Source organism: Microbacterium sp. PM5 (assembly GCF_003293595.1).
GTDB lineage: Bacteria > Actinomycetota > Actinomycetes > Actinomycetales > Microbacteriaceae > Microbacterium.
Map to the genome: position 1 here is coordinate 2,550,773 of NZ_CP022162.1, position 56,968 is coordinate 2,607,740.

Here is a 56,968-nt window from a genome sequence, read left to right on the forward strand (position 1 = left end):
TCGCACCCCGTGCTGGTCGAAGCGCCGGCCGGCATCACGCTGACCGTCGAGGGCAACAACAAGCTCACCGTCAGCGGCATCTCGAAGCAGGCCGTCGGTGAGGCCGCCGCGAACATCCGCAAGATCCGCAAGCCCGAGCCCTACAAGGGCAAGGGTGTGCGTTACGCGGGCGAGGTCGTTCGCCGCAAGGCCGGAAAGGCTGGTAAGTAATCATGGCTGTCAAGTCGAAGAGCGACGCGCGTTCGCGTCGTCACCTGCGCCTTCGCAAGAAGGTCGTGGGCACCGAGGCCCGTCCGCGCCTTGTCGTCACCCGTTCGGCCCGCCACGTCTTCGTCCAGCTCGTGGACGACAGCAAGGGCGTGACCGTCGCGTCGGCCTCGACTCTCGAGTCGGACCTGCGCACGTTCGACGGTGACAAGACCGCCAAGGCCCGCAAGGTCGGCGAGCTCGTCGCCGAGCGCGCCAAGGCGGCCGGCTTCTCGGACGTCGTGTTCGACCGCGGTGGCAACCGCTACGCGGGCCGTGTCGCAGCGATCGCCGAGGGCGCCCGCGAGGGAGGTCTGAACCTGTGAGCGATGCAACTACTCAGAATGTGGAGAACGAAGTGACCGAGCAGGCTGCGGCCACCGCTCCCGTCGAGCGCGAGGCCCGCGAGCCCCGTCGTGGCGGTCGCGAGCGCAACCCCAACCGCGACCGTGGTTCGCGCGACGCCGAGAAGAGCCAGTTCCTCGAGCGCGTCGTGACGATCAACCGCGTGTCGAAGGTCGTCAAGGGCGGTCGCCGCTTCAGCTTCACGGCGCTCGTCGTCGTGGGCGATGGCAACGGTCTCGTCGGCGTCGGCTACGGCAAGGCGCGTGAGGTTCCCCTCGCCATCTCCAAGGGTGTCGAAGAGGCCAAGCGCAACTTCTTCCGTGTGCCGCGCACCGGCTCGTCCATCCCGCACCCGGTGCAGGGTGAGGCCGCTGCCGGTGTCGTGCTCCTGCGTCCGGCTGCCGCCGGTACCGGTGTTATCGCCGGTGGTCCGGTGCGCGCCGTGCTCGAGTGCGCCGGCATCCACGACGTGCTCTCCAAGTCGCTCGGCTCGTCGAACACGATCAACATCGTGCACGCGACCGTCGAGGCGCTGAAGCAGCTCGAGGAGCCCCGCGCGGTCGCCGCTCGTCGCGGTCTCGACTTCGACCAGGTGGCTCCCGCCCGTCTGATCCGTGCCGAGGCTGACGCCGCGGCCGCTGCGAAGGTAGGTGCCTGATGGCCGCGCGTCTCAAGGTGACCCAGGTCAAGTCCAAGGTGAGCGAGAAGCAGAACCAGCGCGACACGCTGCGTTCGCTCGGTCTGAAGCGGATCGGCGACTCGGTCGTCCGTCCCGACGACGCGCAGACGCGCGGCTACGTCAAGACTGTCGCCCACCTCGTCAAGGTTGAGGAGATCGACTGATGGCCGAGAAGGCTGAGAAGGCGACCGAAGAGGTCGCTGTGAAGAACACCGAGAAGAAGGCCGCCGCCAAGCCGGCTGCCAAGAAGACCGCCGAGAAGCCGGCCGCGAAGAAGGCTCCCGCCAAGAAGGCGGATGCCGAGGTGTCGCGCCCCGGTGTGCTCAAGGTCCACCACCTGCGTCCGGTTCCCGGCTCCAACACCGCGAAGACCCGTGTCGGTCGCGGTGAGGGCTCGAAGGGTAAGACCGCCGGTCGTGGCACCAAGGGCACGAAGGCCCGCTACCAGGTGAAGGTCGGCTTCGAGGGCGGTCAGATGCCGCTGCACATGCGTACGCCGAAGCTGCGCGGGTTCAAGAACCCGTTCCGCGTCGAGTACCAGGTGGTCAACCTCGACAAGCTGGCCGAGCTGTACCCGGCCGGTGGCGACGTCACCGTCAGCGACCTCGTCGCCAAGGGTGCGGTGCGCAAGAACGAGAAGGTCAAGGTGCTCGGCACCGGCGACATCTCGGTCAAGCTCACCGTCGCCGTCGACAAGGTCTCGGGTTCGGCCGAGCAGAAGATCGTCGCCGCGGGCGGTTCGGTCAAGTAATTCCACGGCAGGGGCCGGAGGCGAGCCTCCGGCCCCTGTTGCCGTACTCTGGAAGCGGTGTCCTCGGACCCGCATCGAGACACCGGTCAGCTCTCTGGAGGAAATCCCCTTGTTCAGCGCCGTCAGCGCCATCGCGCGGGTCTTCCGCACCCCGGATCTCCGGCGGAAGATCTTCTTCACCCTCGCGATCATCGCCATCTATCGCCTTGGTGCGCACGTTCCGGCGCCCTTCGTGAGCTTCCCGAACGTGCAGTCCTGCCTCCAGCAGACCGGTTCTGCGAGTGAGGGTCTGCTCTCGCTCGTCAACCTGTTCTCCGGCGGCGCGCTCCTGCAGCTGTCGATCTTCGCGCTCGGCGTCATGCCCTACATCACCGCGACGATCATCGTGCAGCTGCTGCGCGTCGTGATTCCGCACTTCGAGGCGCTGTACAAGGAGGGGCAGGCCGGTCAGGCCAAGCTCACGCAGTACACCCGCTACCTGACGATCGCGCTGGCGCTCCTGCAGTCCACCACCCTGGTGACGGTGGCACGCTCGGGTCAGCTCTTCGGCACGACCGGCATCGCCGAGTGCAACGCGCTGCTCACCAACGACGTGTGGTGGGCCCAGCTGCTGATGATCATCACGCTGACCGCCGGCACCGGCCTCATCATGTGGTTCGCCGAGCTCGTCACCGAGCGTGGCGTGGGCAATGGCATGTCCATCCTCATCTTCACCTCGATCGCGGCACAGTTCCCGGCGGCCATGTGGGCCATCGCCACGTCGCGCGGTTTCGAGGTCTTCCTCCTCGTGCTGGCCGTCGGCATCGTCGTCGTCGCCCTCGTCGTCTTCGTCGAGCAGTCGCAGCGGCGCATCCCCGTGCAGTACGCCAAGCGCATGGTCGGGCGTCGCACCCTCGGCGGCACGAATACGTACATCCCGATCAAGGTGAACATGGCGGGCGTCGTGCCGGTCATCTTCGCCTCGTCGCTGCTGTACATCCCGGCACTGATCGCCCAGTTCAATCAGACGCCGGACGCCAACGGCAACATCCCCGGCTGGGTGACGTGGATCCAGCAGTATCTGACGAAGGGCGATCACCCGCTCTACATGCTGCTGTACTTCCTGCTCATCGTCGGGTTCACCTACTTCTACGTCGCGATCACGTTCAACCCCGTCGAGGTCGCCGACAACATGAAGAAGTACGGCGGATTCATCCCCGGCATCCGTGCCGGTCGGCCCACGGCGGAGTACCTCGACTACGTGCTGACCCGCATCACGCTGCCGGGCTCGATCTACCTCGGGCTCATCGCGCTGCTGCCGCTGGTGGCGCTCGCGACGGTCAGCGCCAACCAGAACTTCCCGTTCGGCGGCGCCTCGATCCTCATCATCGTCGGTGTCGGTCTGGAGACGGTCAAGCAGATCGACGCGCAGCTGCAGCAGCGTCACTACGAAGGGCTGCTGCGATGACCGCCGCGCGACTTCTCATCATCGGACCGCAGGGTTCCGGCAAGGGCACGCAGGGCGTGCGCATCGCCGACGCCCTCGGTATCCCCGCCGTGTCGACGGGGGACGTGTTCCGTGCCAACGTGAAAGAGGGCACGGAACTCGGTCTGAAGGTCAAGGCGATCATCGACGCGGGCGACCTCGTCCCCGACGCGCTCACCGGGGAGATCGTGCGCGATCGCCTGGCCCAGCCGGATGCCGCCGGTGGTTTTCTCCTGGACGGCTACCCGCGCAACCTCGGACAGGTGGGCGACCTCGACGGTTTCCTGGACGAGAGGGGCGAGCCCCTCACCGCGGTCATCGAGTTGGTGGTACCGCGCGACGAGTCCATCCAGCGGCTGTCGCTGCGGGCGGCCGAGCAGGGTCGCGCCGACGACAACGCCGAGTCGATCGCGAAGCGTCTGGCCATCTACGAGTCCGAGACGGCGCCCATTCTGGACGTCTACCGCGAGCGCGGCATCGTCGACCAGATCGACGGTGTCGGCTCCCTGGACGAGGTGTACGCGCGCATCCAGGACGCCCTGGCAGCTCGCGGCATCGCCGCTTCCTGATGGGACTTCGGCGCTCCCTGTACAAGACCCCGGCGCAGCTGCGTGCGATGGTCGAGCCGGGTCTGATCACGGCGGCCGCGCTGGACGCGGTGCGCGCACTGATCGCCCCGGGCGTGACCACGGCTGAGCTGGATGCCGCGGCATCCGAGGTCATCCTCGCCCGCGGGGCCGAGTCGAACTTCCAGCTCGTGCGCGGCTACCGCCACACGACCTGCATCTCGGTCAACGACCAGGTCGTCCACGGCATCCCCGGGGAGCGCGTGCTTGAGCCGGGCGACATCGTGTCGATCGATGCCGGTGCGCAGTTCAAGGGCTGGAACGGCGACTCGGCCATCACGGTGGTCGTCCCCGGCGGGGATCCGGTTGTGCAGGCGTCGCGCGAGCGGCTGTCGCAGGTGACGGAGGGCTCGCTCTGGGCGGGCGTGGCCGCGCTCGCGTCGGCGTCGCGCGTCGGAGAGATCGGTGACGCGGTGCAGGGCTACATCGAGCGCTCGGGGGAGAGCTACGGCATCCTTCGCGACTACGTCGGCCACGGCATCGGCCGCCGGATGCACGAGGGCCCGACGATCTTCAACTACCGGGTGTCCGACCTGGGCCCCGCGGTGCGTCCCGGCCTGTGTGTCGCGATCGAACCGATGATCACCGCCGGCTCCGAGGAGACCTTCGTCGAGGACGACGACTGGACGGTCACGACCGTCGACGGCAGCGACGGAAGCCACTGGGAGCACAGCGTCGCCGTTCACGAGAACGGCGTGTGGGTGCTGACCGCCGCCGACGGCGGCGCCGCCGGTCTCGCCCCCTTCGGCGTCACCCCCACGCCCATCGCCTGACCCCGCGCTGCGCGCACTCTGCTCCCCGCGAGCCGCCATCCTCGGCGCGAGCCGACATCATCGGCCGCGCCGCAGGATGTCGGCTCGGCGCCGCAGGAGCGGCTCGCGTGGTGCGCGAAGGTTCCTCCCCAGGGCACCCCGCGGGCGGCTGTTGTCCACCGTGGGCGAAGAGGGAGATCCGGATGCCGCTGCGGCGGTGATCGTGGACGGCATGCTGGTTTCCGAAGCGCGCACCCTCCTCGCTTCCCGTGAGGAGCTCGAACGCAGAGGGCGTTCGGCGCGAGACGTCGCTGCGGCGGTGCGGCACGGATCCCTCATCCGTGTGGATCGCGGGTGTTACGCCGAGGCGGAACGGTGGCGCGGCGCCCACAGCGAAGGGCGTCACCTGATGCGCGTCGTCGCTGCTGAACGTCGTCGCACGGGGAACTCCGAGCTCGTCTACTCCCATGCCTCGGCGGCCGTCCTCTGGGAATTGCCGCTGTTTCGCGTCGAACCCCGCCGCGTGCACCTCAGCGGACGCGCAGCGAGCGGGCACGTACGCGCATCCGAGCCGTTGGTCGCACGTCACCAGGTTGCCGTCGCCTCGAGCGACAAGACGATGCGCCAGGGCGTGGTCTGCACCGGACTGGCCCGCACGGTCGCGGACGTGCTGCGCTCGGCATCCTTCGAGACAGGACTCTCCCTCGCCGACGCCGCGCTTCGCCGTGCCGCCTGGTCGTGGAACGGGTACGACGTGGAGGCGGCGGAGAGTCTGCGCCGGCAGGTTGCGCAGCGGCTGCCTTCGGGAGGCCGCGGAGTTCGCGCGGCCCGGCGGATGCTGGAACTCGCCGATGGTCGTGCCGCTTCGCCGGGGGAGAGCGTGAGCCGGCTCTACATCGGCGACCTCGGCTTCGCCACGCCGCGTCTGCAGGTCCCGGTCGCCGGTCCGGGCTCGCGCCTGTTCCATGTCGACTTCGCGCTGGATGACGTCGGAGTCTGGGGCGAGTACGACGGCGAGGGAAAGTACCTCGATCCTGCGATGCGGGGCGAGGGCGTCGGGGTGGAGCGGGTGGTCATGGAAGAGAAGCAGCGCGAGGACTGGATCCGCGGGACCACGGGACGGCGACTCGTGCGCTGGGGCACGGCTGACATCGCCACGGCAGCCCACCTGGGTGCACGCCTGCGCGCGTTCGGCATCCATCCGCAACGCTGACCCGTCACGCCGAGCCGCCACGAAGGTGCCGAACCGACGCGAAAGGGCGCGCGAGAACATGGCGGGTCGGGGGAGACGTAGCGGCTCGGCGGGATGGGGGCGGGTGAAGTCACGGCTTTCACGGGCAACGCATAAGAGTGCGTGAGCCACAATGGTAGGACGGCGGCGACAGCCGCACATCGGAGAGGCATCGAGGTTATGGCGCAGGCAGCAGCGGGTAAGAGGAACTGGTTCGCGATCTGGGTGAGCGTGGCGGTCGTCGTCGTGGTCGCGCTGGTCATCGCGCTCGTGGTGTGGATGAACCGGGCAGCCACGGACCCCGGTACGGCACCGGCGGGTGCGGGCATCAACCAGGAGACGGGCGCGATCGCCGTCGGCTCGGGAGAGCAGACCCTCGACACCTACATCGACTTCATGTGCCCCATTTGCAACCAGTTCGAGACCACGTATGGCCCCGAGATCCTCGATCTGGCGAACAAGGGCACGATCACGCTCAACATCCACCCGATCGCGATCCTGGACCGCTACTCGCAGGGAACCAACTACTCGACGCGGTCCGCCAACGCCATGTACTGCGTCGCGCAGGCCGACCCCGACAAGGTCGTCGCGTTCATGCAGGCGATGTACAAGAACCAGCCCCAGGAGAACTCGACGGGCCTGACCGATCAGCAGATCATCGACATCGCGAAGGGCGTCGGCGTCACGGGTATCGACTCGTGCGTGACGGACGGCACCTATTCGAAGTTCGTCACCTCGATGACGCAGAAGACGCCGGTCCAGCCGGGCTCGAGCGGCATCGGCACGCCCACTCTCGCGATCAACGGAACGGTCATCTCGAACCAGACCATTCCGGCGAAGGGCCAGTTCGCCTCCCTCTTCAAGTGACGCGCGTCTGAGACGAGCGAGAGGGCCGTACGGCAGTTTGCCGTGCGGCCCTCTATCACGTACACTGAATCTTTGGTGCCTTGCGCCTTCATTGGCGTGTCGCCGCACCACATCCCACTCACCGCAGACCGACCGGTCTGCACAAGCGTCAGCGAGGCTATGGCTAAGAAAGACGGTGTCATCGAAATCGAGGGCGTCGTGTCTGAAGCGCTGCCCAACGCGATGTTCCGCGTTGAGCTCACCAACGGACACAAGGTACTCGCCACGATCTCCGGCAAGATGCGGCAGAACTACATCCGCATCATCCCCGAAGACCGCGTCGTCGTGGAGCTCTCGCCCTACGACCTCACGCGCGGTCGCATCGTCTACCGCTACCGCTAGACCGGTCGAGAAGTAACGAGCGGGCGGATGCCGCGGCATCCCGTCCGACTCGAAGACAGCGAACAGGAAAATCATGAAGGTCAACCCCTCCGTCAAGCCCATCTGCGACCACTGCAAGGTCATCCGTCGCCACGGTCGCGTCATGGTGATCTGCAAGTCGAACCCGCGTCACAAGCAGCGCCAGGGTTGAGTCGGAGCGCATCACCGCGGCGAAGCCGCGCTGATCCGCTCACGACTCAAGGTTGAGCAAGGCCGCGCAGCGGCCGAGCCGAAACCTCAGCACGAAGACACAACTCCATACCGCGAACGGCGCGTTTCGACTCGCTGCGCTCGCTCAACGACCAGTGGTCCGAGAACGGCGCAACGTTCGCACCGACTGGAAACAGTCAGCACACAGGCAGGATCAGATCCTCTTCGGAGGGGACACCTCGGGGCGGAGGCCCGGGCACCGATCCTGCTCCACACCTCCACTACTCCTAGGAGAACCGCATGGCACGTCTTGCCGGCGTTGACATCCCGCGCGACAAGCGCGTGGTGATCGCCCTCACGTACATCTACGGCATCGGCCGTACCCGTTCGGTCGAGATCCTCAAGGCCACCGAGATCGACGAGTCGATCCGCGTCAAGGACCTCACCGACGACCAGCTGGTCGCGCTGCGCGACCACATCGAAGGCAACTACAAGGTGGAGGGTGACCTGCGCCGTGAGGTCGCCGCCGACATCCGCCGCAAGGTCGAGATCGGCTCGTACGAGGGTCTGCGTCACCGCCGCGGCCTTCCGGTGCGCGGTCAGCGCACCAAGACCAACGCGCGTACCCGCAAGGGCCCGAAGCGCACCGTCGCCGGCAAGAAGAAGGCCGGCCGCAAGTAAGCGCGGCCCCCGGTACAGGTTTAGGAGAACAGACACATGGCACAGGCCAAGACCGCTGCGCGCAAGCCGCGCCGCAAGGAGAAGAAGAACATCGCGCTGGGCCAGGCCCACATCAAGTCGACGTTCAACAACACGATCGTTTCGATCACCGACCCCTCGGGCGCTGTCATCAGCTGGGCGTCCTCGGGTGGAGTGGGCTTCAAGGGCTCGCGTAAGTCGACCCCGTACGCCGCCGGCATGGCCGCCGAGTCGGCCGCCCGCCAGGCCGCCGAGCACGGCGTCAAGAAGGTCGACGTCTTCGTGAAGGGCCCGGGTTCGGGTCGCGAGACCGCGATCCGTTCGCTGCAGGCCGCCGGCCTCGAGGTGGGGTCGATCTCCGACGTCACCCCGCAGGCGCACAACGGCTGCCGCCCGCCGAAGCGTCGCCGCGTCTGACTTCCGGGCCGGGTGCCCCCGCATCGCGGGCGGCACCCGGCATCCGTCGTCTTTGAAAACTCAACACCTCTTGCAATCGCACGTGTCATATAGCGGGCACGTGACGGAAAGGAACACATAGTGCTCATTGCACAGCGTCCCACTCTGACCGAGGAGAAGATCGGCGAGTTCCGCAGCCGCTTCGTCATCGAGCCGCTGGAGCCCGGCTTCGGCTACACGATCGGCAACGCGCTGCGCCGCAGCCTGCTGTCCTCGATCCCCGGCGCGGCTGTCACCAGCATCCGCATCGACGGCGTGCTGCACGAGTTCAGCACCATCCCGGGCGTGAAGGAGGATGTCACCGAGATCATCCTCAACATCAAGCAGCTGGTCGTCTCCTCGGAGCGCGACGAGCCGATCACCGCCTACCTGCGCAAGACCGGCGCCGGCGAGGTCACCGCCGCCGACATCTCCGCTCCGGCGGGTGTCGAGGTGCACAACCCCGAGCTGGTCATCGCGACGCTCAACGACTCGGCGAAGTTCGAGCTCGAGCTCACGATCGAGCGCGGCCGTGGCTACGTGTCGGCCACCCAGAACCGCAACGAGTACGCCGAGGCGGGCCAGATCCCGATCGACTCGATCTACTCGCCCGTTCTGAAGGTCTCGTACCGCGTCGACGCCACGCGTGCCGGTGAGCGCACCGACTTCGACAAGCTCGTCCTGGACGTCGAGGCCAAGCCGTCGATCTCCCCGCGCGACGCCGTCGCGTCGGCCGGGCGCACGCTCACCGAGCTGTTCGGTCTCGCTCGCGAGTTGAACGTCGAAGCCGAGGGCATCGAGATCGGTCCCGCGCCGGTCGCCGAGGTTCTCACCAACGAGCTGTCGATGCCGATCGAGGACCTCGATCTGTCGGTGCGTTCGTACAACTGCCTCAAGCGCGAGGGCATCAACACGGTGTCGGAGCTGGTCGCCCTCTCCGAGACGCAGCTGATGAACATCCGCAACTTCGGTCAGAAGTCGGTCGACGAGGTGCGCGACAAGCTCGTCTCCCTCGGCCTGTCGCTGAAGGACTCGGTCCCCGGGTTCGACGGTGCGCACTTCTACGGCGGCTACGACGACGAGGCCCTCTGAGCCTCCGCGCTCGCAACGGCAAGACCTTCTGCGCGCACCGGCCCCGACCGGTTCGCTGACCTTTTCCCTCTGGAGTAACTGACATGCCCAAGCCCACCAAGGGTCCCCGCCTCGGAGGCGGCCCCGCCCACGAGCGTCTGCTGCTGGCCAACCTGGCCTCGGCGCTGTTCACCCACAAGTCGATCACGACGACCGAGACCAAGGCCAAGCGCCTGCGCCCGCTCGCCGAGCGCATGGTCACGTTCGCCAAGCGTGGCGACCTGCACGCGCGCCGTCGTGTGCTGTCCGTCCTCGGCAACAAGGACGCCGTCCACGAGCTGTTCGCCGAGATCGCGCCGCTGGTCGCCGAGCGTGAGGGCGGCTACACCCGCATCACGAAGATCGGCAACCGCAAGGGCGACAACGCGCCGATGGCTGTGATCGAGCTCGTCCTCGAGCCGGTCAACCCGAAGCCGAAGTCGACCAAGAAGGCGGCCGCTGCCGCTCCGGCCGCCACCCCGGCCAAGGATGAGGATGCCGCCGAGGAGACCGCCACCGACGCGGTCGCCGAGGCCGACGAGGCTCAGGATGCCGCGGACGAGGTCGTCGCCGACGCCGCCGCCGCCGCAGGTGCCGAGTCGCCCGAGGAGGGCGCCGCGGCCGAGGCTGCTGCCGAGGACGCCGCGAAGTAAGCACGGCTGTCGTTCGAGAAGGCCCGCACCCATCAGGGGTGCGGGCCTTCTCGTTTCGCGCCTCGGCCGGCTCCGCGCGTGCGCGCCACGCGCGTCCCAACTACAGTGGCCCGAGTGAGTGAGCCATCGCTGAGTGCACGCATCGACCAGTCCCGCCGCCGGTCCGGATCCGAGCTCGGACCGGTGCTGCCACGGCATCCGGAGGTCGCGTCGTGGCGCACCGCGACGGCCGACGACATCGACGCCATCCACGCCGTGATGGTGGCGGCGGAGCGTGTCGACCACCCGACCTGGACCACTCCGCGCGAGGACGTCGCCGACACCTTCGATCTTGCGCACATCGACCACTCCCGCGACACCGTGCTGGCGCTGGATGCCGAGGGTACCGTGATCGCGTTCGGAAGCTCCTTCCTCCACCCTTCGCGCGAGGGCGCCCTGAACGTGCACCTGTCGGGTGCGGTGCTGCCGACGCTGTGGCGCCGCGGGATCGGCAGCGCGGTGTTCGGCTGGCAGTACGCGCGCGGCCTCGAGCAGCTGGCGGAGGCCGCGGGTGCGCTGCCCGACGTGCCGGGGGAAGACTGGAGCGCTCAGCTGCGGGTGTACGCCGAGGAGTCGAACCGCGGGAATCAGAGGCTCGCCGAGTCGGCGGGTCTGGCCGCCGAACGCTGGTTCGCCACGATGCTGCGGGATCTGACCGACGGTGCGCCGGAGGTGTCGCTGCCGGCCGCGGCGCGGGAGGGCGGGCTGCGCATCGTGGCGTACACGCACGATCGTGATGACGACGCCCGTCTGGCGCGCAACGATGCGTTCCGCGATCACTGGGGAAGCCTGCCGAGCCAGCCCGAGTCGTGGGCCAAGTTCGTCGGCGGCGAGTTCTTCCGCGCCGATCTGTCCCGGCTGGTCGTCGAGGCCGACGGCACCATCGCCGCTTTCTGTCTCGCGTCGGTGAACGAGGAGGACTGGGCGAGTCTGGGCGCCTCGAACTCGTACATCGACCTCATCGGTGTCGTGCGGGCGCGCCGTCGGCAGGGACTGGCTCCCGCGGTCGTCGCGGCGACGTTGCGCGCGATCGCCGATGCCGGTCTGCAGAAGGCGGTGCTCGACGTCGACACCGCCAGCCCGACGGGCGCCGATGCCCTCTACGAGGGGCTGGGCTTCGTGGCGGACGAACGGTCGGTCGCCCTGGTCGCGCACATCTGAGGCGCCCGCTGCGCACGCCCGCGGCGCCGCGGGCGGCTCAGGACGACGGTGCGGGGGCGAACGTCCGACTCGTCGCCCAGCGGATCAGCTGCACCTGGTAGCGCGTCTGCGCGCGCTGATTCGCCACGGCATCGACGGCGTGGGTGACGGTGTCGGCGTAGATGCGCCCGCCGGTCTCGCCCGGATGGATGCCGTCGCCGGCGAGCACATCGGCGTGCGGCGCGATCGCGCCGGACCAGTCGGCGATGACGACGCCGGGATGGCTCGCCGCGAACGCGCTCAGCTCGGCATTGACGCCCGGGATCCAATCGCGGGGAGCGAACGCCGTGACCAGAACGAGCGTGCGGTCGCGACCGACGCGGTCGTAGATGTCCTGGAGGGCGTCCGAATCGACGGGGCCGTTGGTGCCGAGGCCCACGACGACGTAGTCACGCAGGGCACCCTGGTCGGAGAGCCGGTCGATGATCTTGCTGCCCGCCCACATCGAGCGCGAGACCTCGGCGTCGATCTGCACGCCGGGCAGCTCATCGAGCAGGCCGCCGGCCGAGGCCAGCATCACCGAGTCACCGACGGCCGTCACCCGGTCGCCGCTCACGGTGACCGGTGCCGGGGGCAGCGGCTCGCCGTCGGGGCCCTGCGTCGCCGTGGCGGTGGGTGTCGCCGTGGGTGCCGCGGCGCTGCCGCCCGACGGAGTGGGGGCGGCGGATGCCGCGTCGAGCGCGCGCTGGCCCGCCTCGACCACCGCCTGGCTGGAGCTGACTGGCGGGGCGGCGGCGACTGCGGCCGTCGTGCCGCCGAGCACGAGCGCCCCGACACCGACGGTCGCGATCGCGCCGAACCGCCGTGACGGCGTGGAGTGCAGGCGCGCCCACAGTGCTCGCCCCGCGCCCCGGAAGCCGAGCCGGCGCACGGGCTGTTCGAGCAGGCGGTACGAGGCCGCGGAGACGCCGAGGGTGAGGGCGGCGGCGCCGAGCCCGACGCTGACCGGCACGGATTCCTCGAGGAAGCCGCCCGTGGTCGCGAGGGCGAGCAGGACGACGATGGGCCAGTGCCACAGGTAGATGCCGTAGGAGCGCTCGCCGATCCAGCGCAGCGGCGCGACGTCGAGGGCGTGCCCGAACCAGGAGCCGGCGTGTGTCGCCGTCGCGATCGCGACCGCGGTCAGTGCACTCGCGATCGCCGGCACGAGCGGATAGCGCTCCGCCCCGCCCGGCAGCGCACCGACGATGATGATGCCGATCACACTCGCCGTGCCGATGACCGCGGTCCAGGCGGGCACGACGCCGCCGATGGACGGGCGCGCGGACGCGCTCCACGCGGTGCGCCCGGCGAGCGCGAAGGCCAGTGCGACGCCGAGCAGCAGGCCGAAGGCGTGCGTATCGGTGCCGTAATACGCGCGCGTCAGGTCGACCGAGCCCGCGCCGACGCCCACGAGCTGCGCTGCCCAGGCCAGGGATGCCGCGGCCAGGACCATCGCGACGGCGGCGCGCATGCCGCGGCGTGGCAGCAGGAGGAACACGGGCAGAAGCAGCGGCCAGAGCACGTAGAACTGCTCCTCCACCGCGAGCGACCACAGGTTTCGCAGCAGCTCGGGCTGCGTCCCGGCGAAGTAGGACGCGCCGGCCGAGATCGACGCCCAGTTGGAGGAGAACGTGATCGCGCCGAGCACCTGTCGACCGAGCCCCAGCAGAACGTCCCCACCGATGAGCCAGGCGACGCTGGCGCTCACGGTGACCACCACGGCGAGGGCCGGCAGCAGCCGGCGGGCGCGGCGCGCCCAGAACGCGCCGAGGGCGATGCGGCTGGTGCGGTCGTGTTCGCGCAGCAGCAGCGACGTGATGAGGAAGCCCGAGATGACGAAGAAGACGTCGACGCCGACGAAGCCGCTCTGCAGGAGCCAGCCGGGGAACAGGTGGTACACGACCACGAGCAGCACGGCGAGCGCGCGCAGGCCGTCGAGGCCGGCGAAACGAGGGGAGGGGGAGGTCATGGCGGGCACTGGGGTTCCGAGGGGGTTCCGGGGCGGTTCCGTGGTGATTCGGAGCGAGTTCCGTGGGCCGTCTCGCCGGCCACGTCGGGTCGGTGCGAGCGGATCTTCCAGTGTACGTACCCTCCCTGAACGTCGGGCGTCGTCTACACCGACTGCTGATGACGCGCGCGCCGCGTGCGGTGCGCCAGACTGGTCGTATGGATACGGATGTGCTGGTCATCGGTGAGGCGCTCATCGACATCGTCGAGAGCGCCGAGGGCGACCGCGAGCTCGTCGGTGGCAGCCCTGCCAACGTCGCCGTGGGCCTTGCCCGGCAGGGACACGCGGTGCGTCTGCTGACCCGACTGGGGCGCGACGAGCGCGGCGCGCGGATCGCCGCCCAGATCGCCGAATCCGGCGCCGTCGTCGACGAGGAGTCATGGACGGATGCCGCGACCTCCACCGCCCGCGCACGACTGCGTCCGGACGGTTCCGCCGAGTACGAGTTCGCGATCGACTGGGCGGTTCCCGCGGCATCCCTGGACGGAACCCGTGTCGTCCACACCGGTTCGATCGCGCTCTTCCTGGAGCCGGGCGGCAGCGCCGTGCTGGAGGTTCTGCGTCGCGCCGCCGACACGGGTGCGGCGCTGGTGACGCTCGACCCGAACATCCGCCCGGCGCTCGTCGGCGCGCACGAGGTCGCGCTCGCACGCTTCGCCCAGGCCGCGGCATCGGCCGATCTGGTCAAGCTGAGCGACGAGGACGCCGCGTGGCTGTACCCGGGGTTGGACGCCGACGCCGTGCTGCACCAGGTCGCCGCCTACGGGCCACGCGTGATCGTCATGACCCGAGGCGGCGAGGGCGCCGTCGGGCTGGGACCCGGTGGTGTGAGCGCCGTCGATGCGCTGGCTGTCACGGTCGTCGACACGATCGGTGCCGGCGACGCGTACATGGCGAGCCTCATCTCCAGCGCGCTGGACGATCCTGCGATCTTCGAGGACGCCGCCTCGTTCGCCGCGGCGCTGCGCCGTGCCGCCGTCACCGCCGGCATCACCGTCTCGCGGGCCGGTGCGAACCCGCCGACCCGTGCCGACGTGGACGAGCGTCTCGGCTGAGCCGGGTGCGCGCGTCCCACCCACAAGAAAGGTCTCCTGTCATGACTGTTGTCGTCACCGCCGTCTTTCAGCCCGTCGAGGGCCAGCGCCCGGCACTCATCGAGGCGCTCAGTGCCGCCATGCCCGCCGTCCACGCCGAGGAGGGGTGTCTGCTCTATGCCATCCACGCCGCCTCCGACGGGACGGTCGTGATGATCGAGAAATGGGCGGAGCCCACCGCCCTCGCCGCGCACGCGCAGGGCGACGCCGTGAAGGCCCTGCAAGCCGCCGTCACCGGCCTGGTGACCGGGCCCGCCGAGGTCGTGACGATGACTCCTGTGCCGGCCGGGACGCCGTCCCAAGGCGCTCTGTGACGACAGGCGAGGTCGTTTCCGACTCCGCGGGAGGCGTGCGGCTGCGCCTCGATCTCGCCTACGACGGCACGGACTTCCGCGGGTGGGCCCGTCAACCGGGTCTGCGCACCGTTCAGGGCACGCTCGAGACAGCACTGGCCCGCGTGCTCGGCGGCGATCCGCAGCTGGTCGTGGCGGGTCGAACCGACGCCGGGGTGCACGCGGCCGGGCAGGTCGCCCACCTCGATCTCACCGATCGGCAGCAGCAGCGGCTGTCGTCCAGCCGCGCCGGCACCGCCGAGGCGCTGGCTGCCCGCATCAACGGCGTGCTCGGTGCCTATCCCGACGTCGTGGTGCACCGCACCGCCGTCGCACCGGACGGTTTCGATGCGCGGTTCTCGGCCGTCTGGCGACGCTACGAGTATCGCATCGCCGATCGCATCGCCGGCTACGACCCCCTCGAGCGCGTGCGCACGACCAGCGTGAAGGCCGCGCTGGACGTGGACGCGATGGATGCCGCGGCACGGTCGCTCATCGGTCTGCACGATTTCGCGGCGTATTGCAAATGGCGGGAGGGGGCGACCACGATCCGCACCCTGCTGGAGTTCGGCTGGGGTCGAGACGATCACGGCATCCTGATCGCGCGCGTGAAAGCCGACGCGTTCTGCCACAGCATGGTGCGCGCCCTCGTCGGTGCCTGCGCGGCGGTCGGCGAAGGGCGGCTGAAGATCGCCGACGTCGCCGCGATCCGCGACGGCGGGGTGCGCACGAGCGACGTGAAGGTGCTCGCGGCCCGCGGTCTCACCCTCACCGAGGTCGGCTACCCCGCCGATGACCTGCTGGGTTCCCGCGCCGCGCAGACGCGCGCACGCCGCAGCCTCGACGCTGACTGAGCCGGCCGGGTCCCGTTGTCAAGACGGAGCAGATTCCTAGGACCGCCGCTTAGGCTGAGAGCGACGGAAGGCGGGGGATGAAGGTCATCTCGTACAACCTCAACAAGCACAAGGCGATCGGCGAGCTCGGCGAGCTGGTCGAGAGCACGGGGGCCGACGTCCTCTGCCTGCAGGAGGCGGTCTCCAGCGACCTGCCGTCGCAGATCGGCGATCTGCACCTGGCCGAGGCGACGGCACGCAACCGGCTGGGACTTGCGCTGTACTACCGGCGAAGCATCTTCGATGCGCGCGAGGTGCGCGCGCTCGCGCTGAAGAAGTCGCTGCACGACCGTGTGCTCAAGCCCGCGGAGGAGCGCATGCTGGCGGTGCGCCTGCACGACATCGACCTCGGCCGCGAGGTGATCGTCGCGAGCTTCCACGCCGCCCCGCTGACCGCGCTCAACTCGCTGCGGCGCAAGCAGATCCAGGCCGCGCTGGAAGAGCTCTCCAGCCTCGGCCCCGACCTGCCGATCCTCATGGTCGGCGACTACAACTATCCGGTGTTCAAAGAGAACCTCGGCCAGCACGTGCGTGAGTCCGGATATGAGCTCACCCTGAGCGATGCCCGCACGTATACGCGCTACAAGTTCTTCCGCGGCCACTACGACTTCGCGACGAGCGTGGGGTTCGACATCGCGACGATCACGACGCTGCCGCAGGGGCGCAGCGACCACCTGCCCATTCTGATCACTGCCGAGCCGCGCGCCCTGGCCCCGCGCACCCCCTGACCCTCTTTGTCACGGCCCACGATTCTGTGGCCGTGCGGTGCCGCGGCGTAGCGTGGAGGCACCGATCCCAACGGAGGGATGAATCATGGTCGAGAAGATCGTCGTGGCTGTGACGGGGGCACCCGTCTCCGAACGTGCGGTGCGATGGGCGCTGCAGCGGGCGCAGGCCGCTCCGCCCGGCACGCAGGGCATCGAGCTGATGTCGGTGATCGGGGGAGCGCTCGGCGCCGTCGGCGAGGCGGAGCTGATCGCGCAGGCCGTCGCCGACACCGAGACCGTGCTGGAGCGCCTGGCGGCGCCGGTGCGGGATGCCGGCATCACGGTGATGACCCGGGTGGAGACCGGCAACCCCGTGTCCCGCCTCATCGACGCCAGCGTCAACGCCTCACTCCTCGTGCTGGGCAGCGATTACCGCGGACCGGGCGATGGACCGGCGCGCGGCGCCCACGGCATCCGTATCGTCGCCGGGGCCGCCTGCCCGGTCGTGGTGGTGCCCGACACGGCGCTCGTCGGTCGGCGCGGGGTCGTCGTCGGCGTCGACGGGTCGCCGGTGTCCGAGCATGCGCTGCGTTTCGCGGCGCGCGAGGCCGACCGCCTGGGCGAGCCGCTCACCGCGGTCAGTGTCTGGACTCCCATCGAGGCGCCCCGCAACGGACTGGCCGTCTACCCCGAGATGTACCTGTCGAACATGCAGGCCGCCACGGAGGAGATGCAGTCGGTGGCCCTCGCCGGGCTCGCCGTCGACTTCCCGGATCTGGTCGTCGAGCGCGTCGTCGAGCGCGGCTACCCCTCGCGAGCGATCGCCTCGCGGGGTCTGACCGCTCGCCTCGTCGTCGTGGGTACGCACGGTCGCGGGGCCCTCGCCCGCTTCCTGCTCGGCTCGATCAGCCAGGAGGTGCTGTCGCATCTTCCCGCGGTGACCGCGGTGGTGCGCTGACGCCGCGCAGCCTGCGCACAACGAGAGAGCCTTCCCGGCCGTGACCGGGAAGGCTCTCTCGTTGTCGTTCTGGCGTGCGTCAGGCGTTGGTCTCCTGGCGGTTGCGACGCACCGTGGCGGCCACGGCGACGGTCGCACCGGCGAGGACGAGAGCGCCACCGCCGACCCAGATGCCGAGCAGCGACTCGCTGTCGCCACCCGTCGAGGGCAGGGTGCCGCTGCCGCCGCCGGCCTCGGACGAGGCGCGAGCGCCGGTCGCGGAGAGCGTCCACGAGGAGCCCGCCGGCGGGGTGCCGACGATCGTCGCCGTGGCGACGCCCGACGAGTCGGCGGTCTTGGTGACCGTCGTGGAGCTGACCGCGAACTTGACCGTGGCGAGGTTGGCGCCGGTGACGCCTTCGCCCACGAGCGTGAAGGTCACGCTCGCGCCCGGCTGGAAGCCGGTCACGGGGACGGGACCGGGCGCCGTGACCGTCACGGTGACGGTGTCGGGGCCGGTCGGGGTGTAAGCCTGTGCCATTGCCGGGGCGGCGAAAACCAACCCTGCGGCGATCGCGACGGAGGCCGCGACCTTGGTGAAACGGTGCTTCATGAGTGCCTGCTTTCGAATCCGGTCTGGGGGTACCTGATGATCCGCTCGTTCCGTATATCCGGTCTTGATGCAGATGGGGGGATGGAGAGTGAAGCGGTATGGTGGTGCTGATGCTCTCCCGAGTATTCCCTAGGGGTCTGCCGGATTGCAAACTCTTGCGGTTTCCGATATGTAAATGTTTCGCGACGTGAAGGAGACCTGCCGGATGGAACGCCCCGGGAGCCGCCGCCGTGCTCTCAGCGCCGCGCTCGCCGCGCTGGTCGTCGTGATCCCGCTGGTCGGTTGCGGGCCCGCGCCATGGGCCGCGCAGGTGACGACACCCGCGCCCGCTCCCACGACCGCCGTCCCGGTTCCGACGCCGGTCTCCAACGATCTGTCGGGCGGATCGACCCAGCGCACGCTCACGGCGGGCGCGGTCTCGGCAGCAGTGAACTACTGGTCGACGTTGCGGATGGACCGCTGGACGCCGGCGGCGATCAAGCCGATCAGTCTGTCGATGGTGACGACGATCACGCCCAATGACGGGCAGAAGGTCTATCTCCAGCGCGCCACGATGACCGCGATCCCCGCGAACGCGTCGCAGACGTTCGCACCGCTGGATGCCCAGGTGGATCAGGCCACGGTCTCTCCCGGATACCTGGTGCTGTCGCCCTACAGCTACTCCAACACCTTCAATGTCGGAGCCGTCCCTGCCGAGGCCACCTACGTCACGGTGCAGTTCGAGTATGACTTCCTGGTGCAGACGACGCCCACCTCGACCGAATTCGCCAAGCAGACCGCGAGTGACACGCTGACGATCGCGATCGCCGCCCAGAACGGCGGCTGAACGCGCCTTCCTCAAGATCGGGTAAAGACCGTGTCGAGGTTTCCCTGATTCGCACGTCCCGCCGGTGGTCCATAGATAGCGTGTGGATCATGCTTCCCGCCCCCTCGCGTCCTCCCCGCCTCCGCGCCCTCGGCGCCGCCGCCGCGGGCCTCGTGGTGCTGACGTCCCTGACCGGCTGCACCCAGATCGCCAGCGCCTTCAACGGTCTGCAGCAGAACGCGGTGTCCACGCCTGCCCCGCGCCCGGCGGTCACCCAGGCCGTCAGCATGCCCTACGACTCGAAGTTCACCTACGACGGCTCGGTGTCGCTGTCCACCGACGTCGCCGACGGGCTCGAGGTGCGCCTGGACGTCTGGGCCGCCGATCCGAAGCGCACTCAGGAGTGGGCACCCGACAACGACAAGACCTTCGGTTTCGCGGTCAACGTGGTCGATCACCGCGTCGATGAGAAGGCGGTGCTCACGCAGAAGCGACGTGTGTACCTGTCGATGGTCAGCATCACCTCGCAGGTGTCGCAGTCCACGATCGGTCAGCAGCAGATGATGTCGCCGTTCCAGTTCTCGGCTGACCCGCGCACCCTGGTGCCGTCCGACACGATGCGCTCCGACCGCGGCCTCCTGCTGAACACCTTCCAGGGCGGGCTGCTCGTGCCGACGACGACGATCCACCAGCTGCCGGGCGACACCTACGGGATCACCCTCCAGTTCGCCCTGCAGGTGTGGGTGGAGGGCACGGCCAACACGGATACGAGCTTCCAGCAGCAGACCGTTTATCAGGTTCTTCCGATCGCCATCTTCTCCCCGACCGCCCCCACTCAATAGTCTGTTGTCCACACCGACACGAGGTATACCGTGAGCACGCCCTTCGACACCGGCCGGCAGGCCGCCGAACCGCAGTTCCGTGCGGCCCCCTTCGGGGCGCCGCCGGCACCGCCGGCGCAGCCGTACGGGTTCCCCGTGCCGCAGGAGTCCTTCCACCCCGCGGAGCTCGCCATCCCCGAGCTCGACGACTTCTCCTCGGTGCTCGAGCACACGACCGTGCACCGCTCGACCATCGGGTGTGTCGTGCCTGCGTACAACGAGGAGGAGTCGATCGCCGACGTGCTGCGCTCGCTGCTCGGGCAGAGCCGGGTGCCCGACGTGATCCACGTCGTCGTCAACAACACGTCCGACGCGACGGTCAAGATCGCGTCGGAGTTCAGCGGTCCGCACGAGATCACCACCGAGCTGGGCGAGCAGTTCACCGAGGTGTTCGTCCACGACATCGGCAAGAACCCCGACAAGAAGGTCGGAGCGCTCAACTACGGCTACGCACTGGTCGAGGGGTACGACTACCTGCTCGGTGTGGACGGTGACACGATCGCCGACCGCCGGGCCGTCGAGTTCCTCGAGGGCGAAGCCGTCGGCGACTCCCGCATCGGCGGGATCTCTGCGATCTACTCGATCGATGACCGCCCGATCAAGGGCGTCATCGCGAAGTTCCTCATCGCCGGCCAGCGCACCCAGTTCGCGGCCTTCAACCTGCAGAACCTCTTGCGCGGGCGCAACATGGCGGTGCTGGGCGGGCAGTTCTCGATCTTCTCGACGACGGCGCTGCGCGATGTCATGAAGGCGAACCACCAGAACTCGCCCTGGGTCAAGGACAGCGAGGTCGAGGACTCGCTGCTGTCGCTGCAGATCAAGAGCGCCGGCTACCTCACCAAGATCAGCCCCTTCGCCCGCGCCGACGTGGGCGGAATGACCACGCTCAAGGGTTACGACGCCCAGCAGGTGAAGTGGACCTACGGCGCGATCGAGCTCATGTGGCCGGGTCAGCGCGGCGACACCAAGGGGCAGCCGTTCCACCCGAACCTGCGCCTGCGGTGGTTCGAGAACTTCTCGATGCTCACCAACCTCTTCGTGCGCGTCGCCTTCCTCACCCTGCTGATCGCCTCGCTCTCGATCAACGCGTTCGTCTTCTCACCGTGGTGGCTCATCCCGCCGGTGGTCGCGATGATGCTGAACCTGCGGGTCGCACGCGCGATGGAGACCTGCAACAGTCGCGATCTCCTCTTCGCCGGCCTGATGTTCCCCGCGGAGATCTTCATGTGGGTGCGCATCAGCCACTTCCTGCGGTCGTGGACGCGGTTCCTGTCGCGCAAGAAGGTCGACAACTGGGCGATGCAGGCCAAGGCCGAACGCGGCGGCGGCAGCATCGGCCACTGGGTGCCGTTCATCATGCTCGCCATCGTCGCGATCGCGGTCGCGGTGATCTGGAACATGCTCGACCCGGTGGCGCAGTCGGCGATCCTCTGGGTGGGCTGGCCCATCGTCGGGGTGGTCACGGTCATCCAGACCGTGCTCATGTCGTTCCGGCTGTTCCGTCGCCACCAGGGCTTCAAGGTCTGACGCCCCGCGGCGAAGACCCGCGGTGCCCGTCGGCGACGCTCAGGCGGCGTGCTCTGCCGTCAGCCGGTAGCCCACGCCGCGCACGGTCTCGATGTACCGCGGGTTGGCGGGGTTGTCGCCGAGCTTTCGGCGGAGGTTGGTCATGTGTGCCTCGATCGCGCGCTTGTCGGCCTCGCCCACGAAGTAGCTCGTCACGTACGACTCCCCGCGCAACACGAGGGTCAGATCGGCCTTGCTGCGCACCCGCCGTTTGGACTCCATGAGGGTCGCCAGCAGATCGAACTCGGTGCGAGTGAGCACCAGCTCCTGACCGGCGATCGCGGCAACGCGCTGCTCCGGGTTCACGGTGAGATCGCGGTGCGCGACCCAGCCGGGCCCGGTGTAGGCGACCACCTCACCGGCGGCCCCCGCCGTGGCGAGGGCGCTGCCGGGCGACTGGGGTCCGACGCTCGAGGGCACGACGATCGGCTGCGCCGGTGCGGCGGGTGCCGCCGCGGACGGAACGGGTGCGGCGGATGCCGGGGCTGTCTGCTCCTGCGGCTGCGCAGGCGCTGCGGAGGGCTGCACGCCGTCGAAGCTGTAGGGCGGGTCGGCCGGCGCGGCGGGAGGCCAGCCGGCGGGCTGGGCCTCGACCGGTGTCGGCCAGCCGGGGGCCTGCGTCGGATACCCGTACCCGGCGGCGGGAGCCTGCGGCATCCCGTAGTCGGGCACGCGCGGCGCGCCCGGACGCGCTCCGGGGAAGGACGGGCCGCCGACCTCCTGGCGCGGCGCGGCCACCTGCGGCGCGCCGCCGGCCGTGGCGCGCGGGCGGCGCAGGAGCGAGTCGATGCGAGCGCGCAGCTCGCGCGGGCGGAACGGCTTCACGATGTAGTCGTCGGCGCCGGAGCCGAGCCCGACGACGACGTCGGCCTCTTCCTCGAGGCCGGTGATCATGATGATGAACGTGTCGCTCTGCGCGCGGATGCGCCGCGCTGCCTCGAATCCGTCGATGCCGGGCATGTTCACGTCGAGAGTGGTGACGAGAGGCTGGTAGGAGAGCACCGCCCGCACGCCGTCGATGCCGTTGCCGACCGACACCGTCGAGAAGCCCGCGGCTTCGAGCACCTCGACGATGAGGTGACGGATGTCGGGATCATCCTCGATGATCACGGCGGTTTTCATCGGTAACGAAGGATCGGTCATGGTCCCGGGACTCTCCAGTAGGGGGGTGTGGAGCACGGTGCTGAGCCACAGTCTAGCCACGCCCCGTCGCGGCGGGATCGAGGCGGCGTCAGCGCACGCCGCTGGTGAGTTCCGCGGCCGCGGCGGGCCACCACAACCCGGCCGCCGGACCGCCGTTGCAGACGCCGTCGCTCTCGCCCGGAGGCTTGATCCAGAGGTTGGTGTCCACGACGTCGTCGCCGAAGGTCCCGGTGGCATCGCCGACGCGCTGCCCGGCGGGGTTGCACCAGGTCGCCCCGGCGGTCGCGACGCCGTTGCGGGAGGTGTCGATGATGGCGTGGGTGCCCCCCAGCCGGTCCGAGAGGGCGTGCGCGTAGGCGAACTCGTCGTACGTCGACTGGTAGTTGGAGACGTTGGTGGCCACCCCGCGCACCCGGTCGATGATGCCCATCTGGCGAATGAGCTGGGCCATCTCGTCGGGGCTGTGCCAGGCGCTGTGTCCACCGTCGATGTAGATCCACGTCGCCGTCGACGAGAGGGCGTCGACCGCGCCCGAGAGGAAGCCGGCACGCGTCGCGACATCCCCGCACTCGCTGGTCAGGGCGATGCTGTCGGGTTCGAGGATGATGATCTTCTGCTCGTCGGGCGCCGTCTTCAGCGCCTTCCCGATCTCCGCGACCCAGCGGGGGTAGTCGGCGGGCGACAGGCCGCCGGCGGAGTGATTGCCGCAATCGCGGTCGGGCAGGCCGTAGACGACCATCGCCGTGGCGCGATTCTGATCGCGGGCCTGGGCGATGAGGTCCAGAACCGTTCCGCCGACGGTTCCGATGGGATCCTGCTCAGGGGTCAGCCAGTAGGCGGTGGGCTGCCCGGCGAGGTAGGTCGTGCCGGCGGTGGCATCGTCATCCATCGGCAGGTTCTCGAGCGCGATCCGTGCCTTCGACTGCTGCGGCGCGATGACGGTCGTTCCGACGGCGGGCGGCTGGGCGAGCATGGCATGCACCCCCTGGGTGACGGCGATCCCCACCGCGGCGATCGCGCCCACCACGATCACGGCGGCGAGGACGATGACGGCGATGACGATTCCGCGTCTCGGCACGCGTCGAGGGGACAGGATGCGCCTGCGGGGGGAGGAGGACACGTCTGAACTGTACCGGTGCGGGGAGCGCGGGCGGCCGTTCAGAGGTCGTTGCGGTCGCGACGACGGCGAACGGCGAGGGCGACGAGCACGACCGCGCCGGCGAGGACGAGCGCTCCGCCGCCTACCCAGACGCCGACGAGCTGACCGCTGTCGCCGCCGGTGCGCGGAAGGCCGTCGGCGCCGGTGATCGACGCGCTGGCGGTACCGCCGGCCGAGCTGCGCGAGATCGCAGCGATGTTGTAGACGCCGCTCGCGGTCGCGGGCAGGACGATGCGGACATCACCGAGGGCGCCGTTCGCGTCGGAGGTGCGTGTGGTGCTGCCCGTGCTGATGCCGAGGTGCACCATGGCGAACGACGTGTTCGCGCCGTCTTGCCCGGTGACGGTGATGGTGACCGGCTCATCGGCGCCGAACGTGCGCTCTGCGCAGGAGAACGACAGGGTGCCGCCGGCGGTGATGCTGGCCGGAGAGGTCGTGCACGAGTCGACCGGCGGGTAGATCGTGGAGGCGTGGGCCGCGTTCGGGGCGAGCGCGAGAACGACTCCCACCAGGGCCGCCCCCGCGGCGCGCGCCAGACGGTCGGCGGTACGGCGGCGCGAGCGGGTCATGGAGCTTCTCCCTGCGGTGTGCACCAGACCGGGGACGAACCGGCCGAGCGTGCGATGCAGGGAGTCTACCCTGCGCCGCAGGTGGCCACGACGACGGGAGCGCGCGCGGCATCCGCCGTCGGCGTGACGACGGCCTGGGCATCGCCGGCGGCGGTGTTCGCCCGGACGGTGACCGTCACGCCCGTGGATGCTCCCGGGGTGAGGTCGATGCCGAAGGTGAGCACCCGGCGTCCCTCGTGCACGCCGCCCGCGAAGCCGGCGCCGTTCGTGGCCGTCGCCCAGACGAGCTCGAAGCCTTGCGGCAGGTAGATGTTGCCGACGACCTCGGCGGCGCCCGGCGCCGTGCCGTAGACGCCGCCGCCGGTGATGTACTCCGGCAGCGCCGTTGCGGCGTCGGCGGGCGCGCGGCTGGTCAGGGTGAGCTGCAGGGTGAGCTGGCGGGGCGCGCTCTGCCCGCCTGGCCGGCACGACGCCCAGGCGAGAGAGACGTCGGGGTCGATGTAGTAGCTCATCTTCGACCCGGTGCCGTCGTTCAGAAAGACGCCGAACCGTGCCGTGTGCGCGTCGGTGACCGGAAGCTGACCGGCCACGACGGTGCCGTCGATGATCGCCTGCTCGTCGGCGTGCGCGCTCCACGCGAGCAGGCGATGCTCTTCGCCGGCCCGGGTGAGGGCGGAGATGAGGCCGGATGCCGAGCCCCGCCCGTCGGCGAGGGCCTGGAAGACCGCGCCGGCCGCACCGGCGAAGAACGCGTCCTGATCGGCGGGCTTGGCGTACCGCAGGTACACCTCGTTGAGCAGCAGCGGGATCGCGTTGTCGGCGCTGAGGGCGTCGCCGCTCGGGAGCGCGACCGGGCCGGTGCTCTGCAGCAGGTACGACAGCACGACGGGGTCGATGGCGAGCACGCCGTCGACGTCGGTGCCTGTCGCGAACCGGTACATGTCTCGCGCGAGGGGGCCGTCGACCGTGAAGTCCGGAATCTGCGTGAGGTTGTGGAAGTACCGCGCCGGCTTGGTGTCGTAGATCTTCACGAGTTCATCGGGAAGCGCGACCACCGGAGTACGGATGTTTCGCGACAGTGCCGTCGCCGATTCAGTCCCGAGCAGCGTGAGTCTTCCGCCATCGGTCTTCAACAGCACCGCCGTTCCGGCGATGCCGCCCAGCGAACGCCACTCGGCGTTGTTCTGGACGAGCACGAGGTAGGTCCGCGGTCCGTTCCTACCGAGCATGTCGGGCAGCAGCCGCGACGTGCGCGACAGGGTGTCCACGGCGGTCGACACGGTCGAGAAGAGATCGTCGGCACGGTCGACGGCCGTGCCGACGACGCCGATCAGCGGGGTGCGGTCGATGTCCTGCACGGCGACGGCGGCGTCGGCTGCGCGCGTCGCGGCCTCCTGGGCGGGTGTCACGAGACCCGCGAGGACACTCGTGTCGAGGCGTCCGCCGACGGGGCGCAGGCCGTCGATCGACACGTTCTGAGCGGCTGTGGCGAGGGGCAGCAGACTCTCCCGAAGGAGTTCGTCGGATGCCGTGGCGACCGTCCCGAACGCCGCCAGCTGCGGGCCGATCCACGGTGTGTGGCTGGCGAGCGCCCAGACGGGGTCGGAGGTGAGCTGGTGCGCCTCGGACGCGTCGGCGGCCAGCCGGGCCAGCGTCGGCGCGGCGGATGACGGGTCGGCGGCCAGCGCCGCGGTGCTCTGCGCTGCTCCGGTCTGTATCCGCTGCAGATGCTGGTAGGCGAGGGCCCCGCGCACGCCCACCCACACGGCGATCACGACCGCCAGCAGCAGCAGACCAGCGACGGTCCACGCGAAGATGCGGCCCGCGGTGCGCGCCGGGCGGGGGAGTGCGCTCACGCCACGATCCTACGGGGAGGCGCTAGGCGATCACGCTCGCGCGCTCCCAGCGGTCGCCGCCGGCCAGCTGCGCCTCGTCGGCGGCGGCGGCGGCGGCCGTGATGAGGTCGTCGAGGTCGTAGCCGATGCGCGACACGCTCGCCCAGCCGATGCTGGCCGACAGGCGGACGGCGATCGATTGGTCGGTCGAGACGGTCGCCACACGCTCCAGCAATGCACGCAGGAGGGGACGGACGGCGGCCTCATGGCGCGGCAGCAGAACGAGCATGCGCGAGGGTTCGAGCCGATCGAGATCGGCCTCGGCGGGGAAGACGGCGGCGACGTCCGACGCGAAGCGCTCGAGGACACGGCTGTATGCCAGCGCGCTGGAGGCTTCGCGCAGCGCGATCGGGTCGTCGAGGCGAACGTCCAGCAGCGACCACCACGCGTCGTCGAATCGCTCCGCGCGGGCGAGTCGGTCACGTGCGATGACTCGGAAGCCGGCGACCGTCGCCGTCACCGAGGTCGGGTTCTCGGCCCGGGCGAGCAGCAGCAGCGTGGTCAAGGCGGTCACGAGCGTGATGGCCATGACCACCGGGGTGAAGTCCTCCGTCGGAGGGAGGTTGTCGACCAGGCGCAGGCGGTCGCCCACGAGGTCGGTGCAGAGCCACACCAGGGAGAACACCGCCACCAGGCCCGACGACAGGGCGAGCGGGACGATCACGCCGCGTGCTGCCGTGCGCACACCGACGAGTTCGATCGCCGTGGCTGCGGAGATCGCCGCGAACACGACGAGCTCGACGTTGCCGACCGCGTCTTCGGCGGCGGTGCCCGAGGTGAGCGCGACGGTCACGATGACCACGAGCGTCACACCGATCACCGCCGACAGCAGGATCGGTCGGCGCCCGCGGCGCGCGCGCAGGCCTACCCACACGAGGCCCAGAGCGAGGAGCATGAGTCCGTCGCTGAGGGCGTCGAGCCAGGCGTTGTCGAGCAGATTGGCGCTGGTCTGCAGGTAGCTCGCGGCCATGGCGGCGATGAATCCGCTGGACCAGATCGCGGCCTCCCGCGACGGCCGCTGCAAGAACCCCAGCCCGATCATGATCGCGGTGCACAGCGTCGTCAAGGCGACCATGACGGTCGAGATGCTCATGCGCTGACCTCCGTCGTGCTCGGACGGTGAGAGCCCCGCAACGGCAGGCGGACGGTCGCGGTCGTGCCGGTGCCGAGCGTGCTCTCCAGAGTGATCGTTCCCGCATTCTCCTCGATGATCTGGCGGGCGATCGACATTCCCAGTCCGGTGCCCGCGATGCCGCTCGCGGTGGCGCTGCGCGCGCGGAAATAGGGGACGAAGACCCGCTCCAGATCGTCGGCCGCGATCCCGATGCCGGTGTCGGACACCCGCAGCACCGCGTCGTCGCCCTCTGCGGTGGTCATGACCTCGACGCTACCGCCGCGCGGGGTGTACTTGATCGCGTTGCTGATGAGGTTGTCGACGACCTGCCGCAGTCGGAAGCCGTCCCCGGTGATCGGCAGGGGGCGGTCGATGTTCGTCTGCAGGTCGATGTCGGAGGCGGCCGCGGCCGGGGCGAATGCGTCGGCCGTGGCCTCGGCGATCACCGACAGGTCGAACTGGTCGCTCATCTCCGGGGCGCGGTGGGAGTCGAGCAGCGATTTCGTGAGGGCCAGCATCCGTTCGGCGGCCCCCTCGATGACCGTCGCGTGCTCGCGCTGGGCCGGCGTGAGGTCTTCGGCGTCGAGCATGAGGTCGGCGTGACCGAGGATGACCGTGAGAGGGTTTCGCAGCTCGTGGGAGACGGCGCTGGTTGTCGCACGCTGCTCTCGGCGCTCGCGCTCGGTGTCGGTGACGTCGTCGAGCTGGATGATGGAGACCTCCGTGTCGTCGTCGGTCTCGGTGCGCACCGTACGTCCGCGGATCGACATCGACAATGCGCGCCACTCTCCGCTGGCGTCGTACAGCCAGATCAGCTCGTTCTCGACCCGCTCGCCGCGGGCGGCGCGGGCGATGGAGGTCGCGTCGCGGGGAAGGGCGGTGCCGCGGTAGGCGTCGTACTCGACGGCGCGCGGCGGATGCCGGTAGTCGTCGTTGTCGTAGGCGTAGAGATGCCGGTAGGCGGCGTTGGCCAGGTCGATGTTCCCACGGTCGTCCACGCGGGCCAGCGCGGTGCTCACGGTGTCGAACAGTCCGTTGGCGCGGTCTTCGTGCACGCTCATCCGCGCGACGGCACGGTCGAGCTGGCGGGATTGGCGCTGGATGAGCAGGCGGAACGCTCGGGTGCGACGGGCGCCCTGGTTCATGGCGATGCCGAGGAAGCCGAGTCCCAGCAGGACGATCATGATCTCCAGGGGCGACGTGAGCGGTGCCCCGGGAATCCACCAGCGCACGATCTGCAGCGCGAAGATGAGCCCGAGCGCGGCGACCACGGCAGCCATCGAGTAGTAGGTGGCCACCCACGCCATCGGGACGACCCACAGATATCCGAGCGTGTGGTCCGAGATGGCGAGCAGTCCGATCGCGACGGCGTCGGCGAAGGGCAGCGCGAGGACGAGCTCGCGATGGCGGGCCCACGGCATCACCATCGCCCACGATGTGATCGCGCAGATCAGGGCGAGCCCCGTCAGCAGCGAGATGTCGCCGAAGAGCCGCGGATTGAGCAGCGTCACGCCCAGTGCGACCGCGACGGTGCTGAAGCCGACGATGAGCTGCCACTGCCACACGGACCTCACGACGGTGCCGATCAGCTGGCTGTCGGCCCATCGACTCTCGACGCGGGGGGTGGTCATCGGTTCCTCATTCGGCAGTCTATTGATCCGCGTCGGCGACAGCTCTGCCGCTGCGGGGAAGCAGCAGGGTCGCCTTCGTGCCGTGTCCGGGCAGCGACACGATCATGACCTCCCCGCCGTTGCGTCGTGCGAGCATCCGGGCGATGGGCAGGCCCAGACCCGTCCCCGGGGTCGCACGGACCTCGGCCTGCTCGCCGCGGTAGAACGGGTCGAAGACCTGGGCGAGGGCGTCGGGCCCGATGCCCGGACCGGTGTCGCTGACGGTGAACATCACGTCGGCGGCGACACCCGAGATCTCGACACGGACGGCGCCGCCGGCCGGTGTGAACTTGACGGCGTTGGACAGCAGGTTGCCCAGTGCGCGCGCGGCGTCGTCACGGTCGGCAAAGACCGCCATCTCCTCGGCGGTGTCGATGTCGACCTCGATGGAGCGCGCAGTGGCGCTGCTGGTGTGGTGCGCGACGACCTCGTGCACCAGGTCGGATGCCGCGATCTCGAGCGGTCGCGGTCGTTCGGCCTGGGTGCGGCTGAAGGCGAGGAGGTCGTCGAGCATGCCGGCCAACCGTCCGGTGTTGCGATGGATCGCGTCAACCCACGCACCGGCCTCGGCAGGCAGTTCGGCGTCGGAGAGCAGTTCGCTGTAACCGGCGATGATCGTGATGGGCGTGCGCAGCTCATGGCTGGTCGTGGAGAGGAAGTCCTGCCGCTGCCGTTCGAGGTCGTAGCGCACCTGGACGGTGGCGGCGGTGGCACGCGCGGCTTCGGCGCTCTGCTCCGCGGAGTCGACCGCCGTGCGGGCGTTGCGCAGCGACTCGTTGCGTTCGGTGGTCGTCAGAACCGTGAAGATCGCGAGCGCGGCGACGAAGGCGGCGACCGTGATGGCGCGCTCGGTGGGGTCGATGCGGGCCGGGTCGAACACGCCCATGCTCAGCCGGCTGAACAGCATCGTCGTCAGCGCGACGACGAGGGCCTGGATCTGGGCGAACAGCGGCGGGAAACGCAGGGAGGCCCACGCCAACGGCACGAAGACGAGGAATGCGAGCGGCAGAGGGCTGAGCGGCCCGATGCCCGCCGCGATGACGACGAGCATCACGAGGATCTGCGCCGCCGACTCGCCCGGACGAGAAGGCGGTTGCGGCTGCCCCTCGAAGAGCGCGAGAGGAACGATCAGCAGCACGGCCGACAGGTGGGACGCGCAGGTGATGATCGCCGAAGCGAGGGGTTCACCCTCGACGAGGGTGATGTTGATGAGCGCGATGAGCAGGGCGAAGACCATGGCGGAGACCGCGGACAGGGCGACGAACTGCACCGCGTCGGTGGTTGTGCGCAGGCGTGCATCTCGCCCCCCGCGCAGCAGCAGCCAGCCCAGCATCGCCGCTTCGATCGCGTTCGCCAGTCCGTACAGACCGCTGAGCTCGGCGGGTCGCCCCGCCACGAAGTTGCCGGCGGTCGTCGCGACGAGCACGACGCACACCGACACCGCGCGGCGATGCGGCGGCGCGCGCAGGACGAGCACGGCCGAGACGCCGGCCGCGGGCCACCACAGGGCTACCGGCACGCCGGGAACGGCGAAGCCGACCGCCACGATCGACAGCACGAAGATGAGCACTGCTCCGCCCAGCCAGAAGCCCAGGGTGCGCCACGCAGCTGTGGGGCGATCGACGGGGCGATCCACCCCGGAGGCTGTCATACGAGTACGCTAATGGCATTCGGGGGAAATCTAGCCAGGCTAGTTATCGAGGGGCTGAGTCGGTGGAGGACGCACCCATGGCGAACGTGCTCGTTGTCGATGACGACGCCGACGTCGCCGAACTGGTGCGCACGGTCTTGAGCATCGCCGGTCATGAGGTCACCGTCGCCACCGACGGCGAGCACGGAATCGCCGCGGCATCGGCAGCGCACCCCGATCTCATCGTTCTCGATTGGATGATGCCGGGGATGACGGGCATCGAGGTCTGTCGCACGCTGCGGCAGGATTCGTCGTTCGATGCCACCCGCATCATCATGCTCACGGCCAAATCGGCGCCGTCCGACATCGATGCGGCGCGCGGAGCCGGTGCCGACGACTACGTCGTGAAGCCCTTCGCGCCGCGCGAGCTGCGTCGCCGCGTCGCCGAGCTGCTCGCCTCGTGACTGCGGCCGGCTCAGCCGGCGATGTCGATGAGGCGTGAGCCCGCCCAGAGGGTGAGCACGGTGCCCGATGCGCTGCTGCTCGCGTCCAGTGCGAGTGGCCCGGCGGCATCGGCGGCGTCGAGCGTCGTGCATCCGAGATCGCTCGCTCCGGTCGCGTCGCTCGAGTGGGCGGTGATGCGGATGCCGCTGCACGCGGCATCCGTCTGCGCGATGTAGACGGTGTCTGCGCTGACGGCGACGGCACGTGCGGTCTGAGCGAGACGCGTCCAGTTCTGCCCGTCCAGGCGGTAGGCGGCGTCGTCGCAGACGATCGCGGTGGTGCTGCCGGCCGAGCGCAGGCCCCAGGGTGTCGCGCAGGGGGCGGCGATGCGTGTGCCGTCGACGATGACGGCGCGCTCGCCGGGAAGTACGTAGGTGTCGACGGCGAAGATGTCGGGATAGGGCTCCCAGAACCGGCCGTCGGTGTAGGTGCGCAGCGTATTCAGGGTGCAGTTCGCGCCGAGCGCGGCGACGGCGGTGGCGTTGCGCCCACCGAACGAGGTGAGGCTGAGCACCTGGACGGCGCCCTTCGCCGTGGGGGTGACGCTCTGCCACGTGGCGCCGTTATCGCCGGAGCGTTCGACGACGGGGGCCGCGCCGCCGCACGCTCCCGCGGTGGCGCGCCACATCGCGTCGGCGCCGACGGACAGGAACCGCTCGGCCGCACCGGGCGCGCCGGCAGGGGTGGGGGAAGCGGATGCCGTGGGTGTCGCCGTCGCTGTCGGGGTGCGGACGGCGTAGGTGAAGGTGGGCGCCGGTCCGACGGTGGCGTCGACGTCGCCGGGGCCGCGGCCCTGCCGGAGCGCGGCGACGCTGAGCCCGACGGCCGCGACGGTGAGCGCGATCAGTCCGATCGCGATGAGCGTCGCGCCGCCGCGGCTCTTGGCGAAGCTGCGCGGGCGGGGCACGACTCAGCTCTCCCTGTCGGCCTCACGCGCGTCGCGGCGGGAGTCGAACCCGAGCTCGTCGAGCGTGGGGGCGGCGGGCACGCTGGCCAGCGGCGTGGTGCGTCCGCGGCGCTTGGCCCCCTTGCGCTCGGCCTTGGAGGTCTTGGCCGGGGTCTCGCGGTAGCCGTACCCGTATCCGTATCCGTACCCGTAGGCGGAGTAGTAGGAGTCGGGCCCGCGGGTGGGAACCATCGACATCACGAAGCCGGCGAGCTTGGCGCCGACGGTGTTGAGGGCTTCGGTGGCCCCCTGGAGCTGGTGCTTGGTCGTGCGGCCGGCCGAGATGATCAGCAGCGCGCCGCTGGTGACGCGCGCGAGGATGGCGGCGTCGGTGACGGGCAGCAGGGGCGGTGCGTCGCAGAGCACGACGTCGAAGTCCTTCTCGAGCATCTCGAGCAGCGTGTTCATCTGGCGGGAGCCGAGCAGCTCGCTGGGGTTCGGTGGGATCTTGCCGGCGGGCAGCACGTAGAGGCTGCGCCCGCCCCAGGGGAGCATGACCTCCCCGACCTTCGCGCGACCGATGAGCACGTCGGTGAGACCCGCGCCGCCCTCCATGCCGAGGTATTCGGCGACCTTGGGCTTGCGAAGGTCGGTGTCGAGCAGGGCGACGCGCTTGCCGGCGTCGGCGAGGGCGATGGCGAGGTTGATCGTGGTGGTCGACTTGCCCTCGCTGGGGATCGAGCTGGTGATGACGAAGCTGGAGCGGCCGCCCATGTCGAGGAACTGCAGGTTGGTGCGCAGCGCCCGGAACGACTCGGCCCGGGGGCTCAGCGGATCGGCGTGGACGATGAGCGGGCGCTCCTTGGCCTTCGTGTCGTAGGCGATCGCGCCGATGCCGGGCGAGCCGGTGATCTGCTCGGCCTCGCGGGGCGTGCGCACCCGGTTGTCGAGGGTGGTGCGCAGCACCGCGACGCCGATACCGAGGGCCAGGCCGACGAGAACACCGAGGGCGAGGTTCAGCGGCACGTTGGGGCTCGACGGCTTCAGCGCGGGCTGCGCGTCGCTGACGCGGCTGAGGCGGATGGCGCTGGCCCCGCTGTTGCTCTCGGGCTCGAGCTGCGGCACCGCGGAGGCGAGGCTCGCCGCGATCGCGTTGGCGATCTTGGCCGCCTGCACGGCGTCGGGGTCGGAGACCGTGATGGTGATGAGCGTGGAGTTGAGAGCGGCCGACGCCTTGACGTCTTTCGCGAGATCTTCGGCGGTGCGGGCGAGGCCGAGGTCGGCGATCACCGGGTTCAGCACGACGGGCGTCGTGGTGAGTCCCACATAGGTGTTGATGCGGGCCTGGGCGAACGACGATCCCTGCTGCAGCTCCTGGGCCGTGTTGCCCGACTGCGTGGAGACGAAGACCGTGCTCGCGGACTCGTAGATCGGGGTCCTCGTGAGGGAGTAGCCCGCCGCCGCGCCGAGTCCCAGCAGGGTCAGCACGACGATCACGAGCCAGTTCTTGCGGAGGATGCGGATGTAGTCGCTGAGCTCCATGGTGCCTCTCGAAGACGCGCTGCCAGCCAGGAGGGGGGTTGCAAGGCCGGGACGATCGGACTCAGTCTGCCATAGCGGATGTTTCGGGCCGGTGTCCGGGCGGCAACACGTGCGTGTGCAGCCTGCACAGGTCGCCGTCGCCGTCGGTGCCGCCGTGTGGATCGGTCATCATCACCCCACATCGCTCAGCGGCTCAGCAGTTCAGCGGCTCAGCACTTCAGCGCGTAGCGGGCACTCCCACCGATGCGGGGCGTGCGATCGGCGTCGATCCACGGCGGCGGGATGAACCACACCCGCGCGGCCACTCCGACGCCGTCGACGCGGATCTCCCACCCGTCGCTGTGGATGCGATGGTGGCAGCCGGTGCACAGCAGCACGCCGTTGTCGAGGTCGGTGGGCCCGGCATCCCGGTTCCACCAGGCGATGTGGTGCCCGTGAGTCCACGCCGGCGGAGCCCCGCAGAACGCGCAGCCGCCGTCGCGTTCGGCGAGGGCGAGCTTCTGTGCGGGTGAGAACAGGCGACGCGTGCGGCCCCAGTCGAGAATCTCGCTGTCGCCGCCGAGAACGCACGGAATGACCTGCAGGTCGGCGGCGAGCCGGCGCACTTCCGCGGCGGGCAGCGATGCGTCGAACCCGTCGATGCGCGCGACGCCGCACCCCGACTCGAGCTGGTCGAGCGTCATCCGCACGACGACGGTGGTCGTCGCGACCGTGGGGACCTGCTCGCAGCCGAGGGCGTGCGCGCACAGTTCGTGCAGGGCGTCGGCTCTCATCTGCGGCACCGTGCGCTCGTCGCGAAGAGCGCCTGCCTCGGGGTCGTCGCCGCCCCCGTGTTCGTGCCGCGGGGCATGCTCGTTGTTCTGCAGCACGCGGGTGACCATCGCGTCGAGCACCGTCTTGATCGGCGCGGCGGTGGCCACGTCGAATACCCCGGTGAGGTGGAGCATGCCGTCTCGCTCCTGCATCCGCAGCGCGCGGGCCGACCGATGCTCCTCGTGCGCGGCGGCGAGCCCGTCGGGGTCGAGTTCGGCCTCCGCGTGCGCCAGCAGCCTGGTCAGCTCGTCGGCCCGCAGTCCGGGTGCCCGCTGGCAGAGGTCGCGCTCGACGGCATCCCTGCGCGCGGAATCGACGCGGAGCGACAGCTTGTCGAGCAGAGTGATGATCGCCGACGCCGCTGTCATCGACAGAGCGCCCGCCGCCACAGCCGCCGCCACGTGCGGGTGCGCGGCGGGTCGCGACTCGCCGCTGATACTGGTGCGCGGCGCCGTGCTCTCGCCCACCTGCACGAGTCTGATCGCTTCGCCCACGCTCGCGCCGGTGGTGGCTTGGATCAGCGCGACGGGGGAGCGGAAGCCCTGCTTCTTGGCGAGGGAGTCGCCCCCGAGCTGCGGCCGCGACTGACGGGAGATCTCGGCTGCGACGGGCGCGAACGCGGCGTCGACCTGGCGCATGAGCACGCCGAAAGCGCGATTCACCTCGACGAGCGCGCTCGGTGACAGCGCGGCCGGCGCCTGTGCACCGCCCGCCGCCGCGAGCGCGTCGAGCGCTGCGGCGATGCCATCGAGCCTGTTCTCCATGACTTCGACATTAGAACATACCTACGACACTCGTCGGAGTTGTCCACAGGGGTCGCGGCGTTTCGACTCGCTGCGCTCGCTCAACGACCGGCAGCACCCTCCCACCACTCCCGGTCGTTGAGTGAGCGCGAAGCGCGAGTCGAAACGCCGCCCGCGCCGCGGTCAGCCGAAGGCGATCCGCACGACGCGTTCGACGGCGACGAGCCCCGGCTCGAGCTCGACCGCGGAGCGTTCGTACGTGGCCGCCGAGCGGCCGTAGGGGTCGATGACGTCGTCGTCCTCGGGGGATGTCGGGGGCAGCGTGATCCCGCGGCGCCCGGCGATCGCGCCCAGCGCGGCGGCGAAGCGCTCCCGCGGAGGTGCGCCCTCCCCGGCGGTCGCTGCGGCCGTCCGCAGGTCGTCGTCGCTCAGATCGGCGGCGAGGCGGGCGAACTCGCGCGCCGTGAAGGCCTGTCGCATTCGCGAGGGGTCGAGCTCGACGACTTCGCGGCGGTGGTCGCGCGCCATGGCGAGCACGAGATCGGCGGTGCGCACGTGCACCGGGGTGAGGTAGCGGGCGCCGTGGGCCGCCACGAGCGCCGGGTCGACGCCGCGGGCGACGGCGAGGTCAGCGGCTTCGGGAGTCATCGGCATCCCGTCGCGCGCGCGAGCGCCGGCGCTGGAGACGCGCACCGGAAGATCGGCGAGGCGGGTGGCCAGCAGCTGCGCGGCCAGGGGGGAGCGGCAGATGTTGCCGGTGCACACGGTGAGGATCTCGAGCACGGTGACTTCCGGTGTCGATAGAGCGGGGGAGGGAGTGTGTGGCTCGCCGCGTGACCGGTAGTTTGGCCACGTGCCCGATCAGCTTAGCGACCCCGGTTCGTCCGCCCTCGAGGCGTCGACGCCTGCACGCCGGTTGCCGAGCGAGCGCGGCGCGTCGGAGGCCTCTGGCGAGCCCGCGACGCCCGGTCGCCGTCGTCGCAAGCGCACCGACTGGCGTCTGGGCGGCACGGCGGTGCGCCGGTGGGACCTTGCCGTCCTGTCGGCGGCGCTCATCGGGGTGGGGCTCGGCGTCGTCGGCGGCGGCGCCGTGAGCCGTATCGCGGCGCCGTGGGCCGCCACCGCCTCGACCGTGGTGCTGTGGCTCGGGCTCGGTGGCGCCGTCGCATTCGCGTTCGCGCGGTCACGGCCGGCCGGGCTGCTGCGGTTTCGGCCGATCGATGTGCTGTGGGGCGTCGGGCTGGGGCTCGGCCTGCGTCTGCTGCAGGGCTGGGTGAGCGGTGCGGATGCCGCGGCCTTCCCCTCCGCGATGGCGCTCGACGGCGGCCTGCCCTCGGGGTGGTGGCTGACGGAGGCGATTCCGGCGGGGCTGGTCGCGCCGCTCGTCGAGGAGTTCTTCTTCCGCACGGTCGTTCTCGTCGCGGTGTATCAGTTGCTGCGGCGGAGCGTGGGTGGGGTGGCGGCCGGGGTGACGGCGGCGCTGGTGTCGGCGGGCGGGTTCGTGCTGCTGCACGCGACGGCCGGGGCGTTGACGCTGGTCGACGGCATCCAACTCTTCGCGGTCGGGGGCACGTGCGCCCTCGTGGTTCTGCTCACGGGCCGCATCTGGGGCGCCGTGCTGACGCACGTGGTCTACAACGTGTCGTATCTGGTGCTCGTCGTCGTCGGAACGTGGGGTGCCGTCGCGCCCGCGGCGCCGTCGCTCGGCTGACGGATCCGCACGCGACACCAAGTTTTCACCAAAAGGATGATGAGAGCCCTCTCATCGTGCTCATAGGCTCGGGTGTCACCGGGAGTCATCAGACCGTCACGCGTCACACACCTGACACATTCGGCTGATAATCTCCCGACAGCCGGGGGGCCGAAACCGAGATATAGGAGGAAGCCGAAGTGTCGACCGATATTCAGGTCGATGCGACGACGGAGTCGCCTCACGACTCGACAGCACCCCGCGCGGACAGCGGCTCCATCACTGCTCCGGCCGGTGCGTCGACTCAGGCCACCAGCACCATGCGTCCCGCTGCCCCACCCTTCAACGATTGGCGTCGCCGCTTTCAGCGACGGCTCGTGGTCAGCGACTTCCTCGTACTTGTGTGGGTCGTCTTCGGCACGCAGATCGCATGGTTCGGCCTCGGCAATGCGCAACTGGCAATCCGGGACGACGCTCGCATCTCTGACATCTCCTATTGGGTGTTCTCGGTGATCCTCGTCGTCGCCTGGCTCGGTGCGCTGTCGTGGAGTGACTCCCGGAGCATCCGTGTGCTCGGATCGGGGTCGAACGAGTACCTGCGTGTCGTCGACGCCAGCGTGCGTCTCTTCGGAGTGATCGCCATCGTGGCGTTCTTGACCAAGGTGGATGTCGCCCGCGGATTTCTTCTCATCAGTCTGCCGGTGGGCGTCGCTGTGCTGCTGTGGACGCGGTGGCTGTGGCGGCAGTGGCTGATCATGAAGCGCAAAACGGGAGACTTCTCGGCTCGGGTTCTTCTCGTCGGCTCGGAGGAGTCGGTGGCTCAGATCGCGCGTGAGCTCATCCGCACTCCGAGCGCCGGCTATCACGTCGTCGGTGCGTGCACTCCGACGGGCAAGGTTGCCGACTTGGTTCCGGGCACGACCATCCCGATGATGGGGAGCGTCAACGCGGTGGAGCGCGCGATGGAACTGACCGGCGCCGATACCGTGGCCGTGACGAGCACCGATGAGCTGCCGCCCGACAAGGTGAAGCAGATCTCTTGGAACCTGCAGGCGGGGCGCCAGCACCTCGTGCTCGCGCCGAGCATCGTCGATATCGCGGGTCCGCGACTGCACACTCGGCCCGTCGCCGGCTTGCCCCTCATCCACGTCGAGACGCCGCGCTTCAGCAAGGGCCAGTTGTTCCTGAAGCGATCGGTCGACGTGACCGCGAGTGCCGTCGGCGTCCTGTTGCTGAGCCCTGTGCTGGCTCTCCTGGCGATGAGTATTCGGCTCTCGTCTGAGGGGCCGATTCTGTTTCGGCAGGTGCGCATTGGGCGTGGTGGGCGCGAGTTCACCATGCTGAAGTTTCGCTCGATGGTGACGAATGCGGAAGAGCTACTCGAGAGGTTGCAGCGGCAGCGCGTCGAGCAGGGCATTGACTCGGGCAACGAGGTCTTGTTCAAGATGAAGAACGACCCACGGGTGACGCCGATCGGGCGAATCATGCGCAAGTACAGCCTGGACGAGCTCCCGCAGCTGTTCAACGTGATCGGCGGCTCGATGTCACTCGTGGGACCGCGGCCGCCGTTAGCCAGCGAGGTTGCCCAGTATGCGACTCATGTGCATCGTCGGTTCCTGGTCAAGCCGGGCATTACCGGTTTGTGGCAAGTGAGCGGTCGTTCCACGCTGTCCTGGGAGGAGACCGTGCGGTTGGACTTGTCATATGTGGAGAATTGGTCGCTGGTTGGCGATCTTGCAATTCTGGCGAAGACTGCAAAGGCGGCGCTCATGCCGGGGGAATCTGCCGTTTAGTGTCGGCGAGAGGACGTACATGAAGAGGATCACAGGGGTCGTGGTATTGCAACTTGCATTGCCCCACTATCGGCAGGCCCTTGTTTCGGAACTTTCCGAAACTAGATCAGTTTCCTTTCTCAGCGGAGACCGGCAATTTCTACCCGGCGTGGTTCTTGGCGTCAATGGCGAAAATGTGACATACACCGGACGGAACCTTTTCTTCCTTGGTGGTCGGTTCGCATGGCAGCGTGGGACTTGGCGGGCTATCCGGAGTGCTGAAAACCTAGTCGTAGAGCTAAACCCCCGAATTCTCAACTCCTGGCTTGCGATCGCAGTTCGCAAAATTCTGCGACTGAAGACGGTGGCGTGGGGTCATGTATTTCCCCGAGCAGGCGAGGCGGCCCGGTCAGACCTTGTGCGTAATGTCATGCGGCGCGGGATAGACGGAATGATCGTCTATACCTATAGACAGCGAGACGACTTCCGTAGACTGCACCCGCAGACGCCCGTCTACGTCGCAGCGAACGCAATTTACTCCCGTGAAGAACTCGTGCCCAGTTTGTTAGGTGTAGATCGCACTGACTTCATCGTAATCGGGCGAATCGTGGAAAACAAGAAAGTTGCGCTCGCAGCCGAAGCGTTCGCACACATCGCGAGAGAGCTTTCCGATAGTCGTTTGGTGATCATCGGCGACGGACCACTCCGCGATTCGATCCAAAAGAGCTACGCTGACCTAGTGAATGCTGGTCGAATTCGCTTCATGGGGGAAATCACAAGCGTCGATGATTTGCGAGAGCTTTTCGGATGTGCTGTATCCATGATTGCACCCGGCTACGTCGGACTCAATGCCACACAGTCCCTAGGCTTCGGAGTGCCTGTCATCTACTCCAGATCGGAGCCACATGCGCCCGAAATCGAATTGTTGGATGAAGAGAACAGTACCTCCTTCACCACCGATGACTCGATAGCACTGGCGGAAACGATGCGCCAGGCGTGGCAGAGGCGACACATGGTGAGCGAGTATTCGGAGGCGCTCTCCTCAAGGGTGAGGGATTTGTACTCGGTGGAAACGATGGCTGCTGCTTTCAGAGAGGTAGGAAAAGATGGCGCTGCCCACTGACGGTGTCGCCGGGTTGGGGAGGGTTGAGCACTTCTTGATCACTCGATTCCATGTGCGAATCAACGATGGAACGCCTTTGCCCCCAATGGAATGGGTGGAGGCGCGAGTGGATTTATTCGAGAGGTATTGTCTCCCGAGCGTGGCTGCTCAGACCAACTCAGACTTCACGTGGCTCGTCTTTATCGATGAGATGTCGCCTGATCGTGTGCGCGATTACTTGGAGGCGAAACTCCCGGTCAACGCCGAGATCGTGGCGGTATCTGGTGTCTGCGAGAAGGAAGTAGTCGCGAGCCAGGTCGCGGCGCGGGTCAGCGGTGCCGAAAGAATCTTGACAAGCAGGGTGGACAGCGACGACTCACTGCATCCTCGATACATAGAGGATGTGCAGCGAGAAGCGCTCGATAGAGCTTTCGCTTTTCTGAATTTTGCCGACGGGTATCAGTACAGTCGGAGACGTCTGTTGAGATACGGACATCCGTCGAACGCGTTCATTTCTTTGGTGGAGCCTGCAGCCGAGCCTCCGCTCACCGTCTTTTGCGATTGGCACGACCGGCTCAGTAAGCACGGTCCCGTTGTTCAGCTGAAAGGCGTGCGACGATGGGTGCAGAGTTGCCACGGATCGAATGCCGTGAATCAGGAGAGAGGGATACGTGTCTCCTCATCGAGAGCGCCTGAGCTGACTTGGCTCGACACGGAAGACGAGCGGTGGTATTCCTTCTTGGCTGATGTGATTGCGTGCTACCTTCGCGCGATGTTGGCGGTAGTCCGGCGCCCAGCTAGAATTGCTCGCGTTTTCGGTCGGTAGCCAGGGCCGGATACTCCCTTGTCAATTCTCTCGGTCGTGTGTCAGAGTCGATCTCGCGCTGGATGTTTCTCCCCCAGCCAGTGGCTGTTTGAGTGGAGCGCGGGCACGGAGCCTTTGGCGCCGCTGTTCCGTCTGCAAGATTCATGGGCGGGGCGCCGGTAGATCGCCGCGTGGTGGACGAGGCGGCGGTGTGGGCCCTCCGGCCCGAGGCGCTGTGACGGATGTGCATCAGCGGTTTGGGAACTGGAACAGGACCTGTAAGAACTTCAAACGGTGGTCCCAGCGCCGCCAGCGCAGCGGGATTGGTCGCTGCGCACAACGGCGAGCTCTGTCGAATTGTAAGAGCTTCTGTGATGAGGCGTCGCACGCGATCGGCCGTGCTTGCGGCGCGTTGACGACAAAGAGCCACTTCGTCTCGGACGGTGCTCTCGGCGTGGTCCTCACGCCGGGGCCGTCAGCGAATACCCGCATGCTGGCCGCGACGCTGAGCGACATCCGCGTCGCCGGTTCGATGGCCAAAGACTACGTTCGAGGCCGGACCGGATGCTCGCCGGCGAGCGGTACCGGCGAGGATAGCCGGGCCTGGTTGCGCGAGCGCGGGATAGCCGTGGCGATCCCGAACGTGACGATCAGATCGCGCACCGATACAGGCGCCCGAGGGCGACCGATCGACTTCCAAACAAGAAGAGCGGAGCCGGTACGACGGGGGGCAACGCGGTGGAGCGGCGATTCGACACGTTCAAGCAGTGGCGCGGGATCGCGATGCGCTTAGCCATGACCGCACGGGGTTGCCGCTCCGGGTCGTTGCGTCGTCCCACGGACGGGTGGAAGCCACCGTCGCCGCGAGTCGCGCCAACGGCTGCAAGCTCGCGGCGGGGAAGAGATCAACCATGAGAACGGAGAGTGGATGGGCGGGGACCTGCTCAGATCGGACCTCGCTGCGGCAGGTGCGCCACGTCCGCAATTATCCGCCACGTTCACGTCTGGCAATGAAGAGTGGACCAAATCTGTTCAACAACACGTCCTAGCGGCTAGAACCGCACTACATCGGTGTCCCTTAGTTCACCGCTTCGAGCGGGACCTGAAGTCGACGGACCAGAATCCGCCGCACGAAGCCTGTGGCTGGCCGAGCAGGCCAAGTCCGGCTGAGGCGAGGTCCACGTGCGAAGATAAGTAGAGCCCGAGTCTGGATGCTCCGGGGTCCAAGAGCCCCTACCCTCGCCTGCGCCAGCGCGCTTGGAGCGTGACGTGCGAATGAAGGCGCGCGCTCTCGTTCGAGACTGCACGGACAGAGTCTCGAGGTTACGTCCTTAGCGGCACCGCGTCCGATCGACGCCCATGATGGCCTCGCAGAGGTGCTCGTTCGGCGTGCCGTCCCACCAGCCACGCCCGGTCCATTGCGGATGCCAGCGCGAGTAGCCCGAAGCCGAGAAGGAATCCGTACTGCTGCACAACGCCAATAAGAAAAGTCCACCCCAAGGATCCCATTCTGAAAACGTGGAACACGAGGACGAGCAGAACGCTATAGCCGATCAAGCTGGCAGGAGTCCAGGATGCTCGCCTGAAGCGCATCCGATCTACACATCCCGCCGCCAGGCCAAATAGAGCAAATGAAGCCGCTACGCCGAGTGGGCCGAACATCACGTAACTGTTCCCAATGAGGGTTGTGACGTATCCGACGGTCGGGTCGGGAACTTGGAAACCTCTAGCAATTGCGCTCACTGCATAGGACAAGTCATAGATCGTGTCGGGCTTGTCGAACCAAATACCTCGGGGAATTGTATACAGAAACGGCACGATGTTGAGTTCATAGAATGAATTCCCATAGCCGCCAAACATAGAAACGATTGAGTCGCGAGCGTTGATTGCGAGTGTGCTCATCTCAACAGTCGAGAACTCGAGAGAGTTCATGTAAAAGAGGAATACGGACCCGTGGGCATATGGAACTTGATCTAGGTTGATTGTTACGTTGTTTAGCCACGCCGGAACGTAGATTCGAAAGAGCAGTGTGCCCATCCCGAATGCGAACGCGAAACTCACCAGCACTGGGAATAGTCTGATGGATAGTCTCATCCGGACCACGCTTAGGGCTACCACTACAGCGAGTATAGGCAGGAGAAGGGTCAGGCGTTTGCCTGCAGTGGTGAAGCTGATGAGCATGACTGCTACGAGTAGAGCAGTGGCTGGTGCGATGGCCCGCTTGCTACTGAGACTGCGGATAAAGATCCAGACGGCGGCGACGTCAGCTAGCCCTGATGCTGTTCTGAGGCTCAGATCACCTGCATCGAGGTCGCCGACGTTTGTCGACTCGCGGACGCTGCTTGATAGCCTAAGCAACGTCGAAACCACGCCTCCGGTTGACTGCACCAGGTAGGCCTTCAGAGCTAGGCCGATCACGAGGCATGCCACAACCACGATGATTTCAAGCGGACCGGGCCCAGTCGCGCGGGTCGCTGAAGGCCTATCCGCTAACCTTGGCCGCGTCGGTTTGCGATTTTGAACTAAGTAGTATCCCAGGTTGAAGAGTGTCAATCCGACGATTGTGACACCGAAAAAACCGGAAAGCTGATCCCACCCTCCAAAGCTTGGCGCCCAGGTGAATTCAGCGTTAGCTAAAATTAGTCCAAGTCCAGGCATCAGAATATAGAAGACCGACAGCAATGCCACCAGATTTCCAGCGGTCACAAGCGGTCTCACTCCATTGCGGTCTGGTTTCGTCTGTTTGACGATAGCGACAGTCAAGAGCGCCAAAAGGGCCCACAGCGTCACGGCCACAACATTCATCTTACTCCCCGCTTGTAGACCGTCGTTCGCGAACTAGGATCATTAACGTTGCGGCCGACATTGGTACGGCGACGAAGGCGGCTATTGAAAATGCATTCGCAGCGAATGCGCCGGCTGCTCCCCAGACTCTCCCCCATGTCACGGTGAGCGCCACACTGGACGCTGCGCAGGCGACTGAGGATGCGGCCTGGAGCCAGAACCCGGCGGGGTAATTGAGGAAGAGAGTAGACGGACGCGTGGCAGCCCAAGCCGCAACCACCGTTGCAGCTGCGATAACCGTCGGCATCGACACAGTAATTGAATCGTGGGTGATGAACGAACGCAGAATCAGTGCGGCTGCAGAAGAAAGAGTGCCAAGAGCGGCGCCCACGATTGTGAAGGTAAGAATATGACTCGCCACGGTTGTGGCGGGGAGTTGGAACTGCGCGCGCAATGATCGGTAGCGTGGCCAAAGATTCATCGAAGCGAGTGTGATAACAGAAGTGACAGCAACCGTGAACTGTGCGACATATCCATATGAGGCGACTTGACCATCATTTGAAACCAGCGCCAGAAGTATTCGTTGGAGTTGCAGCGTAGCTGTCACTCCCATGATGACAATCATGTATGGTAGGGCGGAGTTGGTAGGCTTATATTCGGAGATAAAGTTCGGTCGACTTGCGATCCTGAAAGCTGAGGAAATTTCTAGCGCGGCGAGTTTTGAGGCAACAATGAACGTTACAACGGAGGTGGTCAAGAGCCCGGCTCCGGCCGAGAGTGCGAACACCGCGGGCTCTGCGCCGAGGCCGATACATGCAAAAATCCAGAGACCTTGGGCAATCGATCCTGTGAATGCGAGCAGAGTCGCAACCTGATTTTTCCCGAGACCCTGCAGTATCCTGACGCCCAACCCAAGTGGAACGGATAGGGCGAGCATAACCCCCAGAAAAAGGGCGGCCAGATTTGTCGATGAAGACTCTTGTTCGCCAAAGATAAATCGCCATCCGTCGAGACTGGTGATTAATGCAGCAATCAGAATAATCGCTCCTGTTACGCCGACCAGAATAGTGAGTGTCGAGCGCACTTGCTCATTGTATTCGCGGGCTGAAATTCTCCCGGATTCGCGGTCGGAGGTGGCATTAACGACACTCGCGCCGAGTCCAAGGTCGGCGAAAGGCAGGGATGCCAAGAGGGAAACGAGCAGGGTGTACACCGCAAACCCAGCGGAGCCGCTATCGCTGGTGATTGCTCGCGTAGCAAGTAAGGAGAGGGCGAAGCCCACCACCATGTTGGCAGCTCGGTAAGCAGCGGTTACGCCGGCCCCGATGCCTCTCATGTGTCCTCACCACGTGGCTCAGCGCACGTCTGAGTGTGGCCCGATGTATCAATTGGTCGTGCCGGGAACGCCAGCCCTCGGCGCGGCTTGTGTCGCAGCTGCGTAAATACGGGTATTGCATCTTTCCCGTGCCGAAAGAACTCGTCCACCATCATCAACGCGGTCGGTGTGCGACCGAAGTGCTTTCGAAAGAACCTGACTTTACCCCGCATCATCTCGGTGCGGCGCCAGATCCTCGTGACGCCTTCCGAGCTTGCGCCGCCAGCGTGCGCTGCCTCCACATCCGGTGAGTAGGCGACGCGGAGGCCGTTTTGTGATGCGCGCACGCAGAGGTCGATTTCTTCGAAGTAAAGGAAGAATCTTTCGTCGAAACCACCGAGAATGCGAAATGCTTCTTGGCTGATCAGCATTACTGATCCGTGCACCGACGCAACGCCGATGGTTCGTGGTCTGTCGTCTCTGCCTAATTCACTCCCCGAAACTGATGTTCGGCGTGCCCACGGCGGGTGCGGGGTCGAAGTGAAGTGTCCGCCGTGTTCGGAACTTTGGTCGAGGCTGGGGGCGATTATATCGGCCCCCTCAGCTTCCGCAATCTCGACAAGCTCCTCGATCTGCTGGAGAGTTACCATCGCGTCGGGGTTGACCACAATCAGCCAATCGCTTTCGAGCCCAGCGCCTACAGCGATATTCACGGATGAGCCATAGCCGTAGTTCGCAGCACGAATGATGCGATCGATGCGCTGGTCCGCCGGGACTTGTTCCGCGTCACTGCCTGAGTCGACAACCCAGATCGAAGCAGGTGAGTGCGTCGGTCCGGCAGACAGAAGGTGGTTGAGGCATCCTTCGAGAGCCTCCCGCGAGTTGTGAGTCACGATGACGACGCCCAGGCGGTGCGTTTTGCTTCGATGATGCACTCTGTCTCCAAGTCCGTTCGCCATCTGAGTCTCTCTCAGACGCGCCAGATGATACCTGGACGATGCTACGGGCGTGTTGCCGGTGACCTTCGCAGAGACGCTCCCGCGACACTGGGAATCTGATGGCTGTAAGTTACGACTCGTGCTGAAGCCATCGCGAGTTCTTGTAGTTGGTCTCAACTATCCCCCGGAGACCACGGGAATTGCCCCTTACACAGGCGGCGCGGCCCGGGGCCTACTCGAGCGCGGGTTCGACGTTCGCGTTGTCGCGACGCATCCGCACTACCCGGGCTGGAGACTCTGGGAGGGCTACGGAGGTTGGACCCGTGACGAGACTCTTGACGGAGTTCGCGTCAACCGGCTGAGACATTATGTGCCTCGGCGACCGACGCCGGTCGCTCGGGCGCTGTCCGAGGCGACGTTTGGTCTGCGACAGGCGCTGCGCCCGTGGGGGCGGATAGATGCCGTCGTCGCGGTGTCGCCCGCGTTGATCTCGTCCGCCATCGTTCTGTTGCGAGCCAAGCTCAGCCATCGCCACGCGCCGTTCGTCGTCTGGGTTCAGGATCTGTACGGGGTCGGCATCTCTGAAACAGCGCAGGGAGGTGGCGCTGCCGCCCGCGTGGTCCGCGCTATCGAGGGGCTGCTGCTCCGCTCCGCGTCGACCGTAGTCGTCATACACGAGCGGTTCGGCGACCGCGTGCATAAGGACTTCGGAGTGCCTCGTGAGCGTATCGCTGTTATCCGCAACTGGACGCACTTGCCGTCTTTGCCGCCCGTGGACGTATCCGCTGTGCGCGCCGCCCGAGGCTGGGCTGATGATGAGGTCGTAGTGGTTCACACGGGCAACATGGGCGTAAAGCAGGGTCTGCATCACGTCGTAGACGCGGGGCGCCTGGCGCACGACCGGGGGGCACGTGTTCGTTTCGTGCTCGTTGGCAACGGTTCGCAACGCGACGAGTTGCAGCAGCGCGCTGAAGCGCAACCGACGACGACGCAATTTCTCCCGCCGCTGGGAGACCGTGATTTCACCGACATTCTTCAAGCCGCTGACATCCTGCTGGTCAACGAGCTTCCTGGTGTCGCCGAGATGGCCGTTCCGAGCAAGCTGACGTCGTACTTCGCGGCCGGCCGTCCGGTGCTCGCGGCAACCGATTCGACCGGCATCACAGCGCAGGAGGTGCGCGCGGCCGACGCGGGTCTGGTTGTCTCTGCAGGTGATCCGTCCGCGCTGCTCGACGGCGTGTCAGCGCTCATGGCTGATCGTGCGGCCGCCGATCTTCTCGGTCAGAACGGCAAACGTTACAGAGAGACGGTGCTGGATGAAACATTCGCGATCGATCGGTTCGATAGTCTGCTCGCGGATCTGATCGCCACCGCCGCTGAGAAGCATCCTGCGTGAACTCCCCCCACCGACGATCAAGATAGGCAGAATCTCTTGACCAAGCGCGCACTCATCACCGGCATCACGGGCCAGGACGGCTCCTATCTTGCGGAGCTGCTGCTCTCAAAGGGCTACGAGGTGCACGGCCTCATCCGCCGAGCATCCACCTTCAACACGCACCGTATCGACCATCTCTATGTCGACCCGCACGACTCCGAGGCGAAACTCTTCCTTCACTACGGCGATCTTTCCGACGGGGCGCGCATGGTCACCCTGATGTCGGAGATCAACCCTGACGAGGTATACAACCTTGCCGCGCAGTCACACGTGAGGGTCTCGTTCGACGAGCCCGAGCACACGGCTGACACCACCGGCACGGGCACGATCCGGCTGCTCGAGGCGGTTCGACTCTCCGGTATCACGACCCGCTTCTACCAGGCGTCGACCTCTGAGCTCTACGGTGCGACTCCTCCGCCTCAGAACGAGGAGACGCCTTTCTACCCGCGCTCGCCGTACGGGGTCGCGAAGCTCTACTCGTACTGGATCACCAAGAACTACCGCGAGGCATACGACATGTTCGCGGTGAACGGCATCCTCTTCAACCACGAGTCACCCCGCCGCGGTGAGACGTTCGTGACCCGCAAGATCACGCGCGCCGTTGCCCGCATCAAGGCCGGCGTGCAGAAGGACATCTACCTCGGCAACCTCGAGTCGATTCGTGACTGGGGCTACGCCGCCGAATACGTCGAAGGCATGTGGCGCATGCTGCAGGCCGACGAACCGGAAGACTTCGTGCTGGCGACGGGTGTCGGCTACACGATCAAGGACTTCCTCGAGACGGCGTTCGGACACGTGGGCCTTGACTGGCAGGAGTTCGTGAAGTTCGACGAGCGCTACCTGCGCCCGACCGAGGTCGACGCGCTCATCGGCGACCCGGCCAAGGCCGCGGACAAGCTCGGCTGGGTTCCCACGATCGACGGGAAGGAACTGGCCAAGCTCATGGTTGACGCCGACGTGGAAGCACTGGAAAAGGGCGCCGACTGGATCGACACCGTCAAGCTGGCGTCGTGGGGGACCCTGTGACGACGGCTGTTGACGGCGTGGAGTACACGCCGGGTGAGTTGGACCGCGACGCGACGTTCTACGTCGCCGGTCACCGCGGACTCGTCGGGTCGGCGATCGTGCGCAGGCTCGAGTCGGCCGGCTTCGAGAACATCGTCGGCAAGACGTCGGCTGAGCTCGACCTGAAGGATCGTGACGCCGTCTTCTCCTACATGGGAGAAGCCAAACCCAAGTACGTCGTCCTGGCAGCGGCAAAGGTGGGCGGCATCCTCGCCAACTCCACGTACCCGGTGGACTTCTTGAGCGACAACATGCGCATCCAGGTCAACGTCTTGGACGCTGCACTCGCGAACGACGTCGAGCGCGTTCTGTTCCTCGGGTCGTCGTGCATCTACCCGAAGTTCGCCGAGCAGCCGATCCGCGAGGACTCCCTGCTCACCGGGCACCTGGAGCCCACGAACGACGCCTACGCGATCGCCAAGATCGCCGGCATCCTGCAGACGCAGGCCGTGCGGCGCCAGTACGGCCTGCCGTGGATCAGTGCGATGCCGACGAACCTCTACGGGCCGAACGACAACTTCTCGCCGAAGGGCTCGCATGTGCTACCGGCGCTCATCCGTCGCTATGACGATGCGGCGAAGGCGGGTGCGCCATCGGTGACCAACTGGGGAACGGGAACTCCCCGGCGGGAGTTTCTGCACGCCGATGACATGGCCGACGCATGCCTGCACCTGCTCGAGCATTACGACGGGCCCGATCAGGTGAACGTCGGCACGGGCTCCGACGTCACGATCCGCGAGATCGCCGAGACGATCGCCGGGGTCACGGGCTTCACGGGCGAGACCGCATGGGACACGTCGAAGCCCGACGGCACTCCGCAGAAGCTGCTCGATGTCTCCAAACTCGCCGAGGCGGGATGGACGGCGAAGATCACGCTCGAAGAGGGGATGGAGCGCACCGTCGCCTGGTATCGCGACCATGTCGACAGCATCCGCGAGTAGCGCGCTGTTCCGTCATATCGTGCTCTTCCGTGTGCACGACGATGTCAGCCACGACCGGGTGGAGGAGGCGATCGAAGGTTTGCGATCGCTGGCCTCACTGCCCGGCGTGGTCGAGTGGCGCGTGGAACTCTCGCTCGACGCGCGAAAAGGGCGAGTGATCGTCGAAGATGCGACCTTCGTGGATCAGGGCAGCTTCGAGCGGTTCCGCCTCGACCCACGCCACGTCCACGCAGCAGAAGCGATGTCCCACATCGCCGACTGGTGGAACGGCGATTACGCCGCCTGACGATACGCGGGCGCAGGTGCGCTGCGGATAGAGGACGTACGGTCTTGTACCTCCGAAGCCACCGCCGCCCATCCCACAAAGTCGCGGTCGCGGAACTCGTGAGCTATCGAGCAGTACGCATCGCGTCCGCTCCAGATAGCCTTCGCAGGCGACACACGGGAACCGCACTCGGCGCAGTTCACGCTCTCGATTCCCCAGATCAGCGCGTTGATGCGCTTCTTGACACGCTCGAGCATCATCCCCCCAGAGTGCTCACACAACCATTCCCCCCGGAATGGTGGGACAACTACGTCCAAGCGATGAAACTACGCCCAATCCCGGTAAAGATCAATTGGGAAGCGGCGCAAGCTTCAGGAGCGCGAACAACTCCCGGCATCCGGGCCAGAGGTTTGCGGGCAGTGCGCCTGGCGCGAAGTAGTCGAAGTCGAGACCCTCATTGCGTGCTCGCGGCGCCCCCTCCACGTCGAGGACGAAGGAGAGACCGATCGCGTGCTTGCGTGGGTCGTCGCCTGACACCGTTCGGTCGGTCGGCGTCAGATCGGGCGGGAACCACTCGTAGACATAGTCCGGCTGCGGATTCAGCGGAAGAGTCGGCTCGATGCCGATCGTCTCGCGGCTGTGTCTGCGGATGGCGCCGGCGATCGTCTCCCCGCGCTGAATGCGACCTCCGAGGTGGCACCACACCCGGCCATGAGGTGAGTCGCGGAGGATCAGGCCGAGCTCTCGATGTCCGTTGCGTTCACGCACTAGGACGAAGTCGACGCAGGCGATCGGCATCGACTCCTCGATGAGGCGATAGGTGTCGGCCGGTAGGAACGTCACGTCACCTCTCTTACGTCCGCCGGTTTACAAGCCGGATACGCATCTCTGATAGGAACAGTCTTGCGTGTTCACCTCCGCTCGCGCACCGTCCCCCCAACTTGGAGCTCCTATGAAGCTGTCCGTCATCGGTTGTGGTTACCTCGGCGCGGTGCATGCTGCGGCGATGGCGTCGATCGGTCATGAGGTCGTCGGCATCGACGTCGACCAGCGCAAGATCGATGCGCTTTCCAAGGGTGAGGCGCCGTTCTTCGAACCAGGACTGCAGGAGATCCTCACGGCCGGCGTCGCGGCAGGCAATCTCCGCTTCACGACCGATATGGCTGAGGCCGTGGGCGCGAAGGTCCACTTCGTCGGTGTGGGAACTCCGCAGCAGAAGGACAACTACGCCGCCGACCTCACGTACGTCAACGGGGCGTTCGACGGGCTGCTGCCGTACCTGGCGCCCGGCGACATCGTCGCGGGAAAGTCGACCGTCCCTGTCGGCACCGCGGCAAGCCTTGCTCCCCGGGTGTCGGAGACGGGCGCCACGCTCGTGTGGAACCCCGAGTTCCTCCGCGAGGGCTATGCCGTACAGGACACCGTCGACCCCGACCGCCTCGTCGCGGGCGTGCCGGCCGGCGAAGAGGGCGAGATCGCGGCATCCGTCCTGCGTGAGGTCTACCACCCCTCCGTCGCCAAGGGCACGCCGTTCATCGTCACCGACTACGCGACCGCCGAACTGGTCAAGGTGTCGGCGAACGCCTTTCTCGCGACCAAGATCAGCTTCATCAACGCCATGGCAGAGATCGCCGAGGTCACCGGCGCCGACGTGACCCAGCTCGCCGACGCGATCGGCCACGACGCGCGCATCGGCCGGCGCTTCCTCGGTGCCGGCATCGGTTTCGGTGGCGGGTGTCTGCCGAAGGACATCCGCGCGTTCTCCGCCCGTGCGGAGGAGCTCGGGCGCGGTGAGTCCGTCGCGTTTCTGCGTCAGGTCGACGAGATCAACCTGCGCCGCCGCGACCGCGCCGTGCAGCTTGTGGTCGACGGCCTCGGCGGCTCGGTCTATGAGAAGAAGGTGACGGTGCTCGGCGCGGCGTTCAAGCCGCACTCCGACGACATCCGCGACTCACCCGCTCTCGACGTCGCCGTGCGTCTGCACGGACTCGGAGCGAACGTCACAGTCACCGACCCGGCGGCGATCGAGAACGCACGCCGCATCCACCCCCAGCTCACCTACGTCGAAGACCGTGACGAGGCCATCCGTGACGCGGACGCTCTCGTGCTCGTCACCGAATGGGATGAATACCGTCGTCAGCTGCCTCCCGAGCACGCGTCGTCGCTCACGGACGGCCGCGTCGTCGTCGACGGGCGCAACGGGCTCGATGCGGCCGCGTGGCGCGCTGCAGGGTGGGCGTACTACGGGATGGGGCGGCCTTAGTGATGCTGCGCTGCTCTCCGTCCTGATTGAAACTCTCGACCTCACCCCGAAAGAGGAGAAACGTGCGCGGAATAGTTCTCGCTGGTGGCTCGGGCTCTCGTCTTTGGCCTATTACCAAAGGTGTGTCGAAGCAGCTGGTTCCGGTGTATGACAAGCCGATGGTGTATTACCCGTTGTCGACGTTGATGTTGGCGGGCATTCGGGACATTTTGGTGATCACGACGCCGCATGATGCGGAGCATTTTGTGCGGTTGTTGGGTGATGGGTCGCAGTTCGGGATCAGCCTCACGTATCAGGTGCAGGCGTCGCCGGATGGGTTGGCGCAGGCGTTCACGTTGGGTGCGGATCACATCGGCTCCGACAAGGTGGCGCTCGTGCTGGGTGACAACCTTCTCTACGGGCCGGGGGTGGGGTCGCAGTTGCAACGCTTCGCGGATGTGGATGGTGGGGCGGTGTTCGCGTACTGGGTCGCGGAGCCGGAGGCATACGGTGTCGTCGAGTTCGATGAGGCGGGTCGTGCGGTGTCGTTGGAGGAGAAGCCGGCGGTTCCGAAGTCGAACTATGCGGTTCCCGGTCTCTACTTCTACGACAACGATGTGGTGGAGATCGCGCGGAACCTGCAGCCCAGCCCGCGTGGTGAGTATGAGATCACGGATGTGAACCGGGCGTACCTGGAGGAGGGGAAGCTCCAGGTGGAGGTGTTGCCGCGGGGGACTGCCTGGTTGGATACGGGGACGTTTGATCAGATGCTCGATGCGGGTGAGTATGTGCGGACGATGGAGCGGCGCACGGGCATGAAGATCGGTGTGCCGGAGGAGGTTGCGTGGCGGCAGGGGTTCTTGTCGGATGCGGAGCTTGAGGCGCGTGCGGCGGGGTTGGTGAAGTCGGGGTACGGGACGTACCTGTTGGAACAGTTGAAGAGAGGCCGTTGATGGCACGCAAACTCCTGGTGACCGGTGGTGCCGGTTTCATCGGTTCGAACTTCGTTCACCACGTCCTCTCTCACACCGACGACCACGTCACTGTGCTGGACAAGCTGACCTACGCGGGCAACCTGGCCTCCCTGGAGGGGTTGCCGGCGGACCGGTTCTCTTTCGTGGAGGGTGATATCGCCGATGCGGAGTTGGTGGATGGCTTGTTCGCGGGGGTGGATGCGGTGGTGCATTATGCGGCGGAGTCGCATAACGACAACAGTCTGAGTGATCCGCGTCCGTTCTTGGATACGAACATCATCGGCACGTACACGTTGCTGGAGGCGGCGCGGAAGCACGGGAGAAGGTTGCATCACATCTCGACCGATGAGGTGTACGGGGATCTGGAGTTGGATGATCCGGAACGGTTCACGGAGAACACCCCCTACAACCCGTCGTCGCCGTATTCGTCGACGAAGGCGGGTTCGGATCTTCTGGTGCGCGCGTGGGTGCGTTCGTTCGGGGTGCAGGCGACGATTTCGAACTGTTCGAACAATTACGGTCCGTATCAGCATGTGGAGAAGTTCATTCCGCGTCAGATCACGAACGTGATTCGTGGGATTCGTCCGAAGCTGTACGGGGCGGGGGAGAACGTGCGGGATTGGATCCACGCCGATGATCACTCCAGTGCGGTGCTTACGATTTTGGAGAAGGGTGTCATCGGGGAGACGTATCTGATTGGTGCGGATGGGGAGAAGGACAACAAGACCGTTGTTGAGTTGATCCTCACTCTGATGGGTCAGCCTGCGGATGCGTACGATCATGTGACCGACCGTGCCGGCCATGACCTCAGGTATGCGATCGATTCGACGAAGCTGCGCACCGAGCTGGGTTGGGCTCCGCAGTACCGGGATTTCGAGGCGGGTCTTGCCGCGACGATCGACTGGTATCAGCGGAACGAATCCTGGTGGGCGCTGGCGAAGGATGGCGTCGAAGCGTTCTACGCCAGCAAGGGGCAGTGACGCGGTGACCGAGTACGGGAAGCAGCTCACGGTCACCGACACCCCGATCCCGGGCCTGGTGGTGTTCGATCTGCCGGTGCATGGGGATGCGCGGGGCTGGTTCAAGGAGAACTGGCAGCGGGAGAAGATGACCGCACTGGGCCTACCCGATTTCGGGCCGGTGCAGAACAACATCTCCTTCAACGACGCCGTCGGCACCACCCGCGGCATCCACGCCGAACCCTGGGACAAGTGGGTCTCCGTCGCGACCGGGCGCATCTTCGGCGCCTGGGTGGACCTGCGCGAAGGCCCCACCTTCGGTGCGGTGTACACGACCGAGCTGGACCCGTCGAAAGCGATCTTCGTTCCCCGCGGCGTCGGCAACTCTTACCAAACCCTCGAAGCGGACACCGCGTACACGTACCTCGTCAACGATCACTGGTCACCGACCGCGGAGTACTCCTTCCTCAACCTCGCCGACGAAACCGCCGGAATCGACTGGCCCATCCCCCTGGACCAGGTGGAGATCAGTGAGAAGGACAAGAACCACCCCCGCCTCGCACAGGTGACACCGATCCCTCCGAAGAAGATCCTCATCATCGGCGCGAACGGGCAGCTCGGCAAAGCCCTCCGCGCCCAGTACGGTGACGCCGCGCACGTGGAGTACACCGACCGGAGCTCCCTGGACATCACCGCCCCCGACCTGGAGAGCGCACGCCGCTGGCGGGACTACAGCGTCATCATCAACGCCGCCGCGCACACCAAGGTCGATGCCGCCGAAACCGACGAAGGACGCCGCGACGCATGGGCCGCGAACGTCACCGCCATCACCCACCTTGCCCGCATCGCGACCACCAACAACATCACCCTCGTGCACGTCTCCAGCGACTACGTCTTCGACGGCACCAAGAACACCCCCTACACCGAGGATGACCCGCTCTCACCCCTCGGCGTCTACGGGCAAACCAAAGCCGCCGGCGACCAGATCATCGCCACCGTCCCGAAGCATTACATCATCCGCACCAGCTGGGTCATCGGCGACGGCAACAACTTCGTGCGCACCATGGCCACCCTCGCCCAACGCGGCATCAACCCCAACGTCGTCAACGACCAAACCGGACGCCTCACCTTCACCACCGACATCGCCGCCGGCATCCACCACCTCCTGGACACCGGCGCCCCCTACGGCACCTACAACCTCACCAGCAACGGCGAACCCCAAACCTGGGCCGACATCGCCAAACAGGTCTTCGCCCTCACCGGACACGACCCCGACCGCATCACCGGCGTCACCACCGACGACTACTTCGCCGGCGCCACCGCACCCATCGCACCCCGCCCCACCAACAGCACCCTCGACCTCACAAAGATCACGGAAGCCGGATTCTCACCATCTGGGGAACTGCAGAGCTACCTGGGTGCTGAGGCACCCTGAGAGGACTCTCGATTTTTCACGGTACCGCTCCCATTGCCGTGATCACGCGGGTGGGAGTACGTTCTGATCGAGCTGGGGAGAGTCGATGGCGAACGCGCAACCGGGGTGGTATCCCGACCCGAACAAGGCGGACACGGTCCGGTGGTGGGACGGGGCGGCGTGGACCGCGCACGTCGCCGAGAAGACCGGGGCCGCGGCATCCGCAGACACCGCGGTGTCGACGGCGGCGACGCCGAAGGGTCCACGGCGGGGGCTCTCGCGCCGCACGAGCATCATCGTCGGCGCTGCGGCGGTGCTGGGCATCGCGCTCGTCGGGGGAGCGGTCAACGCGGCCACGCTCGCCGCGCGCTCCGCGGCGGAGCAGAACGCTCCGGTCGCGTTCGTCGCGGCGACCGGCACGGCAGCGGCATCCACCCCCACCCGCACGCCCACGCCGACCCACACGCCGGTCGTCACCACCCGCGACGAGGCCGTCACCGAAGCCGTACCGTTCGAGCGCACGTCGGTGGACGACTCCACGATGGCGCAGGGACAGAGCGCGGTCACGACCGCGGGACAGAACGGTGAGCGCACGCGCACCTACCGCGTCACCCTCACCGACGGAAAGGAGACGAAGCGTGAACTCGTCTCCGACACCGTCACCGTGCCGCCCGTCACCGAGGTGACCTCCGTCGGCACGTATGTCGAGCCGGCCGCTCCTCCGCCCGTCGCCGCGCCCGGAGGCTGCGACCCGAACTATGCCGACGCCTGCGTGCCCATCGCCAGCGACGTCGACTGCGCGGGCGGAAAGGGCAACGGTCCCGCCTACTTCGACGGCGTCGCCCGCGTCGTCGGCCGCGACATCTACAAGCTCGACGGCGACGGAGACGGCTGGGCCTGCAACGGCTGACGCGTCGCCCCGGGGGAGACGGCGGTGCGGAAGAAGTCGGGCCACTCGCCACTCATCTCACCCAGGCCAACAACATCGGCCGCATGCGGCTCGAGAGACCGCGCGATCGACCGGACGTCGTTCGGGGTATCGGTCGAGCGCCCCAACGCTCCGCGCAGAAAGGCGCGAAACGACGTGCTGTCGAGCGCGGGCGTCTGCACGTGGCCGCGTGAGTCGCCCGCGGGGCGCGTGCCACTGAACAGTCGCACCTCGGGGTGGCTGTACAGCACGGCGGTCTGAATCCACGACACCTGATCGTGTTCCGCCTTCAATATCCGCGACAGGTGCGCAGCCTGCGCGCGAGCCTGCGCGCGCGGAGACGGGCGCAGATCGACGCTCAGCGGCGTGTTCCTGCCGCTGCGCAGGTGAATCGCGAACGAGGAGGGAAGCTTCAGCGATGCCGAGACCGGCGCGAGCGCGGGATGAAGCGTCGCCGGATCGACATCGTCGAAGACCACACCCCGCCAGTGCTTCGCCTCGACGACCACGATCGTCTGCGCCGTCACGAGCAGATGATCGATCTGCGTGACGAACGGCGCACCTCCTTCGTCGGCGGTGAGGAGAAAGAGGTTCGTTAGCAGCACCCCATCCACCTGAAGCGCCGCCGTCTCGCGGCGGATGAACTCCCGCGATGTCTGCTCCCACTTCATCCCGTGGCTGAGCTGAGCCAGCAGCGCATCGACCTGCTCGCCGCGGAGGATGCGCTCCGCCTCGAGCGCGTTCACGCTCATCGCCTCCTGCTGCTGGAGACGCGCACGGACGGCCGCCGCGGACGCCTCGTGAGCGGCGAGCTCCGCCCGGTGAGCGCGCTCGGCATCTTCCAGCCGACGCCGCAGACGCGACCGAATGGCGACGGCCGCGCCGGTTGCGGCTGCCACAGCGGTGAGGGCGACGATGAGCAGGACGACGGTCAGCGGCGTCTCTGCGGGTGCGGTGGCGGCGGATGCGGCGAGTGCGGTGTTCATTCTCTCCCTGACGGATCGTGCGGTGGCGCGCGCGAGCGCCTCCTCGGGCGCCCCGTTCACACAGAGAGATGTCGCGCGCGTCGGTTCATGACGCGACATCGGTGGCGTCGATGTCATTCTCATCATTCGAACAAATGTCCGAGGGTGTCGCTACCCTTGAGGCATGGAAGAGACCACGCCGATGAGCGAAGACAGCGAC

General features: G+C 67.3%; 57 protein-coding genes (2 of these 57 cut by a window edge). 39 read left to right on the forward strand and 18 right to left on the reverse strand.

The features are described 5' to 3' along the window. The 17 genes from rplF to CEP17_RS12210 all read left to right on the forward strand — a co-directional run. Positions 1–210 carry the end of a 50S ribosomal protein L6 gene (rplF, locus tag CEP17_RS12130; RefSeq protein WP_036318323.1) on the forward strand. The gene continues 327 nt to the left of window position 1, outside the view, so 210 of the gene's 537 nt are visible here — the last part of the coding sequence; its start codon lies off the left edge, out of view; its stop codon occupies positions 208–210. A gap of 2 nt (positions 211–212) precedes the next feature. Continuing rightward, on the forward strand, positions 213–572 hold the full coding sequence (gene rplR, locus CEP17_RS12135; RefSeq protein WP_005050501.1) for a 50S ribosomal protein L18: 360 nt from the start codon (positions 213–215) through the stop codon (positions 570–572). Between the two features lie 32 nt (positions 573–604). Continuing rightward, a complete protein-coding gene (gene rpsE / locus CEP17_RS12140; protein ID WP_269429743.1) occupies positions 605–1,249 on the forward strand; it encodes a 30S ribosomal protein S5 in 645 nt (214 codons plus the stop codon). Further along, positions 1,249–1,434 (forward strand): 50S ribosomal protein L30, encoded by a 186-nt coding sequence (gene rpmD / locus CEP17_RS12145; protein WP_023954062.1) that lies wholly within the window; start codon positions 1,249–1,251, stop codon positions 1,432–1,434. Before rpsE ends, rpmD begins: the two co-directional genes overlap by 1 nt. After that, entirely contained in the window at positions 1,434–2,021 is a 588-nt protein-coding gene (gene rplO, locus CEP17_RS12150) for a 50S ribosomal protein L15 (RefSeq protein WP_005050498.1), read from the forward strand. Before rpmD ends, rplO begins: the two co-directional genes overlap by 1 nt. A 109-nt stretch (positions 2,022–2,130) precedes the next feature. Continuing rightward, positions 2,131–3,468, forward strand: a complete 1,338-nt coding sequence (gene secY / locus CEP17_RS12155) for a preprotein translocase subunit SecY (protein WP_036284611.1) — start codon at positions 2,131–2,133, stop codon at positions 3,466–3,468. Then, positions 3,465–4,055 carry an adenylate kinase gene (locus CEP17_RS12160; RefSeq protein WP_112932412.1) on the forward strand — a complete coding sequence of 197 codons (591 nt, stop codon included), beginning with the start codon at positions 3,465–3,467 and terminating at the stop codon, positions 4,053–4,055. The genes secY and CEP17_RS12160 overlap by 4 nt, the downstream gene beginning before the upstream one ends. Beyond that, positions 4,055–4,885 (forward strand): type I methionyl aminopeptidase, encoded by an 831-nt coding sequence (map, locus tag CEP17_RS12165; protein WP_112932413.1) that lies wholly within the window; start codon positions 4,055–4,057, stop codon positions 4,883–4,885. Before CEP17_RS12160 ends, map begins: the two co-directional genes overlap by 1 nt. 160 nt (positions 4,886–5,045) lie before the next feature. Then, positions 5,046–6,077 carry a type IV toxin-antitoxin system AbiEi family antitoxin domain-containing protein gene (locus CEP17_RS12170; protein ID WP_162722448.1) on the forward strand — a complete coding sequence of 344 codons (1,032 nt, stop codon included), beginning with the start codon at positions 5,046–5,048 and terminating at the stop codon, positions 6,075–6,077. Positions 6,078–6,275: 198 nt separating this feature from the next. Further along, complete coding sequence (locus CEP17_RS12175; protein WP_112932415.1) at positions 6,276–6,962, forward strand: thioredoxin domain-containing protein; 687 nt, start codon at positions 6,276–6,278, stop codon at positions 6,960–6,962. 159 nt (positions 6,963–7,121) lie between these two features. Continuing rightward, on the forward strand, positions 7,122–7,343 hold the full coding sequence (gene infA, locus CEP17_RS12180; RefSeq protein WP_005050493.1) for a translation initiation factor IF-1: 222 nt from the start codon (positions 7,122–7,124) through the stop codon (positions 7,341–7,343). Positions 7,344–7,416: 73 nt separating this feature from the next. Next, complete coding sequence (gene rpmJ, locus CEP17_RS12185) at positions 7,417–7,533, forward strand: 50S ribosomal protein L36 (RefSeq protein WP_005050492.1); 117 nt, start codon at positions 7,417–7,419, stop codon at positions 7,531–7,533. A gap of 299 nt (positions 7,534–7,832) precedes the next feature. Beyond that, positions 7,833–8,213 (forward strand): 30S ribosomal protein S13, encoded by a 381-nt coding sequence (gene rpsM / locus CEP17_RS12190; protein WP_036320304.1) that lies wholly within the window; start codon positions 7,833–7,835, stop codon positions 8,211–8,213. A 36-nt stretch (positions 8,214–8,249) separates the two neighbouring features. Further along, entirely contained in the window at positions 8,250–8,648 is a 399-nt protein-coding gene (gene rpsK / locus CEP17_RS12195) for a 30S ribosomal protein S11 (RefSeq protein ID WP_005050490.1), read from the forward strand. 120 nt (positions 8,649–8,768) lie between these two features. After that, positions 8,769–9,758 (forward strand): DNA-directed RNA polymerase subunit alpha, encoded by a 990-nt coding sequence (locus tag CEP17_RS12200; protein ID WP_005050489.1) that lies wholly within the window; start codon positions 8,769–8,771, stop codon positions 9,756–9,758. An 83-nt stretch (positions 9,759–9,841) separates the two neighbouring features. Continuing rightward, on the forward strand, positions 9,842–10,429 hold the full coding sequence (rplQ, locus tag CEP17_RS12205; protein WP_112932416.1) for a 50S ribosomal protein L17: 588 nt from the start codon (positions 9,842–9,844) through the stop codon (positions 10,427–10,429). A 114-nt stretch (positions 10,430–10,543) separates the two neighbouring features. Beyond that, entirely contained in the window at positions 10,544–11,629 is a 1,086-nt protein-coding gene (locus CEP17_RS12210) for a GNAT family N-acetyltransferase (RefSeq protein ID WP_239498523.1), read from the forward strand. A gap of 37 nt (positions 11,630–11,666) precedes the next feature. Here CEP17_RS12210 and CEP17_RS12215 read toward each other — a convergent pair whose 3' ends face one another. Beyond that, positions 11,667–13,619: an acyltransferase family protein gene (locus CEP17_RS12215; RefSeq protein ID WP_112932418.1), complete on the reverse strand. Its 1,953-nt coding sequence runs from the start codon at positions 13,617–13,619 to the stop codon at positions 11,667–11,669. Between the two features lie 197 nt (positions 13,620–13,816). Between CEP17_RS12215 and CEP17_RS12220 the strand changes: the two genes are divergently transcribed. The 5 genes from CEP17_RS12220 to CEP17_RS12240 all read left to right on the forward strand — a co-directional run bounded on the left by CEP17_RS12220 (position 13,817) and on the right by CEP17_RS12240 (position 17,642). Beyond that, positions 13,817–14,713, forward strand: coding sequence for a carbohydrate kinase (locus CEP17_RS12220; RefSeq protein ID WP_112932419.1), 897 nt, complete (start codon positions 13,817–13,819; stop codon positions 14,711–14,713). Between the two features lie 41 nt (positions 14,714–14,754). Beyond that, complete coding sequence (locus tag CEP17_RS12225) at positions 14,755–15,066, forward strand: putative quinol monooxygenase (protein ID WP_112932420.1); 312 nt, start codon at positions 14,755–14,757, stop codon at positions 15,064–15,066. 35 nt (positions 15,067–15,101) lie between these two features. Next, positions 15,102–15,938, forward strand: coding sequence for a tRNA pseudouridine(38-40) synthase TruA (truA, locus tag CEP17_RS12230; protein WP_036320338.1), 837 nt, complete (start codon positions 15,102–15,104; stop codon positions 15,936–15,938). Between the two features lie 77 nt (positions 15,939–16,015). Next, the gene (locus tag CEP17_RS12235) at positions 16,016–16,705 is read left to right on the forward strand and encodes an endonuclease/exonuclease/phosphatase family protein (RefSeq protein ID WP_036320341.1); all 690 of its coding nucleotides are present in this window, start codon (positions 16,016–16,018) and stop codon (positions 16,703–16,705) included. Between the two features lie 85 nt (positions 16,706–16,790). Then, on the forward strand, positions 16,791–17,642 hold the full coding sequence (locus CEP17_RS12240; protein ID WP_036320345.1) for a universal stress protein: 852 nt from the start codon (positions 16,791–16,793) through the stop codon (positions 17,640–17,642). A 79-nt stretch (positions 17,643–17,721) separates the two neighbouring features. Here the strand turns inward: CEP17_RS12240 and CEP17_RS12245 are convergent, their stop codons facing one another. Continuing rightward, a complete protein-coding gene (locus CEP17_RS12245) occupies positions 17,722–18,234 on the reverse strand; it encodes an LPXTG cell wall anchor domain-containing protein (protein ID WP_112932421.1) in 513 nt (170 codons plus the stop codon). A gap of 205 nt (positions 18,235–18,439) precedes the next feature. Here CEP17_RS12245 and CEP17_RS12250 point away from each other — a divergent pair, with 205 nt between their 5' ends. The 3 genes from CEP17_RS12250 to CEP17_RS12260 all read left to right on the forward strand — a co-directional run bounded on the left by CEP17_RS12250 (position 18,440) and on the right by CEP17_RS12260 (position 21,447). Next, positions 18,440–19,060, forward strand: coding sequence for a hypothetical protein (locus tag CEP17_RS12250; RefSeq protein WP_112932422.1), 621 nt, complete (start codon positions 18,440–18,442; stop codon positions 19,058–19,060). Between the two features lie 89 nt (positions 19,061–19,149). Beyond that, positions 19,150–19,881, forward strand: a complete 732-nt coding sequence (locus tag CEP17_RS12255; RefSeq protein WP_112932423.1) for a fructose 1,6-bisphosphatase — start codon at positions 19,150–19,152, stop codon at positions 19,879–19,881. A 30-nt stretch (positions 19,882–19,911) separates the two neighbouring features. Further along, positions 19,912–21,447, forward strand: a complete 1,536-nt coding sequence (locus CEP17_RS12260; RefSeq protein WP_036318668.1) for a glycosyltransferase family 2 protein — start codon at positions 19,912–19,914, stop codon at positions 21,445–21,447. Positions 21,448–21,486: 39 nt separating this feature from the next. Here CEP17_RS12260 and CEP17_RS12265 read toward each other — a convergent pair whose 3' ends face one another. The 7 genes from CEP17_RS12265 to CEP17_RS12295 form a co-directional block, all read right to left on the reverse strand. Continuing rightward, a complete protein-coding gene (locus CEP17_RS12265; protein ID WP_112932424.1) occupies positions 21,487–22,629 on the reverse strand; it encodes a response regulator transcription factor in 1,143 nt (380 codons plus the stop codon). A gap of 88 nt (positions 22,630–22,717) precedes the next feature. Beyond that, positions 22,718–23,749 (reverse strand): glycoside hydrolase family 6 protein, encoded by a 1,032-nt coding sequence (locus CEP17_RS12270; protein ID WP_112932425.1) that lies wholly within the window; start codon positions 23,747–23,749, stop codon positions 22,718–22,720. A 38-nt stretch (positions 23,750–23,787) separates the two neighbouring features. Then, entirely contained in the window at positions 23,788–24,357 is a 570-nt protein-coding gene (locus tag CEP17_RS12275) for a cell wall protein (protein ID WP_204359829.1), read from the reverse strand. A 65-nt stretch (positions 24,358–24,422) separates the two neighbouring features. Further along, entirely contained in the window at positions 24,423–26,213 is a 1,791-nt protein-coding gene (locus CEP17_RS12280) for a DUF4012 domain-containing protein (protein ID WP_112932426.1), read from the reverse strand. 22 nt (positions 26,214–26,235) lie between these two features. Continuing rightward, on the reverse strand, positions 26,236–27,345 hold the full coding sequence (locus tag CEP17_RS12285; protein WP_112932427.1) for a diguanylate cyclase: 1,110 nt from the start codon (positions 27,343–27,345) through the stop codon (positions 26,236–26,238). Continuing rightward, positions 27,342–28,997, reverse strand: a complete 1,656-nt coding sequence (locus CEP17_RS12290) for a HAMP domain-containing sensor histidine kinase (RefSeq protein WP_112932428.1) — start codon at positions 28,995–28,997, stop codon at positions 27,342–27,344. The genes CEP17_RS12285 and CEP17_RS12290 overlap by 4 nt, the downstream gene beginning before the upstream one ends. Positions 28,998–29,016: 19 nt before the next feature. Continuing rightward, positions 29,017–30,687 carry a HAMP domain-containing sensor histidine kinase gene (locus CEP17_RS12295; RefSeq protein WP_112932429.1) on the reverse strand — a complete coding sequence of 557 codons (1,671 nt, stop codon included), beginning with the start codon at positions 30,685–30,687 and terminating at the stop codon, positions 29,017–29,019. Between the two features lie 77 nt (positions 30,688–30,764). Here CEP17_RS12295 and CEP17_RS12300 point away from each other — a divergent pair, with 77 nt between their 5' ends. Continuing rightward, on the forward strand, positions 30,765–31,130 hold the full coding sequence (locus CEP17_RS12300; RefSeq protein ID WP_036321166.1) for a response regulator: 366 nt from the start codon (positions 30,765–30,767) through the stop codon (positions 31,128–31,130). A gap of 11 nt (positions 31,131–31,141) precedes the next feature. Here CEP17_RS12300 and CEP17_RS12305 read toward each other — a convergent pair whose 3' ends face one another. From CEP17_RS12305 to CEP17_RS12320, 4 genes are all read right to left on the reverse strand, one after another. Then, the gene (locus CEP17_RS12305) at positions 31,142–32,077 is read right to left on the reverse strand and encodes a hypothetical protein (RefSeq protein WP_112932430.1); all 936 of its coding nucleotides are present in this window, start codon (positions 32,075–32,077) and stop codon (positions 31,142–31,144) included. Between the two features lie 3 nt (positions 32,078–32,080). Next, a complete protein-coding gene (locus CEP17_RS12310) occupies positions 32,081–33,598 on the reverse strand; it encodes a polysaccharide biosynthesis tyrosine autokinase (RefSeq protein ID WP_036289527.1) in 1,518 nt (505 codons plus the stop codon). 209 nt (positions 33,599–33,807) lie between these two features. Beyond that, entirely contained in the window at positions 33,808–35,175 is a 1,368-nt protein-coding gene (locus CEP17_RS12315) for an HNH endonuclease signature motif containing protein (protein ID WP_112932431.1), read from the reverse strand. A gap of 162 nt (positions 35,176–35,337) precedes the next feature. Then, positions 35,338–35,937, reverse strand: a complete 600-nt coding sequence (locus tag CEP17_RS12320) for a low molecular weight phosphatase family protein (RefSeq protein WP_112932432.1) — start codon at positions 35,935–35,937, stop codon at positions 35,338–35,340. 70 nt (positions 35,938–36,007) lie between these two features. Between CEP17_RS12320 and CEP17_RS12325 the strand changes: the two genes are divergently transcribed. From CEP17_RS12325 to CEP17_RS12335, 3 genes are all read left to right on the forward strand, one after another. After that, a complete protein-coding gene (locus tag CEP17_RS12325; protein ID WP_239498524.1) occupies positions 36,008–36,865 on the forward strand; it encodes a CPBP family intramembrane glutamic endopeptidase in 858 nt (285 codons plus the stop codon). Between the two features lie 179 nt (positions 36,866–37,044). After that, positions 37,045–38,637: a sugar transferase gene (locus CEP17_RS12330; protein WP_343234076.1), complete on the forward strand. Its 1,593-nt coding sequence runs from the start codon at positions 37,045–37,047 to the stop codon at positions 38,635–38,637. 19 nt (positions 38,638–38,656) lie between these two features. After that, complete coding sequence (locus tag CEP17_RS12335; RefSeq protein ID WP_162722449.1) at positions 38,657–39,739, forward strand: glycosyltransferase family 4 protein; 1,083 nt, start codon at positions 38,657–38,659, stop codon at positions 39,737–39,739. A 2,107-nt stretch (positions 39,740–41,846) separates the two neighbouring features. Here the strand turns inward: CEP17_RS12335 and CEP17_RS15130 are convergent. The 3 genes from CEP17_RS15130 to CEP17_RS12345 all read right to left on the reverse strand — a co-directional run bounded on the left by CEP17_RS15130 (position 41,847) and on the right by CEP17_RS12345 (position 45,581). Then, entirely contained in the window at positions 41,847–43,319 is a 1,473-nt protein-coding gene (locus CEP17_RS15130) for a hypothetical protein (RefSeq protein WP_162722450.1), read from the reverse strand. A gap of 10 nt (positions 43,320–43,329) precedes the next feature. Beyond that, a complete protein-coding gene (locus tag CEP17_RS15135; protein ID WP_162722451.1) occupies positions 43,330–44,520 on the reverse strand; it encodes a hypothetical protein in 1,191 nt (396 codons plus the stop codon). Positions 44,521–44,639: 119 nt separating this feature from the next. After that, a complete protein-coding gene (locus CEP17_RS12345) occupies positions 44,640–45,581 on the reverse strand; it encodes a glycosyltransferase family 2 protein (RefSeq protein ID WP_112932435.1) in 942 nt (313 codons plus the stop codon). A gap of 118 nt (positions 45,582–45,699) precedes the next feature. On the opposite strand from CEP17_RS12345, the gene CEP17_RS12350 reads away from it, so the two are divergent. From CEP17_RS12350 to CEP17_RS12365, 4 genes are read left to right on the forward strand one after another with little or no spacing between them, the layout of a single operon-like run. Beyond that, the gene (locus tag CEP17_RS12350) at positions 45,700–46,956 is read left to right on the forward strand and encodes a glycosyltransferase (RefSeq protein ID WP_239498525.1); all 1,257 of its coding nucleotides are present in this window, start codon (positions 45,700–45,702) and stop codon (positions 46,954–46,956) included. Positions 46,957–46,992: 36 nt separating this feature from the next. Next, the gene (gene gmd, locus CEP17_RS12355) at positions 46,993–48,021 is read left to right on the forward strand and encodes a GDP-mannose 4,6-dehydratase (protein ID WP_112932436.1); all 1,029 of its coding nucleotides are present in this window, start codon (positions 46,993–46,995) and stop codon (positions 48,019–48,021) included. Further along, the gene (locus CEP17_RS12360; protein ID WP_239498526.1) at positions 48,018–49,001 is read left to right on the forward strand and encodes a GDP-L-fucose synthase; all 984 of its coding nucleotides are present in this window, start codon (positions 48,018–48,020) and stop codon (positions 48,999–49,001) included. The genes gmd and CEP17_RS12360 overlap by 4 nt, the downstream gene beginning before the upstream one ends. A 19-nt stretch (positions 49,002–49,020) precedes the next feature. Then, positions 49,021–49,287 carry a Dabb family protein gene (locus CEP17_RS12365; RefSeq protein ID WP_239498527.1) on the forward strand — a complete coding sequence of 89 codons (267 nt, stop codon included), beginning with the start codon at positions 49,021–49,023 and terminating at the stop codon, positions 49,285–49,287. 327 nt (positions 49,288–49,614) lie between these two features. Here CEP17_RS12365 and CEP17_RS12370 read toward each other — a convergent pair whose 3' ends face one another. Next, positions 49,615–50,109 carry a DUF4916 domain-containing protein gene (locus tag CEP17_RS12370; RefSeq protein ID WP_112932439.1) on the reverse strand — a complete coding sequence of 165 codons (495 nt, stop codon included), beginning with the start codon at positions 50,107–50,109 and terminating at the stop codon, positions 49,615–49,617. 109 nt (positions 50,110–50,218) lie between these two features. On the opposite strand from CEP17_RS12370, the gene CEP17_RS12375 reads away from it, so the two are divergent. The 5 genes from CEP17_RS12375 (at position 50,219) to CEP17_RS15290 (ending at position 55,765) form a co-directional block, all read left to right on the forward strand. Then, positions 50,219–51,529 carry a UDP-glucose/GDP-mannose dehydrogenase family protein gene (locus tag CEP17_RS12375; protein ID WP_112932440.1) on the forward strand — a complete coding sequence of 437 codons (1,311 nt, stop codon included), beginning with the start codon at positions 50,219–50,221 and terminating at the stop codon, positions 51,527–51,529. Between the two features lie 62 nt (positions 51,530–51,591). Next, on the forward strand, positions 51,592–52,461 hold the full coding sequence (rfbA, locus tag CEP17_RS12380) for a glucose-1-phosphate thymidylyltransferase RfbA (protein WP_112932441.1): 870 nt from the start codon (positions 51,592–51,594) through the stop codon (positions 52,459–52,461). Then, positions 52,461–53,462, forward strand: a complete 1,002-nt coding sequence (gene rfbB / locus CEP17_RS12385) for a dTDP-glucose 4,6-dehydratase (protein ID WP_112932442.1) — start codon at positions 52,461–52,463, stop codon at positions 53,460–53,462. The genes rfbA and rfbB overlap by 1 nt, the downstream gene beginning before the upstream one ends. Next, the gene (locus tag CEP17_RS12390) at positions 53,425–54,876 is read left to right on the forward strand and encodes a bifunctional dTDP-4-dehydrorhamnose 3,5-epimerase family protein/NAD(P)-dependent oxidoreductase (protein WP_112932443.1); all 1,452 of its coding nucleotides are present in this window, start codon (positions 53,425–53,427) and stop codon (positions 54,874–54,876) included. Before rfbB ends, CEP17_RS12390 begins: the two co-directional genes overlap by 38 nt. An 85-nt stretch (positions 54,877–54,961) precedes the next feature. After that, the gene (locus tag CEP17_RS15290; RefSeq protein WP_239498528.1) at positions 54,962–55,765 is read left to right on the forward strand and encodes a G5 domain-containing protein; all 804 of its coding nucleotides are present in this window, start codon (positions 54,962–54,964) and stop codon (positions 55,763–55,765) included. Here CEP17_RS15290 and CEP17_RS12405 read toward each other — a convergent pair. Continuing rightward, positions 55,720–56,769: a nuclease-related domain-containing protein gene (locus tag CEP17_RS12405; RefSeq protein ID WP_162722452.1), complete on the reverse strand. Its 1,050-nt coding sequence runs from the start codon at positions 56,767–56,769 to the stop codon at positions 55,720–55,722. The genes CEP17_RS15290 and CEP17_RS12405 overlap by 46 nt on opposite strands. Before the next feature lie 163 nt (positions 56,770–56,932). On the opposite strand from CEP17_RS12405, the gene CEP17_RS12410 reads away from it, so the two are divergent. After that, positions 56,933–56,968: the 5' portion of an HNH endonuclease signature motif containing protein gene (locus CEP17_RS12410; protein ID WP_112932445.1), read on the forward strand. The gene runs 1,272 nt beyond the window's last position; the window shows 36 of its 1,308 coding nt (coding positions 1–36); the start codon lies at positions 56,933–56,935; its stop codon lies beyond the right edge, outside the window.

Coding starts and splice junctions, on each gene's coding strand:
- rplR (WP_005050501.1), top strand. CDS start 213: ATGGCTGTCAAGTCGAAGAGCGACGCGCGTTCGCGTCGTCACCTGCGC.
- rpmD (WP_023954062.1), top strand. CDS start 1,249: ATGGCCGCGCGTCTCAAGGTGACCCAGGTCAAGTCCAAGGTGAGCGAG.
- rplO (WP_005050498.1), top strand. CDS start 1,434: ATGGCCGAGAAGGCTGAGAAGGCGACCGAAGAGGTCGCTGTGAAGAAC.
- CEP17_RS12160 (WP_112932412.1), top strand. CDS start 3,465: ATGACCGCCGCGCGACTTCTCATCATCGGACCGCAGGGTTCCGGCAAG.
- map (WP_112932413.1), top strand. CDS start 4,055: ATGGGACTTCGGCGCTCCCTGTACAAGACCCCGGCGCAGCTGCGTGCG.
- CEP17_RS12175 (WP_112932415.1), top strand. CDS start 6,276: ATGGCGCAGGCAGCAGCGGGTAAGAGGAACTGGTTCGCGATCTGGGTG.
- infA (WP_005050493.1), top strand. CDS start 7,122: ATGGCTAAGAAAGACGGTGTCATCGAAATCGAGGGCGTCGTGTCTGAA.
- rpmJ (WP_005050492.1), top strand. CDS start 7,417: ATGAAGGTCAACCCCTCCGTCAAGCCCATCTGCGACCACTGCAAGGTC.
- rpsM (WP_036320304.1), top strand. CDS start 7,833: ATGGCACGTCTTGCCGGCGTTGACATCCCGCGCGACAAGCGCGTGGTG.
- rpsK (WP_005050490.1), top strand. CDS start 8,250: ATGGCACAGGCCAAGACCGCTGCGCGCAAGCCGCGCCGCAAGGAGAAG.
- rplQ (WP_112932416.1), top strand. CDS start 9,842: ATGCCCAAGCCCACCAAGGGTCCCCGCCTCGGAGGCGGCCCCGCCCAC.
- CEP17_RS12215 (WP_112932418.1), bottom strand. CDS start 13,619: ATGACCTCCCCCTCCCCTCGTTTCGCCGGCCTCGACGGCCTGCGCGCG.
- CEP17_RS12220 (WP_112932419.1), top strand. CDS start 13,817: ATGGATACGGATGTGCTGGTCATCGGTGAGGCGCTCATCGACATCGTC.
- CEP17_RS12225 (WP_112932420.1), top strand. CDS start 14,755: ATGACTGTTGTCGTCACCGCCGTCTTTCAGCCCGTCGAGGGCCAGCGC.
- CEP17_RS12235 (WP_036320341.1), top strand. CDS start 16,016: ATGAAGGTCATCTCGTACAACCTCAACAAGCACAAGGCGATCGGCGAG.
- CEP17_RS12240 (WP_036320345.1), top strand. CDS start 16,791: ATGGTCGAGAAGATCGTCGTGGCTGTGACGGGGGCACCCGTCTCCGAA.
- CEP17_RS12245 (WP_112932421.1), bottom strand. CDS start 18,234: ATGAAGCACCGTTTCACCAAGGTCGCGGCCTCCGTCGCGATCGCCGCA.
- CEP17_RS12250 (WP_112932422.1), top strand. CDS start 18,440: ATGGAACGCCCCGGGAGCCGCCGCCGTGCTCTCAGCGCCGCGCTCGCC.
- CEP17_RS12255 (WP_112932423.1), top strand. CDS start 19,150: ATGCTTCCCGCCCCCTCGCGTCCTCCCCGCCTCCGCGCCCTCGGCGCC.
- CEP17_RS12265 (WP_112932424.1), bottom strand. CDS start 22,629: ATGACCGATCCTTCGTTACCGATGAAAACCGCCGTGATCATCGAGGAT.
- CEP17_RS12275 (WP_204359829.1), bottom strand. CDS start 24,357: ATGACCCGCTCGCGCCGCCGTACCGCCGACCGTCTGGCGCGCGCCGCG.
- CEP17_RS12285 (WP_112932427.1), bottom strand. CDS start 27,345: ATGAGCATCTCGACCGTCATGGTCGCCTTGACGACGCTGTGCACCGCG.
- CEP17_RS12290 (WP_112932428.1), bottom strand. CDS start 28,997: ATGACCACCCCCCGCGTCGAGAGTCGATGGGCCGACAGCCAGCTGATC.
- CEP17_RS12295 (WP_112932429.1), bottom strand. CDS start 30,687: ATGACAGCCTCCGGGGTGGATCGCCCCGTCGATCGCCCCACAGCTGCG.
- CEP17_RS12300 (WP_036321166.1), top strand. CDS start 30,765: ATGGCGAACGTGCTCGTTGTCGATGACGACGCCGACGTCGCCGAACTG.
- CEP17_RS12310 (WP_036289527.1), bottom strand. CDS start 33,598: ATGGAGCTCAGCGACTACATCCGCATCCTCCGCAAGAACTGGCTCGTG.
- CEP17_RS12315 (WP_112932431.1), bottom strand. CDS start 35,175: ATGGAGAACAGGCTCGATGGCATCGCCGCAGCGCTCGACGCGCTCGCG.
- CEP17_RS12335 (WP_162722449.1), top strand. CDS start 38,657: ATGAAGAGGATCACAGGGGTCGTGGTATTGCAACTTGCATTGCCCCAC.
- CEP17_RS12345 (WP_112932435.1), bottom strand. CDS start 45,581: ATGGCGAACGGACTTGGAGACAGAGTGCATCATCGAAGCAAAACGCAC.
- CEP17_RS12375 (WP_112932440.1), top strand. CDS start 50,219: ATGAAGCTGTCCGTCATCGGTTGTGGTTACCTCGGCGCGGTGCATGCT.
- rfbB (WP_112932442.1), top strand. CDS start 52,461: ATGGCACGCAAACTCCTGGTGACCGGTGGTGCCGGTTTCATCGGTTCG.
- CEP17_RS12390 (WP_112932443.1), top strand. CDS start 53,425: ATGGCGTCGAAGCGTTCTACGCCAGCAAGGGGCAGTGACGCGGTGACC.
- CEP17_RS15290 (WP_239498528.1), top strand. CDS start 54,962: ATGGCGAACGCGCAACCGGGGTGGTATCCCGACCCGAACAAGGCGGAC.
- CEP17_RS12405 (WP_162722452.1), bottom strand. CDS start 56,769: ATGAACACCGCACTCGCCGCATCCGCCGCCACCGCACCCGCAGAGACG.